This window comes from Plantactinospora sp. CNZ320, from assembly GCF_002846275.1.
In genome coordinates this window covers 4238626-4295390 of the sequence record NZ_PJMP01000001.1, presented here as the reverse complement: position 1 = coordinate 4295390, position 56765 = coordinate 4238626, and the positions used below count along the sequence as shown (strand labels likewise).

At 72.7% G+C, this 56765-nt stretch carries 49 protein-coding genes and 2 pseudogenes (1 of these 51 running past the window's edge); 26 read left to right on the top strand and 25 right to left on the bottom strand.

The genetic code is table 11. The features are described from left to right. The first annotated feature begins 122 nt into the window (after positions 1–122). Entirely contained in the window at positions 123–875 is a 753-nt protein-coding gene (locus tag CLT71_RS19015; RefSeq protein ID WP_101368294.1) for a DUF6928 family protein, read from the top strand. Positions 876–986: 111 nt separating this feature from the next. On the opposite strand, the gene CLT71_RS19010 is transcribed toward CLT71_RS19015, so the two are convergent. The 9 genes from CLT71_RS19010 to CLT71_RS18970 all read right to left on the bottom strand — a co-directional run bounded on the left by CLT71_RS19010 (position 987) and on the right by CLT71_RS18970 (position 8861). Beyond that, positions 987–1487: a hypothetical protein gene (locus tag CLT71_RS19010; RefSeq protein ID WP_101368293.1), complete on the bottom strand. Its 501-nt coding sequence runs from the start codon at positions 1485–1487 to the stop codon at positions 987–989. A gap of 203 nt (positions 1488–1690) precedes the next feature. Beyond that, positions 1691–3019, bottom strand: a complete 1329-nt coding sequence (locus tag CLT71_RS19005; protein WP_101368292.1) for an RAD23 family protein — start codon at positions 3017–3019, stop codon at positions 1691–1693. Positions 3020–3028: 9 nt separating this feature from the next. After that, complete coding sequence (locus CLT71_RS19000) at positions 3029–3541, bottom strand: SigE family RNA polymerase sigma factor (protein WP_101368291.1); 513 nt, start codon at positions 3539–3541, stop codon at positions 3029–3031. A gap of 176 nt (positions 3542–3717) precedes the next feature. Continuing rightward, a complete protein-coding gene (locus CLT71_RS18995; protein WP_101368290.1) occupies positions 3718–4545 on the bottom strand; it encodes an ABC transporter permease in 828 nt (275 codons plus the stop codon). After that, positions 4542–5501, bottom strand: a complete 960-nt coding sequence (locus CLT71_RS18990; RefSeq protein WP_101368289.1) for an ATP-binding cassette domain-containing protein — start codon at positions 5499–5501, stop codon at positions 4542–4544. The genes CLT71_RS18995 and CLT71_RS18990 overlap by 4 nt, the downstream gene beginning before the upstream one ends. A 28-nt stretch (positions 5502–5529) precedes the next feature. Continuing rightward, a complete protein-coding gene (locus CLT71_RS18985; RefSeq protein WP_101368288.1) occupies positions 5530–6375 on the bottom strand; it encodes a DUF4097 family beta strand repeat-containing protein in 846 nt (281 codons plus the stop codon). A 75-nt stretch (positions 6376–6450) separates the two neighbouring features. Continuing rightward, on the bottom strand, positions 6451–6984 hold the full coding sequence (locus tag CLT71_RS18980; protein WP_101368287.1) for a YlcI/YnfO family protein: 534 nt from the start codon (positions 6982–6984) through the stop codon (positions 6451–6453). A 130-nt stretch (positions 6985–7114) separates the two neighbouring features. After that, a complete protein-coding gene (locus tag CLT71_RS18975) occupies positions 7115–8035 on the bottom strand; it encodes a hypothetical protein (RefSeq protein ID WP_101368286.1) in 921 nt (306 codons plus the stop codon). Between the two features lie 28 nt (positions 8036–8063). Next, a complete protein-coding gene (locus tag CLT71_RS18970; protein ID WP_486483340.1) occupies positions 8064–8861 on the bottom strand; it encodes a MerR family transcriptional regulator in 798 nt (265 codons plus the stop codon). A 180-nt stretch (positions 8862–9041) separates the two neighbouring features. Here CLT71_RS18970 and CLT71_RS18965 point away from each other — a divergent pair, with 180 nt between their 5' ends. Then, positions 9042–9869 (top strand): DUF72 domain-containing protein, encoded by an 828-nt coding sequence (locus CLT71_RS18965; protein ID WP_199187641.1) that lies wholly within the window; start codon positions 9042–9044, stop codon positions 9867–9869. Between the two features lie 130 nt (positions 9870–9999). On the opposite strand, the gene CLT71_RS18960 is transcribed toward CLT71_RS18965, so the two are convergent. Both CLT71_RS18960 and CLT71_RS18955 read right to left on the bottom strand, forming a co-directional pair. After that, a complete protein-coding gene (locus tag CLT71_RS18960) occupies positions 10000–10605 on the bottom strand; it encodes a response regulator transcription factor (protein ID WP_101371582.1) in 606 nt (201 codons plus the stop codon). 37 nt (positions 10606–10642) lie between these two features. Beyond that, positions 10643–11938, bottom strand: a complete 1296-nt coding sequence (locus CLT71_RS18955) for a histidine kinase (protein ID WP_101368285.1) — start codon at positions 11936–11938, stop codon at positions 10643–10645. Between the two features lie 645 nt (positions 11939–12583). On the opposite strand from CLT71_RS18955, the gene CLT71_RS18950 reads away from it, so the two are divergent. The 7 genes and pseudogenes from CLT71_RS18950 to CLT71_RS18920 all read left to right on the top strand — a co-directional run. After that, on the top strand, positions 12584–13942 hold the full coding sequence (locus CLT71_RS18950) for a cellulase family glycosylhydrolase (RefSeq protein WP_199187640.1): 1359 nt from the start codon (positions 12584–12586) through the stop codon (positions 13940–13942). A gap of 4 nt (positions 13943–13946) precedes the next feature. Then, positions 13947–15995, top strand: a complete 2049-nt coding sequence (locus CLT71_RS18945; protein WP_143743511.1) for a 3-dehydroquinate synthase family protein — start codon at positions 13947–13949, stop codon at positions 15993–15995. After that, positions 15992–18328 carry an ROK family protein gene (locus CLT71_RS18940; protein ID WP_158242259.1) on the top strand — a complete coding sequence of 779 codons (2337 nt, stop codon included), beginning with the start codon at positions 15992–15994 and terminating at the stop codon, positions 18326–18328. The genes CLT71_RS18945 and CLT71_RS18940 overlap by 4 nt, the downstream gene beginning before the upstream one ends. After that, the gene (locus CLT71_RS18935) at positions 18325–19776 is read left to right on the top strand and encodes a hypothetical protein (protein ID WP_101368281.1); all 1452 of its coding nucleotides are present in this window, start codon (positions 18325–18327) and stop codon (positions 19774–19776) included. Before CLT71_RS18940 ends, CLT71_RS18935 begins: the two co-directional genes overlap by 4 nt. Next, on the top strand, positions 19773–20774 hold the full coding sequence (locus CLT71_RS18930) for a Gfo/Idh/MocA family protein (protein WP_101368280.1): 1002 nt from the start codon (positions 19773–19775) through the stop codon (positions 20772–20774). Before CLT71_RS18935 ends, CLT71_RS18930 begins: the two co-directional genes overlap by 4 nt. Before the next feature lie 6 nt (positions 20775–20780). Beyond that, positions 20781–21707 (top strand): sugar phosphate isomerase/epimerase family protein, encoded by a 927-nt coding sequence (locus tag CLT71_RS18925; RefSeq protein WP_101368279.1) that lies wholly within the window; start codon positions 20781–20783, stop codon positions 21705–21707. Then, positions 21704–22684: pseudogene (locus CLT71_RS18920) on the top strand (Gfo/Idh/MocA family protein); the annotation flags it as partial. The gene CLT71_RS18925 and the pseudogene CLT71_RS18920, both read left to right, overlap by 4 nt. 108 nt (positions 22685–22792) lie before the next feature. Here the strand turns inward: CLT71_RS18920 and CLT71_RS38095 are convergent. Continuing rightward, the gene (locus CLT71_RS38095; protein WP_101368278.1) at positions 22793–23740 is read right to left on the bottom strand and encodes a glycosyltransferase; all 948 of its coding nucleotides are present in this window, start codon (positions 23738–23740) and stop codon (positions 22793–22795) included. Beyond that, positions 23737–24501 carry a DUF6071 family protein gene (locus CLT71_RS37055; protein ID WP_101368277.1) on the bottom strand — a complete coding sequence of 255 codons (765 nt, stop codon included), beginning with the start codon at positions 24499–24501 and terminating at the stop codon, positions 23737–23739. The genes CLT71_RS38095 and CLT71_RS37055 overlap by 4 nt, the downstream gene beginning before the upstream one ends. Before the next feature lie 278 nt (positions 24502–24779). Between CLT71_RS37055 and CLT71_RS18905 the strand changes: the two genes are divergently transcribed. Then, positions 24780–25910, top strand: a complete 1131-nt coding sequence (locus tag CLT71_RS18905) for a winged helix DNA-binding domain-containing protein (protein ID WP_101368276.1) — start codon at positions 24780–24782, stop codon at positions 25908–25910. Here the strand turns inward: CLT71_RS18905 and CLT71_RS18900 are convergent. Continuing rightward, entirely contained in the window at positions 25888–27180 is a 1293-nt protein-coding gene (locus tag CLT71_RS18900) for an MFS transporter (protein ID WP_199187639.1), read from the bottom strand. The genes CLT71_RS18905 and CLT71_RS18900 overlap by 23 nt on opposite strands. Before the next feature lie 44 nt (positions 27181–27224). Then, a complete protein-coding gene (locus CLT71_RS18895; RefSeq protein WP_486483339.1) occupies positions 27225–28022 on the bottom strand; it encodes a TetR/AcrR family transcriptional regulator in 798 nt (265 codons plus the stop codon). Positions 28023–28111: 89 nt separating this feature from the next. On the opposite strand from CLT71_RS18895, the gene CLT71_RS18890 reads away from it, so the two are divergent. The 3 genes from CLT71_RS18890 to CLT71_RS18880 all read left to right on the top strand — a co-directional run bounded on the left by CLT71_RS18890 (position 28112) and on the right by CLT71_RS18880 (position 31078). Then, a complete protein-coding gene (locus CLT71_RS18890) occupies positions 28112–29188 on the top strand; it encodes an ATP-binding cassette domain-containing protein (protein ID WP_101371579.1) in 1077 nt (358 codons plus the stop codon). An 11-nt stretch (positions 29189–29199) separates the two neighbouring features. Continuing rightward, positions 29200–30018, top strand: a complete 819-nt coding sequence (locus CLT71_RS18885; protein ID WP_101368275.1) for an ABC transporter permease — start codon at positions 29200–29202, stop codon at positions 30016–30018. Between the two features lie 202 nt (positions 30019–30220). After that, the gene (locus tag CLT71_RS18880) at positions 30221–31078 is read left to right on the top strand and encodes an alpha/beta fold hydrolase (RefSeq protein WP_101371578.1); all 858 of its coding nucleotides are present in this window, start codon (positions 30221–30223) and stop codon (positions 31076–31078) included. A 56-nt stretch (positions 31079–31134) separates the two neighbouring features. Here the strand turns inward: CLT71_RS18880 and CLT71_RS18875 are convergent, their stop codons facing one another. After that, positions 31135–31431, bottom strand: a complete 297-nt coding sequence (locus tag CLT71_RS18875) for a YciI family protein (protein WP_101368274.1) — start codon at positions 31429–31431, stop codon at positions 31135–31137. A gap of 87 nt (positions 31432–31518) precedes the next feature. Between CLT71_RS18875 and CLT71_RS18870 the strand changes: the two genes are divergently transcribed. Then, positions 31519–32196, top strand: coding sequence for a Crp/Fnr family transcriptional regulator (locus CLT71_RS18870; protein WP_101368273.1), 678 nt, complete (start codon positions 31519–31521; stop codon positions 32194–32196). Between the two features lie 27 nt (positions 32197–32223). Here CLT71_RS18870 and CLT71_RS18865 read toward each other — a convergent pair whose 3' ends face one another. The 4 genes and pseudogenes from CLT71_RS18865 to CLT71_RS18850 form a co-directional block, all read right to left on the bottom strand. Next, positions 32224–33168, bottom strand: a complete 945-nt coding sequence (locus tag CLT71_RS18865) for an NADP-dependent oxidoreductase (RefSeq protein WP_199187638.1) — start codon at positions 33166–33168, stop codon at positions 32224–32226. 140 nt (positions 33169–33308) lie between these two features. Continuing rightward, positions 33309–34031, bottom strand: coding sequence for a BON domain-containing class I SAM-dependent methyltransferase (locus CLT71_RS18860; protein WP_101371577.1), 723 nt, complete (start codon positions 34029–34031; stop codon positions 33309–33311). 115 nt (positions 34032–34146) lie between these two features. Continuing rightward, a pseudogene (locus CLT71_RS18855) lies at positions 34147–34395 on the bottom strand (hypothetical protein); the annotation flags it as partial. Between the two features lie 131 nt (positions 34396–34526). Beyond that, positions 34527–36164: an ABC-F family ATP-binding cassette domain-containing protein gene (locus CLT71_RS18850; RefSeq protein WP_101368270.1), complete on the bottom strand. Its 1638-nt coding sequence runs from the start codon at positions 36162–36164 to the stop codon at positions 34527–34529. 75 nt (positions 36165–36239) lie between these two features. On the opposite strand from CLT71_RS18850, the gene CLT71_RS18845 reads away from it, so the two are divergent. The 3 genes from CLT71_RS18845 (at position 36240) to CLT71_RS18835 (ending at position 37910) form a co-directional block, all read left to right on the top strand. Next, on the top strand, positions 36240–36998 hold the full coding sequence (locus CLT71_RS18845; protein ID WP_101371576.1) for an ROK family protein: 759 nt from the start codon (positions 36240–36242) through the stop codon (positions 36996–36998). A 161-nt stretch (positions 36999–37159) separates the two neighbouring features. Next, entirely contained in the window at positions 37160–37528 is a 369-nt protein-coding gene (locus CLT71_RS18840) for a tetratricopeptide repeat protein (protein ID WP_101368269.1), read from the top strand. Positions 37529–37655: 127 nt separating this feature from the next. Further along, complete coding sequence (locus tag CLT71_RS18835) at positions 37656–37910, top strand: Smr/MutS family protein (protein ID WP_101368268.1); 255 nt, start codon at positions 37656–37658, stop codon at positions 37908–37910. A gap of 53 nt (positions 37911–37963) precedes the next feature. Here the strand turns inward: CLT71_RS18835 and CLT71_RS18830 are convergent, their stop codons facing one another. Beyond that, positions 37964–38395, bottom strand: a complete 432-nt coding sequence (locus CLT71_RS18830; protein ID WP_199187637.1) for a GNAT family N-acetyltransferase — start codon at positions 38393–38395, stop codon at positions 37964–37966. A gap of 158 nt (positions 38396–38553) precedes the next feature. Here CLT71_RS18830 and CLT71_RS18825 point away from each other — a divergent pair, with 158 nt between their 5' ends. Further along, positions 38554–39123 (top strand): dihydrofolate reductase family protein, encoded by a 570-nt coding sequence (locus CLT71_RS18825; protein WP_101368266.1) that lies wholly within the window; start codon positions 38554–38556, stop codon positions 39121–39123. A gap of 7 nt (positions 39124–39130) precedes the next feature. Here the strand turns inward: CLT71_RS18825 and CLT71_RS18820 are convergent, their stop codons facing one another. The 3 genes from CLT71_RS18820 to CLT71_RS18810 form a co-directional block, all read right to left on the bottom strand. After that, positions 39131–42343 (bottom strand): BTAD domain-containing putative transcriptional regulator, encoded by a 3213-nt coding sequence (locus CLT71_RS18820; protein ID WP_101368265.1) that lies wholly within the window; start codon positions 42341–42343, stop codon positions 39131–39133. Between the two features lie 36 nt (positions 42344–42379). Next, positions 42380–42766, bottom strand: a complete 387-nt coding sequence (locus CLT71_RS18815) for a hypothetical protein (RefSeq protein ID WP_101368264.1) — start codon at positions 42764–42766, stop codon at positions 42380–42382. Between the two features lie 216 nt (positions 42767–42982). Then, positions 42983–43939 (bottom strand): FAD-dependent oxidoreductase, encoded by a 957-nt coding sequence (locus CLT71_RS18810; RefSeq protein ID WP_101368263.1) that lies wholly within the window; start codon positions 43937–43939, stop codon positions 42983–42985. A gap of 620 nt (positions 43940–44559) precedes the next feature. Between CLT71_RS18810 and CLT71_RS18805 the strand changes: the two genes are divergently transcribed. Beyond that, on the top strand, positions 44560–46851 hold the full coding sequence (locus CLT71_RS18805; RefSeq protein ID WP_101368262.1) for a glycoside hydrolase family 9 protein: 2292 nt from the start codon (positions 44560–44562) through the stop codon (positions 46849–46851). A 279-nt stretch (positions 46852–47130) separates the two neighbouring features. Here the strand turns inward: CLT71_RS18805 and CLT71_RS18800 are convergent, their stop codons facing one another. Next, the gene (locus tag CLT71_RS18800) at positions 47131–49524 is read right to left on the bottom strand and encodes a zinc-binding metallopeptidase family protein (RefSeq protein WP_486483338.1); all 2394 of its coding nucleotides are present in this window, start codon (positions 49522–49524) and stop codon (positions 47131–47133) included. Between the two features lie 102 nt (positions 49525–49626). On the opposite strand from CLT71_RS18800, the gene CLT71_RS18795 reads away from it, so the two are divergent. From CLT71_RS18795 to CLT71_RS18765, 7 genes are all read left to right on the top strand, one after another. Further along, entirely contained in the window at positions 49627–49989 is a 363-nt protein-coding gene (locus tag CLT71_RS18795; RefSeq protein WP_101368260.1) for a hypothetical protein, read from the top strand. 169 nt (positions 49990–50158) lie between these two features. Further along, positions 50159–51403, top strand: a complete 1245-nt coding sequence (locus CLT71_RS18790) for a SpoIIE family protein phosphatase (protein ID WP_101368259.1) — start codon at positions 50159–50161, stop codon at positions 51401–51403. Then, positions 51400–53109, top strand: coding sequence for an ATP-binding protein (locus CLT71_RS18785; RefSeq protein ID WP_101368258.1), 1710 nt, complete (start codon positions 51400–51402; stop codon positions 53107–53109). Before CLT71_RS18790 ends, CLT71_RS18785 begins: the two co-directional genes overlap by 4 nt. A gap of 29 nt (positions 53110–53138) precedes the next feature. Next, the gene (locus CLT71_RS18780) at positions 53139–53591 is read left to right on the top strand and encodes a response regulator (RefSeq protein ID WP_101368257.1); all 453 of its coding nucleotides are present in this window, start codon (positions 53139–53141) and stop codon (positions 53589–53591) included. After that, positions 53584–54405 (top strand): inositol monophosphatase family protein, encoded by an 822-nt coding sequence (locus CLT71_RS18775; protein ID WP_486483337.1) that lies wholly within the window; start codon positions 53584–53586, stop codon positions 54403–54405. Before CLT71_RS18780 ends, CLT71_RS18775 begins: the two co-directional genes overlap by 8 nt. Positions 54406–54743: 338 nt before the next feature. Then, entirely contained in the window at positions 54744–55784 is a 1041-nt protein-coding gene (locus tag CLT71_RS18770) for a VldE C-terminal domain-containing protein (protein ID WP_101368256.1), read from the top strand. Positions 55785–55820: 36 nt separating this feature from the next. Beyond that, positions 55821–56765, top strand: the 5' portion of a protein-coding gene (locus CLT71_RS18765) for a fused MFS/spermidine synthase (RefSeq protein ID WP_199187636.1). The gene runs 621 nt beyond the window's last position; the window shows 945 of its 1566 coding nt (coding positions 1–945); it begins with the start codon at positions 55821–55823; its stop codon lies beyond the right edge, outside the window.

Sequence of the window (56765 nt, the reverse complement as noted above, 5' to 3'; positions counted from 1 at the left end):
CAACCCGATCGAAGCGCTGCGACCGGCATCGCGCCGGATGTCGGCCCGTACGGCACCCCCTTACTGAGGCGAGAGCGAGCCGCCGTAGTCTGCGTCGATCAGCGACGCTGGAGGCAAGATCGATGGGCGCGAAGACTGCACTCCTGGCTTTCTCCGAGGGCGATCTGCGCCCTGCTCTGTTGGGAGCGGTTCGGCATGACCCCGCAGAGGTCATCGACCTCGTACGCGACCTGCATCCTGGCTACGAGGTGACACCGATCGACGATGGCTCGCTCGGCGACGACTGCTATCCGCCGGACGACACCAGCTACGCAACCGTCCTGGCCGGCGCCGAACTGTTCTGCGACCAGCGGCTCGTCTGCCATCTCCCATCACAGCTACCGGCCCAACTGCTTCACTTCGGAGCGGGCCGGCGGATCATCATGCACCGGATGCATTCGGTCGTTGACGCGTTGTGCTTCGCGGTGTGGGAGAACGGCGAACTCGTCCGCTCGCTGAGCCTCTCTCCGGATGACGGCATCGAGGAGAACATCGGCGAGCCGTACGAATTCGAACTACCGTACTGGGCGGGCGAGCATCCCGTCGAGCCAATGTTCTCCGAGGACCCGTATCCTTTTCCCTTCCACCCGTTGGACCTGGGTGAGCAGGCTCTGCGCGCACTTTTCGGGTTCGTCATCGAGGGCCGTCCCGACCCGGACGACATCGATCCGTTCGACGTTGACTTGTGCGGCTTCCGAGTCGTCGACCCGACCGGCCGGGAACAAGCGGAACGCGCAGCCAGGATGGAACAGATTCTGCGGAGGATGCAACCGCCACGCTACTACGGCATGATGCCAGACGGCACGCTGCGCGAACTCGGCGACGACGAGATCTGACGCCGTCACCGCCTGACGGACGCTGTCCGATGCGAACGGCCCCACCGATTGCTGACGCCCATCCGGGGAGGCCGCAGCGTCAGCCACAGTCCCTCCCACCTCACCGGTTGATCACGCTCGGTCCGCCAGAACTCGGACCCGGGGGACTTCCCGGCTCTCGCACAGCAACACCGAGCAGTGTTGGCAGGAGAGGGGAACTGGGCGAACGCGGTTTGTCTGAACGTAGAAGTCGCCCGACTTCTCCTGATGTGGACAACGATATCCAAGATAGTGCCGGACCCATGACGGCCGAGCGAGGATCCCGGCAGCCTCGTCGCGCTCGGCGTCGTGGAAAGGTGCCCACCAGTAGTCGACCACCAAGCGCAAGGTGGTGTGCTCGGGTTCGTCCGTGTGGTCGAACGCCGCGATACGGGCCGGGGCGTAGTGTTTGCCGACCCCACCGCCCCCGGAACAGACGGCCCGCGCCGCTCCGACCGTCAGCAGCGTCGTCCGGCCTGTCCGCTCACAGATGAAGCAGTCAAGGCTCATCTCAAGCTTGTGTTGCCAGTGAAGGTTGTGGAAAGGCGAGGCGGCCAGCGCAAGGACAGTCTTGATCTCAACGGACTGGAGCATTCGAGAATCCTGGCACGGCCGATCGCAACGGTCGCCTGCACACGAAGCAGAGGAGCGCCTGCACACGAAGCGCAGGAGCGCCTGTACACGAAGCAGAGGAGCGGGTCGGGGCCGTCGCCCTTGTCGACACGCCCCACCCGCTCCTCGAAGCCCGATCCACCGCACCTACGCCGACGTTTCCCCCGACCCCGACCCCGGCCCCGTCACCTGCAACGCCACACCACGGCCTGGATCTGGCCCTTCGCGTCGTCCGACTGCCCGGCGATGACCCGTCCGTCATCGCTCAACGTGCTCGCGATGGTGGCCAGCCCGCCCTGCGGTTGGCCGGCGAGATCCGGCAGGACGACCGTGGCGGAGTCGGTGCGGAGTACGGCGCGGCTCTGCCGATTGGTGCCGACCAGCCAGCCGTGCGCGTTCGTCATCTCGGCGCCGAAGCCCGGCTCGGCGAAGACGCGTACCTCGCCGGTACGGACGTTCCACCGAACCGTCCGAGTCACGCTTGCGGTGTGGGTGTCGCCGCTGTCCCGCGCCCCGATCGCCGCTGTCTCGACGCTCGCCACACCGATCGCCCAGCCGTTACGGATACCGAAAACGCTCGCGCTCACCGCCTGCTTACCGTCGAGCTCAGGCATCACAAGCGCGCGGTGGGTGCCGTCCGGGAGCCAGACGTACGGCATGGTTGGCGCGATCCCCGCCGCCGATGCCGTGCCCTGCCCGCCCACGGACACGGTGCCCACCACTGTCCCGTCCTCGTCGATGTCCCTGGCCGTCGCCTTCGACGCGCCACCCGGCACCGGCAGCCGGATCGGCGCTGCGGTCGCCGACGGCCAGACCAGCGCGGCATCGCCGGAGTCGTCGCCCGCGATGGCTCCGGCGTTGTTTATCGCGTACGCCGATCCGTGCCGTACGCCGGGCAGCTTGGTGACCTTGCCGTCGTGGTAGGCGTACGGGACCGGACCGGTGTCCGCCTCGCCGGCACCGACGAAGCTCCAGCCGACCGCCGTACCCGTCGAGTTGACGTCCTGCAACAACTCTTCCAGGTCACCGGGGAGCATCACCTTCTCGGCCTTCCCGTCGCGCCAGATGACCGCCTGGTAGCCGCCGCTCTTCGGGTACGAGCGTCCGACGAGGTACCGGCCGGTGGGGTCGGCGCCGGAGACAAGCGCCGCCGGGGCGTTGTCCGGTGCGGGCAACCGGTCGATGGTGCAACCGGTCGGCGGGGTAGCCGTCGGCGCGCTCCAGCCGGCGGTGCCGGGGATCGCGTACGCCGCCTTCGGCGGGGTGGCAGCGGCGCTGCTGCCCGGGGTACCGGTCGCCGCGGTGGGCGCTGCCGGGGGGTGCCGAAGCGCTCCTCCGGCGACCGACGCGCCAGCGAGGGCGAGCGCGGTCACCGCGGCGGCACAGGTGTACCCGACGCTGCGGCGGAACCGGCGGCGTCGTCGCCCGTCGGCGATCGCCCGTTGCACGTCCACACCGGAGGGCCTTTTCGGCTCGGCGTCCAGTGACTTCAGCAGGTCAACTTCGTTCGGCATGTCGACTCCTCAGTTCAGAGCGGGATGACGTGCGAACCCCCGCTCGTCGAGCAGGCGCCGCAGCGTCGCCAACCCTCGGGAGGTCTGGCTCTTGACCGTGCCGGACGAGCAGCCGAGCATCCTGGCCACCTCGTCGACCGGCAGGTCGTAGAAGAAGCGGAGCACCAGTACGGCCCGCTGCCGGCGGGGCACCCGGGCCAGCTCCGCCCGGATGACCTGACGGTCCTCGATGCCGTGCTCCTCGGCCGGCTCCGGCTCCGGCACCTTCTGGAAGAGCCGGACCCGTGCCCAGGCCAGCCGCCGTTCGTCCAGGTACGTCCGCACCAGCATGGTCCGGACGTACGCGTCGAGATGGTCGGCCGCCTGCGCGCGCTTCCACTTCACGTACAGGGTGGTGATGGTCTGCTGGACCAGGTCGTCAGCGCGGTGCTCGTCTCCGGTCAGGAGGTACGCCAGCCGTCGCAGCGCGGGAATCCGCCCCGTGACGTACTCGACGTACTCCCGCTCCGAGGCATCCCGCATCGTCCGTTCCCCTCCGTTGGGTCGTCCCCCCTCAGACGGGTGCGGGCGGCTACCGGGTTGTCCGGGTCCACGAATCTGCCCGGCTGATTTCCCCATCCACTCGGCCAGGCAACCGCCGGGGCCCCCGAACGGCAGTCGTCCGGGGGCCCTGGGTCATCCGTGGTGATGGTGCCTGGTCAGGACTCGCGGTTGAAGAGCCGCTTCGACCAGAGGTACCCGGTCAGCGCGATCGCGGCGCACCACGCCAGGGCGATCCAGGCGTTGTTTCCGATCGGCCCTCCCAGCAGCAGGCCGCGCAGGGTTTCGATGATCGGGGTGAACGGCTGGTACTCGGCGAACCAGCGCAGGCCGGCCGGCATGGAGTCGGTGGGGACGAAGCCGCTGCCGAGGAAGGGCAGCAGCACGAGCGGCATGGGCAGGTTGCTGGCGGTCTCGACGGACTTGCTCACCTGGCCGAGCGCGACGGACAACCACACCAGGGCGAAGCTCACCGCCAGCAGGAAACCGGCTGCGGCAAGCCATTCGCCCAGCCCGGCGGTGGGCCGGAAGCCGACCAGCACCGCCACGCCGATCACGATCGTCAGGCTGAACACCGTCTGGATCACGCTGCCCAGGACGTGTCCGGTCAGTACCGAGACCCGGGCGATGTGCATGGTGCGGAACCGGGTGATGATGCCTTCGGTCATGTCCATGGCGATCGAGATCGCGGTCCCCTGGACCGTGGCCGCCACGGTCATCAGGATGATCGCCGGGGCCACGTAGTTGGCGTACGCGGCCCGCCCGCCGGCCGAGCCGCTCACCGCCCCGCCGAGTCCGGCGCCCAGCGTGCCGCCGAGCACGTAGACGAAGAGCAGCAGGAAGACGACGGGCATCCCGACGAGCATCAGGGTCATCGACGGGTACCGGATCATGCGCCTGAGGTTGCGGCGCAGCATCGTCGCCGAGTCACGCAGCGGATGGAGCCGGAGGCCCGCCGGGGCGGCGCCGGCAAGGGTGGTACTCATCGGGTGGTCACCTTCTCGTTCGTGGGGTTGCCGGTGAGGGCGAGGAAGACGTCGTCGAGGTCGGGGGTGTGCACGGAAAGCTCCTCGACCTCGACATCCCGGTCGTCGAGCCGGCCGATCAGGGTCTTCAGCGAGCGCAGGCTGCCGTCGCTGGGTACCCGCAGAGCGAGCGCGTCGGCCTCGCGCGTGGCCTGACCCAGTACGCCGAGGGCGGCGTCCAGGCTCTGCGGCTGGGTGAAGCGCAGCCGAACGTGTCCACCGGGGATGCGCCGCTTCAGTTCCTCCGCGGTTCCCTCGGCGACCACCCGGCCGTGGTCGAGGACGGCGATCCGGTCGGCCAGTTCGTCGGCCTCCTCCAGGTACTGCGTGGTCAGGAAGATGGTGACGCCGCTGGCGACCAGGTCCCGGACGATCTGCCACATGTTCCGGCGGCTGCGCGGGTCGAGCCCGGTGGTCGGCTCGTCGAGGAAGATCACTTGCGGGCTGCCGACCAGGGTCATCGCCAGGTCGAGCCGCCGCCGCATCCCTCCGGAGTAGGTCGCCGCCGGTTTCCGGCCCGCATCGGTCAGGTCGAACTGTTCGAGGAGCGCGGCGGTGCGCCGCCGTCCTGCGCCCCGGCCGAGATGGTGCAGGTCCGCCATCAGCAGCAGGTTCTCCTCGCCGGTCAGCAGGTTGTCCACCGCCGAGAACTGACCGGTGACGCCGATCGCCGCGCGTACCGCGTCCGGCTCGCGGGCGAGGTCGTGCCCGGCGACCGACGCGTCACCGGCGTCCGGGTGCAGCAGGGTGGACAGGATCTTGACCGTGGTGGTCTTCCCGGCACCGTTCGCGCCGAGCAGCGAGAAGACCGTCCCCCGGCGTACCTCCAGGTCGAGACCGTCGAGTACGACGTGGTCGCCGAACGACTTGCGTAGTCCGGTCGCGAGGATCGCCGGCCGGGATTGGCTGCTGGTCATGGCTCCCCCTTCCGGGGACAGTGGTGGATCAGGGGCGGTGGATGGTGACGTCGCCGTAGGAGGTGCGCCCGCGTACCTGCACGGTCTCGTCGGACTCGCCGGGATCGGTGGTGCTCTCCAACAGGTTGCGTACCTGGCCGAACGCGGTCTTTACCTCAAGCCAGGCGGCGGTGCCCTCGGCGATGCCGATCTCCAGGTCGCCCATCGCGGTTTCGAGTACGACCGAACCGCGGACCACCTCGCCGAGCCGGATGCTGCCGTTGGCGGTCTTCGCGTCGACGCCGGCGCCGGCCCGCTCGATCCGGATGTCACCGTTGGCCGTGCGCACCCGTACGTCGCCGGTCACCGAGTCGACGGTGGTCTCGCCGTTGGAGTTCTTGATCACGGCGGTGCCGTCGATCTCACCGATCCGGACCTTGCCGGAGCCGGTGGAGATCTCGGCGTTGCCGCTGACGCTGTCGGCGGTGACGTGACCGGCCGCCGTCTCCAGCCGGAGCGGGCCGGTGCGTTCGAGCCAGACGTTTCCGGCGGAGGTCTTGACCCGGCACTCGCCCAGTCGACCGGCACAGTGCACGTCGCCCACCTGCAACCCGGCACTGACCTGCGAACCGCTGGGCAGGTCGATCGACACGTCGACCGATCTGGTCTTGCGGGAGAAGTCGAAGGCCCTCGCCTTCGGGCCGGTAACCCGGAGTGTCCCGTTGGAGTAGTCGACGCGTACCTGGGCGGCGGCCTTCACGTCGGACTCGTCGGCCTCGTCGCTCGGCCGGACCTCGACGACGGTGTCGGTGCGGTCGCTCGCGGTGATCCGTACGGCGCTGACGCCGAGTTCCAGCGTGACGGAGATCGATTCGGGCGTCTCGAATTTTGGCATGGTTGTCCCCACATCATCGGTGGTTGAGTCGTCCCCGCAGCTCGGGGACGTGCTGGATGGAAGGTGCGGGTGTGGCTAGCGCACCCAGCCGCTGAAGCGCTGCTGGCTCCGCTTACCGCTGCTGCGCGGTTCGGGTCGGGCAGCGCTGCCGGAGCGTTGCAGGCCGGCGGCGGCCGCCCGGACCAGCCAGGCGTTGACCGAGCGGCCCTCCCTGGCCGCCGCTTCCTCGATCGCGGCCTTGAGTTGCTCCGGCAACCGCACGTTGATCCGCGCGGCGGGACCCTCCTCGGTGAGCGGCAGCTCGGTCTCCGACCCGCCGTCGACCGGTGCCGTGACGTCCTGGGCGGCGGGCTCGACCGGCTCGGCGGGCGGCGGGGTCACGACGAAGTTCGGATCGCGTCCGCGCAGCCGCAGTTCCACCGAACCGGGAGCCAGGTCCCGGGTGATCTCGTCGGCGGCGGCCGAGAGCGCGTCCAGCAGCGTCATCCGGATCGCCGATTCGAGCGACCCGGTCAGGCGCTCGACCAGCACCCGCGACTCCTCGCCGCCGGCTTCGGCGAGCGTGGCGAACTCACGTCCGAGGTTGCTCACGTACGAGGTCAAATCCATGGTGCCATCATGGCACACTCATGGCACCACTTACAAGCCACCTTGGCTCAGAGTGGTGCCAGACGTGATGCCAGGAAAGGTGCCAGGGAAGGTGTCGGGCAGATAAGGCCAGCTCAGCGCGGGTTCGGCGTCAGTCGAGCGCGGCACGCAACCGGTCGTAGGTCGGAGCGAGTTTGCGGAGTGCCGCGGCCGCCGCCGGGAGATCCCCGACCACCATCGGGTACTGCAGCGAGCCCACCAGCCGGGCCTGGAGTGCGGCGATTCCCGCCGCCTCGGGGTACCCGGCCCGGAGCAGGCAGTCCGCGGTGTCGCTGAGCCGTCGCGCGCCGACCCGGATCGCGAAGTAGATCAGGTGCTCCCGCAGCCCGTCGCCGGCACCCGCCTCGATCAGTTGGGCGACGCGTTCCGCCGCCGCACCGTTGCCGAGACTGCCGGGCGGCATCGCCACCTCGGGTTCCATGGCGAGCCACTTGATCGCGGTCGGGACGATCGAGCGGATCGCCTCGGCGTCGGGCACCTCCGCGACCTGCTGGAATTCGGTACGCATCGTGTACGGCTCGCCGTAGTCCACCGTCTCGGCCCGCCAGGCGGCCAGGAAGTCCTCGACCGGCACCCGGGCGTACGGGTAGCCGTGCGGGTCGTGCGTGAGTACCCGATCGTCGGCCACGTCGAGCACCACCACGTAGTGATCGGCACCGATCGGACCGGTCATCTCGGGATGGTGCCGCAGGTGACCCATCTCCAGCGGGCCCACCCAGACCGGACCGGTCGCGGCCGCTCCGGCGAGCCGGGCGAGCGCCTCGTCGGCGGTACCGCCCCGGCTGACCGTCGAGCGCCAGCCGATCGCCGCCAGCGCCTGGTCGAAGCCGAGTTCGGGATTCCACCCGTACGCGTCGAAGAAGACCGTCCGGCCGCCGACCAGTTGCATGCCGAACGGACCACCGGTGGCGACCTCGATGACGGCGGTCGACGGGGCCCGCTCGCCGAGCAGCATCGCGAACGAGTTGGCGTAGCAGTACGGGCCGCTGCCGACGTAGGGGGTGTGGCGCACGGGGGACCCTTTCCTCGGGGCGAACGGGCTAGAAGGTGACCGGGTACGCGACGTCGAAGAGCGCGCCGGTGCCCGGATGGATCTCGTACGGGTGGCCGGCGCAGGTCAGGCCCGCTCGCGCGTCCGTCCACGCCTCCACTGCGTCGTACACCCGCAGGATCAGCGGAAAGTCCTGGTGTCCCGGCGGCACCGGCAGGTACGCCTCGGTGTGCGCGGCCACCAGCCGGACGTACAGGTCGTCGACGGGTTCGGCACTTCCGGCGTACGGCACCGCCACCTCGACGGGTCCCTCACTGTCCGGGGTGACGAGATCCTGGAAGTGCACGAGGGTCGGGCCATCGTCGGCCAGTCCCGAGGCACGCAGGTGCGCGCGGATGTCGTCGCCCGCCGTCCGGACGAAACCGTCCAGCGCCCGGGTGTCGACGTGACGGCTCCGGCAGAGCACCTTCGTCGCCGGTACGTCCCGCAGGGCTACAGCGTCGACAAGTGCGGCGTCCTCGCCGTACCCCCGCATCGCCTGCACCACCGCGGCCCGCTCGTCGAGCAGCGTGCGCTGGCCGCGCAGCCAACCGCGCAGCTCGACCGCCCGGTCCTCCGCGCTGAGGTCGGCGAGCTGGCCGATCCGGGCCAGCGGCAGGCCGAGTCGGCGCAGCCGGGCGATCAGCCGGGCCCTGGGCAGCTGGTCCGGGCTGTAGTAGCGGTAACCGGTCGCCGGGTCGACGCTGGCCGGCCGGAGCAGGCCCTGCTCGGCGTAGAGCCGCAGGGCCTTCGGCGACAGCCGCCCGGCCGCGCCGAACTCGCCGGCCCGCAGGTACTTTCGCTGCACGCCCCGAAGTCTGCGCCGCGCCCCTGGGGCGAGGTCAAGGCGCGACCGGGCCCCGACGGCGGCCGTATACGGTTGCCGTGGCACGGCGGGCGACCCGACGGGGTGACCCCGGGCGGGCCGGGTCGAGTGTGCTCCGTTCGGCGGGAGGGATCCGGGATGCGGCTGGCCGTGGGATGTGCGATGTGGACGCACAAGTCCTGGCAGGGACGGTTCCTGGCGCATCCCCTGCCGGCCGGCGAACGGCTGCGCGGCTATGCCGGCTGGTGCGACGCGGTCGAGGGGAACACCACCTTCTACGCGACGCCGACCAGGGAGACGGTGGCGTCCTGGGCGCGGCAGACCGACCCCGACTTCCGGTTCGTGGTCAAGCTCCCGAAGCTCGTCACGCACGAGCACCGGCTCACCGACGTCGACGGGCCGGTCCGGGCGTTCCTGGACGCGGTCGAGCCGCTCGGCCCCCGGGCACACGCGCTCTGGATCCAGTTGCCGGGCTCCTTCGCCCCCGACGACGTCGCGGTGCTCGCCCGTTTCCTGCGCCGGCTGCCCGACTCGCTCCGTTACGCCGTCGAGGTCCGCGATCCCGCGTTCTTCACCGACCCACGCGCGACGCGGCTGCTCGAAGGGGTGCTCGCGGACGCCGACGCCGAGTGGATCCCGTTCGACACCACCGGGTTCTTCCGGTCCCCGCCGACCAGCGACGCGGAACGGGACGCCTGGACCAGGAAACCCCGGACGCCGCTGCGGACGGTCGCGCTCACCGACCGGCCGATCGTCCGGTACCTCGGGCGCGACGACCCCGAGCAGACCGTGCGGGGCTGGCGGCACTGGGTCGACGTCACTGTCGACTGGCTGCGCGAGGGCCGCTCGCCGACCGTCTTCATCCACACCCCGGACAACGCCGACGCGCCGATGCTCGCCCGCCGCTTCCACGACGAGGTGCGGGCCCGGGTACCCGGACTCGCGGCGCTGCCGGAGCCGACCCCTGCCGAACCGCTGACCCTCTTCTGAGCCCGCCCCGGCCAACGCCCGTTCCGCGCGGACGCCCGCCCCGCGCGGACGCCCGCCCCGCGCGGACGCCCGTCCAGGCGCGGACGCCCGTCCCGGCGCGAACGCCCGTCCCGGCGGTGGCAGCAGCCGCTCAGAGCCAACCGTTGTCGACGGCGATCCGGTACGCCTCCGCCCGGCTGCCGGCGTCGAGCTTGCCGGCCACGGCGGCCAGGTGGTTGCGTACCGTGCCCTGGGACAGCGAGGCCCGCCGGGCCACTGCCGAGACGGGTACGTCCGCGCCGGCCAGCCGGAGCACCTCAAGTTCGCGTGGGGTCAGCGGGCACTCGGGTGCGGTCAGCGCCTCCGCCGCGAGCGCCGGGTCGACGTACCGTGCTCCGCCGTGCACCCGCCGGACGACGTCGGCCAGCGCGCCGCCCGGGGCGCCCTTGGCGAGGAAGCCCCGCGCGCCGGTGCCCAGCGCCCGGCGCAGGTGCGCGGGCCGGCCCCGACCGGTCAGGATGACCACCGCGCAGGACGGCAGTACCCGGGCCAGTTCGGCGGCGACGCCCATCCCGTCCAGCGCCGGCATCTCCAGGTCGACCACTGCCACGTCCGGCCGGTGCGCCAACGCCGCCCGCACCGCCGCCCGGCCGTCGGCCGCCTGCGCCACCACCTCCAGGTCGGGCTCCAGGTCGAGCAGGGCGGCGACGGCGACCCGGATCAGCTCCTCGTCGTCGGCGAGCAGTACCCGGATCACGGTCGGCCCGCCGTCACCCGTGCCGGCCACCCCCGGCTCATCCGTCACGCCCATCCCCGCCTCCCGTCCGTGCTCCCGGAACCCTCGGCTCCGTCTCCGCCGGCCCGTCCACCCCGGCCGGCCTATCCACTCCGGCTGCGGCGAGCGTGCCCGTCGCGCTCGGAGCGACCGCCTCCGTCGCGCCCGGGACCGGCAGGACGGCCTCGACGGTGAAGACGCCGTCGTGCTGCCCGGTGCGGAGCAGTCCGTCGGCCTCGGCCAGCCGGTCGGCGAGGCCGCGCAGTCCCGAACTGTGCCGGTCCGGCGCGGTCGGCCCCGCCCCGTCGTTGGCGACGGCCAGCCGGAACCGGTCGCCGTCCCGGCCGACGTCGATGGTGCACCAGGTGGCCCGGCTGTGCCGCAGCAGGTTGGTACTCGCCTCGCGCAGCACCGCGGCGAGCTGGGCGGCGACCTCCGCCGGTACGTCTCCAGCCGGCTGGGTGACAGTGCAGCGTACGCCTGAGGAACGCAGTACCTCGGCGGTGGCCGCCAGTTGTTCCCGCAGGTCGACGGCGCGGTAGCCGTGCACCGCCTCGCGTACCTCGGCCAGGGCCGCCACGGCCAGCCGCTGCACCTCGGCGGCCTCCCGCCCGGACCGTTCCGGGTCGACCGACGCGAGTCGGGACGCGAGTTCCGCCTTGAGGGCGATCACCGAGAGGTGGTGCCCGAGCAGGTCGTGCACGTCCCGGGCGAACCGGAGCCGCTCCTGGGCGGCGGCCAGCCGAGCCTGGGCGGCCCGGCCCCGCTGTGCCTGCACCAGCAGGTCCCAGAACCACACCTGGAACCAGCCGATCGCCGCGACCGAGAGCCCGATGCCACCGGTGATCAGCAGGTGGTCGGCGACCTCGCCGCCGGTCCACCGGGCCACCGCGACGGTGAGCGCGACGGCTGCCGCGACCGTCAGGGCGGCGGTACGGCGGCCGAGCAGCAGCGGCGCGGTACCGACGGTGGAGGCGCCGAGCCAGGCCCAGGTGGGCCAGTCGCCGCCGGCCACCGGCGCGACGAGCGGTACGGAGGCGACGGCGGTCCCGGCGTACCCGGCCAGGGCCAAGCGCCGGGCGGAGGTGGTCAACCAGGGTGTGAGCAGGACGTACAGCGCGACGATCTGGGCGGTGGCGACGGCGGCGATGCCGACCGAGCCGAGTGCGATCCACACCGGGTCCGGCTCGCGGGCCAGCCCGATCCCCGGCATCATCAGCGCGGTCAGCAGCGTGCTGAGCAGCGCGACCAGGGTGGCGATCCGGGGTCGGCGCAGCCGGGGGTCGCGCCCGGGCGGATCGGTTGGGCTCGCCATCGGCGCCAATGCTATGTCCCCGGCGCTGTCGGTGCCGACGCCCCCGCCGGCCGGGACGGGCCGGCCGTGGCCGGTGCGGCGGACGATTGCCGATTCGCGTCGTTGCTCACTTGTAGAGAAACGGGTCGCGGCGGTTGCGCCGTCGGCGTCGCCTCATCAGGCGGCGTACGGCGGATAGGACCGACCTCAACGCGCTCGGCCAAACCATTTTTCCCCTCGAGGGGTGCGGCGGGGACCGGTGGATGGGATCGCTAACATCCCCGCCGAGAAAATATCGTCTGGGATCGTTCTCGGCAACAACCTGGCCGTTCTCGGCAACAACCTGGACCGGTGGACCCCGCCGGCTCCTCCGGGGCGCGGTGCAACGCTCCGGGCTCGGCAGGTACGCCGTGGGAGCGCGTCCATTTGATCATGCTCGACCCCTTGACGATTGTCGTTCCATCGTATTGAGTCGATATCGATCCGAACGGGCAATGCACCCGACGACGGGAAAAGGCAGGGGGAGGCATGTCCGTGTCCCGGTTTGCTTTGGCATGCCCCGGAGGATTTCTCCGGACCAATGGCGATCAAATAGTTGACGGCGACGGACAGCCGGTTATCTGGCGCGGGATTGGCCTCGCCGGTTGGCTCAACTTCGAGAACTGGATGACAGGTTTCCCGGCGTACGAGCACGGCATGCGGGCCGCCGTGCGGGACGTGCTCGGCCCGGAACGGGCGGCGTTCTTCTTCGACCGCTTCCTGGAACACTTCTTCACCGCCGACGACGCCCGGTTCATCGCCGGGCTGGGCTGCAACGTCGTCCGGATCCCGGTCAACTACCGGCACCTGGAGGACGACCGGCGACCGTTCGAGATCGTCGAGTCGGGCTTCCACCACCTGGACCGGGCCATCGAACTGCTCGCCGCGTGCGGCGTACGCACCATCATCGACCTGCACGCGCTGCCCGGCTGGCAGAACCAGGACTGGCACAGCGACAACCCCACCCACGTGGCCCAGTTCTGGCAGCACCCGCACTTCCAGGACCGGGTCGTACACCTCTGGCGCGCGATCGCCGCCCGCTACCGGGACGAGCCGTGGGTCGCCGCGTACAACCCGGTGAACGAGCCGGCCGACCCGAGTGGCGAGGTGGTCGGGCCGTACTCGCGCCGGCTGGTCGAGGCGATCCGCGAGGTCGATCCGGAGCACATCGTGATCCTGGAGGGCAACCGCTACTCCAACGACTTCGACGTCTACGGCGAACCGCTGCCCAACGTCGTCTACTCGCACCACGACTACGCGCCGCCCGGCTACGTGCCCGACGGCCGCTATCCCGGGGTGGCGCACCTGACCCACGTCTGGGAGTCACCCGACGGCGTCGGTTACGAGCACGGCATCCTGCTGCCGGACCAGTCCCGCGACCAGTACTTCGACGCCAGCGTGCTGGAGCGGACGTACCTCAAGCGCAGCGAGTACATGCTCCGCACCGGTACCCCGGTCTACGTCGGCGAGTTCAACGCGGTCTTCACCGGCGACCCGGAGCAGGACCGGATGCGGCTGAACCTGCTCGCCGACCAGTTCGAGATCTACACCCGGCACCGGGCCAACTGGGCGTTCTGGCCCTACAAGGACATCGGCGTCGCCGCCCCGCTGACCGTCGACCCGGAGAGCCCGTGGATGCGCCGGCTCCGGCCGGTACTGGAGAAGAAGGCCCGGCTCGGCGTCGACCTGTGGGGCGGCCGGCACGACCACATCCAGCAGGTGATGCGACCGCTCAAGGAACTCTTCGCCCGGGAGTTCCCGGACTACCTGCCGTTCCCGTTCGGCAGCGAGTTCCTGATCGGCCGGCTGGTGCCGCAGATCCTCTTCGCCGAGGCACTGCTGCCGGAGTTCGGCGAGCTGTTCCGGGGGATGGACGAGTCGGCGATCGACGAGATGATGCGCTCGTTCCGGTTCGACAGCTGCCGGCAGCGCCAGCCGCTTGTCGAGCTGCTGCGCCGGGCCTGTGCCCAGCAAGCGCCGGTGTGAGGCGATGTCCTCGACCTCCGGGGCTCCGGCCCTGGCCCGCCCCCGCGAGCTGCCCAGGCCGGCGGCGTCACCGCCCGGCCGCAAGGACGCGCTCCGGGTGAAGCTGATCGACACCTTCGAGCTGCGGATGCGGCGGGACCTGTGGCGCCCCGGCGACGTCACGCTGTTGCGGGCGCTCGGCGGCGCGCGCCGGGTCCTCGCGGTCTGCGACCGGCCGGAGCAGCGCCGCCGGCTCGACGCCTGTCTCGGGCACTGGCGCGACCTCGGCGCGCTCGACCACCACCTGACGATCGAGGCCGCCGACCTCGCCGGGCCGGGCGACCCCGATCGGGTACGCGCGGTGGTGCGGGCCGCCGTCGCGACCGGGCTCGGCCGGCGGGACGCCTTCGTCTGCCTCGCCGGACCGTCGACCACCGCGGCCACGGTGCTGGCCGCCGCCGGGTACCGCCGACACGCCCACGCTGTCCGGGTGCACGACGACCTGCCGTCGCTGCTCGCCTCCCTGCACTGGAGTGCCCGGGTGGTGGCCGGCGAGCCCGCGATCACCGCCGAGACGCGCGATCCCGTACTCCTCGTCGACGTGGACACCCTGCTCGCCGACCCCACCCCGGTACGCCCCGACGAGGAGGCGGTGATCCGGCACCTCGCCGGGCACGACGACGTACTCGCCGGCCAGCTCGACCTGGCCACCGAGCCGGCCCGGATCCGGCAGGCGGCGCTGGACGCGGTGGCCCGGCTGCTGCACCGGCACGGCCCCGGCGACGAGCTGATCTGGCCGGCACCCGCACCGGCATCCGCCGCCCGGCAGGTGTCACCGGCCTCCCGCGCGGCGGGCTCCGGATCGGGGTGGCGGCCGTCGGTGCCGGCGCCGGTCCGGGCGCACCGGATCCGGGAACTGGGCTATCCGGTCACCTTCACCACCGGGGTTCTCGACCCGGACAACCCGGTGCTCTCCGCCCACCTGCCGGTCGGCGCCCGGGTGCTGGCGGTGGTGGACGACTACTCGCCGACCGTCACCGCCGCCGTCCGGGACACCCTCGACCGCCGCTGCCGGCAGGGTCGGCTCGCCGGCCACACCGTGCTGCCGGTGCGCAGTTCACCCACCGGCAAGACCCTGGACGCCGCCGGCCGGCTGCTGCGGCGGGTACGCGGACTCGGGCTCGGCCCGGCAGACCGGATCCTGGCGGTCGGCGGCGGTACCGTGCTCGACCTCGTCGGCTACGTCGCCGCCTGCCACCCCGGCCGCACCCCGTACCTGCGAGTCCCGACCACCCTGGTCGGGCTGGTCGACGCGGGTGTCGGACTGAAGGTCGGCGTCGACCTCGACGGCCGGAAGAACCTGCTCGGCGCCTACCACCCGCCGTTGGCCTGCCTCTGCGACGCCGGTTTCCTGACCACCCTGCCGGAGGCCGAGTTCCGGTGTGGACTGGCCGAGATCGTCAAGATCGCCCTGGTCCGGGACGCCCACCTCTTCGCCCTGGTCGAGGAGCACCACGCCGGGCTGCGCGACCCCGCCACCGCCCCGGTGCTCGACGAGGTGCTCCGGCGCGCGGTCGCCGCCATGCTCGTCGAGCTGGAGGAGAACCCCTGGGAGCGGCGGCTGCGCCGGCTCGCCGACTTCGGCCACGAGTTCGGGCACGTCCTGGAGGAGCGCTCCGGCTACCGGCTCCGGCACGGCGAGGCGGTGGCGGTCGGGATGGCGCTCTCCTGCCGGCTGGGCGTGGCCGCGGGGCGGCTGCCGGTACACCTCGCCGAGCGCGCCGAGACACTGCTGCGCGGGATCGGGCTGCCGACGTACGACGACTGCTGTGACGCCGCCGGGCTGTGGCGCGCACTGCACACCCACGTACTGCCGCACAAGGGCGGCGAGCTGCACCTGGCCGTACCGGTCGGGCTCGGGGTCGGCGGATTCGTCGACTCGATCGACGAGATCGGCGCGGCTGACCTGGAACGGGCCTGGTCGGCACTGCGCCTCCGGGCCGGTACGCCGACCCGGAGCAGCGGAGTCGGCGGTGAGCCGGTGCTGCCGGCCCGGGCGTGGAGCGATTCGTGACCGCAGACACCGGGCAGGACGGCCGGGCGCGGGTGACGGGCCCGGACGGGTGGCCCGGGGCGGCGGCGGAGCGGGGCGTGGTCGTCGACGTCGGTGGCACCTGGACCCGGTTGGCGCTGGCCGAGCAGGGGCGGCTGGTCGGCGAGGTGGTCCGGTTCGCCACTCCGACCCGCCGGGACCGGCCGGGCCTGACACTGGCCGCCGTCCGCGACCACCTGCTGGACCGGATCGCCGCCGAGGCCGACCGGCTGCACCGGGCCGCCGAGCCCGCCGGACGGCGCGACCTCGGGGTCGCCTTCGGCGCGGTGGTCACCGCCGAGGGGGTGATCCGGGACGCCAGTGTGCTCTGGCAGGCGCGGTCGGCCGGCTACGACGTACGGGCCGCGTTGCGGGCGCGGCTGCCCTGGGCCCGGGTCACCGTACTCAACGACGTCGCCGCGGCGGCCTGGCGCTACCGGGGACTCGGCCGGTTCGCCCTGCTCACCGTCAGCACCGGCGTGGCGGTGAAGGTCTTCGACGACCGGCTGCCCGGCACCGCCAGGCTGCTCGCCGACCCGGCCGGGCTGGGCGGGGAGATCGGGCACGTGCCGGTGGAGCCGAGCCGGCTCGACGCGCTGCCCGGTGGACCGGCCGGTGCCGCCCGACTCGGCCGGGCCGCCGCCGCCGGGGACCGCAACGCCCGCGAGGAACTGGCCACACTGGACCTGCCGTGGTGCGACTGCGGTGCGGTGGCGGACCTCTGCGCGTACAGCTCCGGGCCGGCGGTGGTACGCGCGGCGGCCCGGCGCGCCCGGCAGGATCCGGCCGACTTCGCCGGTTCGGTACTGCACCGGCTGGTCGACGGCGACCCATGCCGGATCGACGCCCGGGCGCTCGCCGACGCCGCCCGGGCTGGCGACGCGTTCGTCACCGATCTGGTACGCGCGGCGACCCGACATCTCGCGGTGGTGCTGTTGCAGGTCTGCGCCCAGCTCGGGCTCTGCCGGGTGGTGGTGGTCGGCGGCTTCGCGCACGGCGTCGGAGCACCCTGGTTCGCCGCGCTGCGCGAATGGCTGACGACGCTCTGCGTCGACGCCGGCTGGTTCGCCGGCTGGACGGCCGCCGAGCGGGACGGGCTGCTGCACGTGCCCGACGACGCGGAGTCGGCGACCCTGGCCGGGATGGCCGGCTACCTCGCCGCACGGCAGGCCGAGATCCGCGAGGTGGTCAAGCCCGTCGGCGAGTCGCGGCTGTTGCTGACCACCGGCCGTCGGCCGCGTTGCGGCCGCGAGCAACTGCTGCTCCGCCCCAGGTACGCCGGGCTCTGCGGCACCGACCTGGAGATCCTGCGCGGCGACCGGGGCCTGGAACCTGGGGTGCTCGGGCACGAGTGCGTGGCCGAGGTGGTCGAGGTGGGTACGGCGGTCTCCGGCCCGCGCCCCGGTGACCTGGTGACGCTCAACCCCAACCACCCGACCGACGACTATCTCAAGCTCGGTCACAACCTGCCCGGGGTGTTCCGGGACCTTCTCGTCAGCGACCTGGGCGCGTTGGCCCAGGGGCAGCTCGTCGAGGTGCCTGCGGGCTGCGGTCCGGAGTGGGTGCTGGTGGAGCCGCTGGCGGCGGTACTCCGGGCGCACCGGATGCTCGCCGAAGAGTGGGCCGGCCGGGACGTCCTCGTCGTCGGTGCCGGCGTGCTCGGTCTGCTGCACGTCGCCGTCGCCCGCGCCCGGGGCGCCCGTACCGTCGTGGTGGCCGGCCGGAGCGACCGCCGGCTGCGCGCCGCCGTCCACCGTGGACTGCCGGCCCCGGACGCGGTGCTGCCGCTCGGGCCGGAACTCGCCGCCGGGGTACGGTCGGCCACCGGCAACCGGGGCGCCGGGCTGGCCGTACTGGCGGTGGCCGGTGCCAGCGGGCCGGCGACGGCCGAACTCACCTGGCCGGCGCTGGCCGACGGGGCCGGCCTGCACCTGTTCGGCGGCTTCCCGGCCGGCCGGCCGCTCCGGATCGGCGACGGCGCGGCCCTGGATCCGGGACCGGTCCGGGCCGGCCAGCGCCGGATCGTGGCGAACCCGGCCGGTGGCCGGTGCACGGTGGTCGGCTCCCGCGGCGGGCACGCCGAGGACTTCGCCACCGCCCGCGAGCTGCTCTCCGCAGTCGGAGCCGCCCCGGCCCGGCTCGACCTGGCGCCGCTGGTCAGCCACCTCGTCTCGCTGCCCGCGCTGCCGGGCGTGGCGACCGAACTCCTCGACCACGGTACGGTCGGCGGCGGCTCGCCGCTGCGGGTCGTGGTCGACTTCCGGCTCGACGGCACGGTCGTCTGCCCGGTACCCGCCCGACGGGGTGCCCAGTGACCGGGCGGCACTGGGCGGTCGAGCCGAGCGGAGCCGAACTCTGGGCGTACCTGCGGGCGGCAGCCAGCGGCGAGCGGCACGGTCCGGCCGGTACGGTCGCCGCGCTGGCCAGCCTCGCCGGAGTGCCCCGGCTCGGCTGGGTACACCCGCCGGCCTGGCCGAGAGTCGCTCGGCTCACCGCCGAACGGGGCGGCGGTACGCTGCTGCGCGGCTGCCGGCGGGCGGTCTTCGTCGGTACCGGCGGCTGGGCCTTCGGGCTGCGGGCGATCTCCGAGGCGGTACCCGGACAGTCCGCTGTGCGGGTGCTGGACTCGCTCGACCCGGAGACGGTGCACCGGACGCTGTACGAGTGGCAGGGGCGGGGCGCGGTCGCCGGGTTCGCGGTCAGCGCCTCCGGGCGTACCCGGGAAACCCGGCTGCTGGCCGCCACCCTGGCAGTGGCCCGGCACCGGACCGGCGGTGCCGCCCCGGCCTGGCTCTGCGAACGCGGCGGCACCCTCTCGGTGGGCGGCGGCCCTGACCAGGTGGCCCTCTACCACGCCCCGCTCTCGGTGCCGGCGCTGCTCGCCGCCCGGATGTTGAGCTGGCCGCACTTCGACGACGCCTACCGGGCGTTCGCGGGCGCGGCCCGGACGATCGGCGAGTGGGCCGGCGAGGAGTCCGCCCGGTTGCCGGCGACCGGCCGGCCCCGGGTGCTGTTCCGGCTCCCGCCCGGCGCCGGCCCGGGACTGCGACTCTGGACCCTCCAGGCGGCCCGGCAGGGGTGGGGCGGCAAGTCCGAACGGTTCCGGCCGTGGCCGGAGGTGGCGGCCGGGCCGGCCCCCGGCGCGGTACTCGTCGACGTCGCGGCGGGGATCGCCGGGCTGCGCCGGCCCGGTGGACCGGCCGGAGCGGTCGCCGCCGCGATGGCCGCCTGCTACGCGGTCGCCGCCCTGGTCGCCTGCGTCGCGGTCCGGCACGGGCTGCGGTTCGCCACCCACGACGCGGTGAACCACTACAAGCGGCTGCTCCCGGTGACCCCGACCGCCGCCGACCGGCCCGTCGCGGCCGAGGCGGTGGCCGGTACCGACGAACTCGCCGGGGTGCTCGCCGGTTGGCTGGCCCGGAGACCCGAGCTGACCGCCGTGCACGTCGTCGGCTACGGTGCCGGGCCGGCCGCCTCGGTCGGTGCGGAGTGGCTGGCACGGCGGCTCGACCGCCCCGTCGAGGTGCACGAGGGCAGCGCCTGGAACCACCACTCGTACCAACTGGTCTGGCACACCCGGTCGGTCGGGGTGGCGGTGCTGCTCGACCCGTACCGGCGGTTCGGCACCGGTGACCCGGCCCTGGACGGTGCGCTGGCGGCCCAGCGGTACACCCTGGACGCGATAGCCGGCGCCACCCACCGTTCACTCGCCCCGCGCAGCCTGCTGCTGCACTGGAACGGCGGGTCGGAGCCGGGCCGATGACGTTCCGGATCGGCATCGTCGGCGCCGGGTTCCTGACCCGCCGGGCGCTGCTGCCGGCGATCGCCGCCGACGACGACCTGCGCCTGGTCGCCGTACTCGACCCGGACGAGGCGGCGCTGCGGGCGGTGGCCGGGCAGGTGCCGGGGATCTGGACCGGGACGGACGTACGGGACTTCCTGCGTACGCCGCTGGACGGGATACACGTGGCGACGCCGAACCGACGGCACGCCGAGTACGCCTGCCGGGCACTGGCCCGGGGCGTACCGACCCTTGTGGAGAAGCCACTCGCCGACACTGTCGCAGGTGGACAGTGGATCCTGCGCGCCGCGACGGCCTCCGGCGCGCCCGCGATGATCGGCTACATGTCCCGGTACAACGCCCACAACCGGGCGGTGGTCGAACTGGTCCGCTCCGGGCGACTCGGCGCGCCGGTGTCGATCACCGCCTGCCACCTCGGGCACCGGCAGGGGGACTGGCGCAACCGGCGGGCCGACAGCGGCCTCGGCTGCCTCGGCGACCTGGCCGTCTATCCACTGCTGACCGCGGCCGACATCTTCGACGCCGCCCCGACCGCCTGCCGGGCCACCGGTTATCCCGCCGGTGACCGGGAGCGGACCGAGATCTTCGTCGAGGCGACGGTCTGGTTCGGCGAGGATCGGCGGCTCCAGGTCGAGTCGTCCTTCACCGAGCCACCGGAGACCGGCGTCTCGCGCTACACGGTCGTCTGCGAGCGGGGCCTGCTGGTGGTCCGCGACTCGTGGGCGATGGGCTCCGGCGGCTCGGTGCTGGTCTGCGACGAGCGGGGACGGCACTGGCTGCGTCCCGACCCCGTCGACCCGTACCTTGCCCAGTACCGGGCGTTCGCGGCCAGCGCGGCGGGGCAGCCGGTACCGGTCGAGGTGGGTGTCGCCCGTGGACTGCGGGACCTGCGGGTGCTGCACGCACTCGAACGAAGCGTCGCCAACGGCGGAGTGCGGTTGGCGTTGACCGGAGGGTAGAAACCCATGAAGCTCGTCCTGCACAGTTACACCTTCCGCCGGTACCCCCTGCGGCACGTCTTCGCGGTCGCCGCGCGGCACGGCTGGGACGGCATCGAGCTGGTCCACTTCCACTTCGACCCGGCCCGGATCGAGTGCGAGGTCGCGGGCGCGGCGGCGCTCGGCCGCCGCTACGGGGTGGACGTGTACTGCGTCGGCTACACAGGTGACTTCGTCGGCGACGACGCGGCGGCCCGGTCCGCCTCGCTGGCCATGGTCGAGCGGACCATCGCCACCGCCGCCGAGCACGGCATCGGGATGGTCAACGGCTGGTCCGGGACGCTCGAACGCGATCCCGGCGACTGGCGGGTCAACGGCAGCGCCCTGGCCGGCGAGGTGCACTACGAGCGGGCCGCCGAGGGTTACCGCCGGCTCGGCGAGTACGCGGCCCGGCACGGCGTACGGGTGGGGGTGGAGGTGTACCCCGGCTCGGTACACGACACCGTGGCCGGTGTCGCGAAGCTGCTGGCGATGGTGGACCATCCGTCCGTGGTCGCCACCGCCGACCCCGGCAACGCCTACGTGGTCAGCGCGGCGGACCGCGATCCCGCCGTACTCGACCAGCTCGCCGGCCGGCTCGGCTACTTCCACCTGAAGAACCTGCACCCCGACGGCGGACGGGCCGACTTCAATGTGGACACCGCCGACGGGGTACTCGACAACTACGCCTGGATCACCAAGGCTGACTCGCTAGGCGTACCGGCGATCTGTGTCGAGTACTGCGGCGACGGTGACCCGCACCCGCCGATCGCCCGGGCCGGCGACTACGTACGCGACTGCCTGGCGCTGCGCGACGACCTCGCCCGCCGGCACGCGGCGGCCGATGTGGCGGCGGTCGGGGAGTTGGCCGGCGGTGCGGCGGCGCTCGCGGGTGCGGCCGGGTCCGGCCGGTGAGCGCGGGGCAGCCGCCGGTCCGCTGGGGTGTGCTCGGCACCGGCTGGATGGCCGGGCGGTTCGTCGAGGATCTGCTGCGGCTGCCGGACGCCGAGGTGGTGGCGGTCGGTTCGCGTACCCGGGAGGCGGCCGAGCGCTTCGCCACCCGGTACGCGATTCCGCGTGCGCACGGCAGTTGGGCCGGGCTCGCCGCCGACGACCGGGTCGACGTCGTCTACGTGGCGACCCCGCACGCGAGCCACCACGCCGCCACCGCGCTCTGCCTCGACGCCGGCCGGCCGGTGCTCTGCGAGAAGCCGTTCACCCTCAACGTCGGGCAGGCGCTCGACCTGGTGGACCGGGCCCGCTCCGCCGGCCTCTTCCTGATGGAGGCGATGTGGATGCGCTGCGTACCGGCGATCCGCCGCCTGATGACGCTGGTCCGGGACGGTGCGGTCGGGGTACCCCGGCTGGTGCAGGCGGACTTCGGTCTGGTGGGACCGGTCGACCCCGGCCACCGGCTGCGGGACCCGGCGTTGGGCGGGGGTGCCCTGCTCGACCTCGGGGTCTACCCGGTGACCCTGGCCCAGCTGCTGCTCGGGGTACCCGACTCGGTGACCGGGGTCGCCACGCTCAGCCCGTACGGCGTCGACGAGAGCACCGCGCTGGTGCTGGGTTACCCGGACGGCGCGCTGGCCAGCCTCTCCTGCTCGATCGTCGCCGACACGCCGTGGACGGCGACGGTCTGCGGCAGCGCCGGCCGGATCGAGCTGGACCGGGGGTTCTTCCGGCCCGCCAGGCTGACGCTGCGCCAGGGTGACGCCGAGCCCCGGGTCGTCGAGGTGCCGTACCAGGGGGAGGGGTTCGTGCACGAGGCGGTCGAGGTGATGCGCTGCCTGCGGGCCGGGCTGACCGAGAGCCCGCTCGCCACCCTGGCCGACACGGTGGCGGTGCTGCGGATCCTGGACGAGGTCCGGGCCCGGACCGGGGTGCGCTATCCAGCCGACGACGACTGGCCGGCGGCGGCGGACGCTTCTTCGATCGGTAGGGCCGACTCGCCGGCCCGGGGCGCAGGTGGTTCGGCCTCCGGTGGTTCGGGCGCCGGGTTAGGGGAAGACGACGCGGTTGCGCAGGCTGCCGACGATCCGGCCGCAGCGCATCGCGCACCGGGTCACCCAGACGGCGCGGGCGCGGCGGGAGCGGACCAGGTCGGGGAGGTGGCGCAGCAGCCAGCGCCACTCCCGGGCGGCCGGCCGGACCGAGCGGGGTAACCCGGCGGCGGCGAAGTCGCGGTAGAGCCGGGGATGGCTGAGGCCGTACGAGTAGTACTGCCGGGCCATCTCCGGGAGCCGGCGACGCAGTCGGTAGTGCACCACCGCGTCCGGCAGCGCCCCGATCGGGTACCCGGCGAGCTGCGCCCGCCAGAAGAAGCTGACCTCGTCCGAGCCGTACCGGTAGGCGGGGTCGAAGCCGCCCAGCTCCTCGAAGACGGCCCGGCGTACCCCGCAGTTGGCGCCGAGGGCGTACGGCAGGAAGTCGAATCCGGACTGGAGCGAGCCGGCCGGCTTCTCGGGGCGGGTGGCGAGCGAGACGTCGTCGTTGAGCAGCCGGCGTTCGACGTGTCCGCCGACGGCGGGAAACTCGGCGAGCCCGCGTACCATTCCGGCCACCCAGTCCGGGGCGACGATGTCGTCCTGGTCGCAGAAGAGCAGCAACTCGCCCCGGCTCACCCGGCAGCCCTCGTTGCGGGCGTAGCTGGTGCCGGCCAGGGCGTCCGCCCGGTGCAGCCGGAGCCCCGGGATCCGGTCGGCGAAGGCGGCGACGAGTTCCGGCGTACCGTCGGTGGAGCCGTTGTCGACCACGACGAGTTCCCAGCGTCCGGGGTAGGTCTGCCGGGCCAGCGCCGCGAGCTGCGCGCCGATGGTCGCCGCGCCGTTGCGGGCCGGCATGATCACCGACACCAGCCCCGGCCCGGTCCGGGTGCACGGATCGGCCGGCGCCTGCGCCGCCGTCGAGGTCGTCACCTGTGTCGAGGTCGTCACCTGTACGGTCATCCCCGGCTCCGCTCGGTCGGTGGGAAGCGCAGTCGCTCGTCGCCGTCGAGCCAGCGCGCCATCGCGGCGGCGAAGTGCAGGTGCCCCTCCCGGAGCGGATGGTCCCAGTCGCCGAACGGCACCCGGCCGAAGACCATCTCCCGGAAGGTCTGCTCCGGTCGGGGCGGCAGCGTTCCGAAGACCAGGTCGGCGCGGAGTGCGCGCATCACAGGTACCGCCTCGGCCGGCACCGGGTCGGGCAGGATCTCCCAGGCGAACGCGAACCGGCTCGGCACGCCGCGACCGGTGAGATGGTGCTCCAGCAGCAGCCAGTCGACGAAGAAGTTGACAGTCTCGCCGGTGGGGTTGAACAGGTGCCGCAGGTACGCCTTCGACGGCTTGTCCCCCTCGGCGGCCTTCCAGTCGGCGACCCGCTGCCAGTGCAGCTCGCCGGGGAGCGCCGGGCGTACCCCGAGGTCGGGGCGGACCGGGCCGTCCTCGATCGCGCTGTCGTAGTACTCGTTGCGACTCAACGCGGTCCACATGTTGACGAAGAGGATCTGGTCGTAGTCGATCCCGTGCGCCGCCCGGATCGACTCCAGATGCTGCACCGTGGTGCGTACGGCCCGCCGGTTGGAGCCGCCGTCGCAGGCCAGGTTGACCACGTCGATGCCGAGTCGCCGCCCGAGTACGGCCGGCCAGGCGTCCCGTTCCGGCTCGGCCAACTCGGCGCCCCGGGCGAAGCTGCACCCGTTGGCCACGAGCAGCCGGATCGTGCTCATGTGGCCGACCTCCCCGTTCCGTACCCTGCGGACATCTCCCGTGGGAACGCTCCCATGCGGTGATGGAGGTAAATATATCCAGTACCGCCGGGGTGGGCAACGAGGCGCCCGAACGCCCGTTCGGACCCGCGCTGTCGACGGCGGTCCTGTCAGGGGATCTCGATATGGTCTGGCTGCTGATCCGACCGACGAGAAGCCTGACCGACGAGAAGCCTGACCGACGAGAAGTCTGGCCGACGATAAGGAAGTGCCACCTCGATGACCGGAACCGGCCCAGGATGAGCGCGCCCGCGCTGACCCGTCGGGCGCTCAACCGGGCCACCCTGGACCGCCAGCTCCTGTTGGCCAGGTCGGACCGGCGGCCGGCCGAGCTGCTGGAGCACCTCGTCGGCATGCAGGCCCAGACCACGCACACCTGGTACGTCGGTTTCTGGAGCCGGCTGCGCGACTGCCGCCCCGAGGCGGTGGCGGAGCTGCTCACCACCCGGGAGGCGGTCCGGATCGCGCTGATGCGCTCGACCATCCACCTGGTCACCGCCGCCGACGCGCTGGCGCTGCGTCCCCTGCTGCAACCGGTGATCGAGCGCGGCACGGCGCACGCCTACGGGCGGCGGCTGGCCGGCCTGTCCCGGGACGACGTCGTCGCGGCCGGTCGCGAGCTGCTCGACGAGCGACCGCTGACCTTCGGGCAGCTCGGCGCGGCACTGGGGCAGCGGTGGCCGGACCACGATCCCGCCGCGCTCGCGCAGGCGGTCCGGGCCTGGGTGCCGCTGGTCCAGGTGCCGCCCCGGGGTGTCTGGGGGCGCAGTGGGCTGGCCGCGCACCGCAGTGCCGAGCACTGGCTCGGCGCCGCCCCGCCCCGGGCGGACTCGGTCGAGGAGCTGACCCGCCGCGTCGAGGAACTGGTCCTGCGCTACCTGGCCGCCTTCGGCCCGGCCAGCGTGCGCGACGTGCAGGTCTGGTCCGGGCTGACCCGGCTCGCCGAGGTGCTGGAGCGGCTGCGCCCGAGCCTTGTCACCTTCCGCGACGACGACAGCGGTGTCGAGCTGTTCGACCTGCCCGACGCCGTACGCCCCGAGCCGGACGTTCCGGCGCCGCCCCGGTACCTCTACGACTTCGACAACCTGCTGCTCTCGTACGCCGACCGGTCCCGGGTGCTCACCGACGAGTTCCGGGCCCGATCGACTGTCCGCAACGGCCAGCTGCCCCGGGGCATCCTGATCGACGGCGTTACCGCCGGCATCTGGACGACGGCCATCGAGCGGGACAGCGCGCTGCTCACCGTCGAGCCGTTCGCCCGGCTCTCCGGTGTGGACGCCGAGGCGCTGACAGTCGAGGGGATGGGCCTGCTCCGCTTCCTGGCCGGCGAGGAGTGCCGGCCCGAGGTCAGGATCGTGGGCCCGAGCTGACCGGCTCGGCGGGGCGGGGTCGCTCCGGACGGGGCCGGACGGCTCCGGCGGCCAGCGCGACGAAGAGCGCGAGCAGGGCGGGGATCGCCAGCGCGCGGGGCAGCCCGGAGAATTCGGCGACGCCGCCGATCACCACCGGCCCGACCAGGAAGCCCAGATAACCCAGGCCGGCGACCCGGGCCAGCGCCCGGCCGGCCTGGCTCGGGTCCCGATTGCCGGCGGCCGAGAAGACCTGCGGCGCGATGCAGGACAGGCCGGCGCCGAGACAGCCGAATCCGAGCAACCCGGCGACCGGGTGGTCGACCACGAGCGCGCCGCCGAGCCCGACGGCGGCGAGCAGCCCGCATCCGCGTACCAGGACGACCTGGCCCAGGGCGGCGGCCAGCCGGTCGCCGACGAGCCGGCCGGCGGTCATCATGATCGAGAAGGCCGCGAACGCGGTGGCGGCGAAGCCGGGACTACTGCCGAGGTTGTCCCGCAGGTACACGGTGCTCCAGTCGGCGGCGGCACCCTCGCCGACCAGGCAACAGAACGCCAGTACGCCGAGGAACAGCACCCCGGGCGGCTCCGACCGTTTTCCGACCGGCCGGACGTCGGCCCGCTGCACGGTTTCGTTCTCGTCCTCGGCGCCGGCCTCCGGGTCAGCGGCGGCGGTGGCGGTGGGCGTGGTGGTCGGTGGCGTTCCGGCCTGCCCGGGACGCGGCAGGGCCCAGCGGGCGCTCCAACCGGCCAGACCGAGCGCGACCAGCGCGGTCGTCCACAAGGTGGCGACGACGCTGGCGTCGGCGCGGGCGAAGAGCCCGCCGAGCACCGCACCGAGGAAACCGCCGATGCTGTAGACCGCGTGGCAGGACGAGAGCATCGGGCGACCCCGCGCCCGCTCCACCTCGACCGCGTTGGCGTTCATCGCGATGTTGAGGGTGCCGTGCACCGTGCCGAAGACGAAGAGTGCCAGGGTCAGCGTGCCGAGGTTGCCGGCGTAGCCGGGCAGCAGCAGGCAGCCGCCCTCGGCGAAGGCCACCGGCAGCATCACCCGGGCGCTGCCGTACCGGTCGACCAGGCGCCCGGTGAGCTGCATCCCGGTGATGGCTCCGGCGGCGAGCCCGAGCAGGCCCACGCTGAGCTGGCCGTCGCTCAGCCCCAGACTCTCCTTGACCGCGGGGATCCGGGCCGTCCAGGTGCCGATGGCCATCCCGAAGAGCAGGAAGAGCAGCGACACCGCGACCCGGCCACGGCGCAGCGCGGCGGGGTCGTCGAGGGGAGGCGGCACGTCACCCCCAGCGGGAACCGGAAAGGATCTTCAGCCAACACCCATCAGGGATGCTCGGCAAGTCCCTGCCGCCCGGCCCGGCTCTGGACGAACGCATCGATCCCGTCCAGCACCCGTTGCAGCCCGAACTCGAACGACCGGGCCGGGTCTGCCGGGGCGTCGTGCTCGGCACCGGCCGCCGCGCCGACCCGGGCCGCCAGGGGATAGCGCTCCGGATCGAAGACCTGCGCCAGCAGGGGTGCGAAGCGTTCCCACCACTCCTGGACGGTCATCCCGGTCCGGCGCTGCATCTGGGCGGCCTCGACGGCACCGCGTACCGCGCCGTGCACGTAGTCGGCGACCAGGCCGACCAGGAGATCCATCTCGATGTCGGTGAGGCCGAGCCCGGCGACGGCGGCGAGTTCCCGGTCGTACTTGGCCACCGAGTTGGGACCGAGCACCGGCAGGCTGGTCGCGACCTGGAGCAGCCAGGGGTGCCGACGGTAGCGGTCCCAGTTCTCCCGGGCGAGCCGTTCGAGCAGACTCCGCCAGTCGCCCTGGTCGTCCTGGTCGTCGTCCGGCGTGGCGGCCCGGGCGTGCACGGTGTCGATCATCACGTCGAGCAGCTCGGCCTTGCCCGGCACGTACGTGTACAGCGACATCGCGGTGACCCCGAGTTCGTCGGCGACCCGCCGCATGGAGAGCGCGGCCAGCCCGTCGGCGTCGGCGATCTCGATTGCCGTCCGGACGATCCGCTCCACCGTGAGCTTGGGTTTCGGCCCCCGGCGCGGGCGGTCCGGCCCGCCCCAGAGCAGTTCCATGCTCCGCTTCGGGTCGCCACTGCCGCTGTACTCCGTCGTCACCTGACCATTCTCTCCGGGACTTGAACTCTTTACAACGTACGCTATAGTTGCGCGTCAACTCTGTACGGTGTACATAGTTTGGGGTGGTCATGCACGACAACGATCTGGCGATCCGGGCCGAAGGGCTGCGCAAGCGGTACGGCGACCGGTTCGCCCTGGACGGGCTCGACCTGCACGTCCCGGCCGGTACCGTGCACGGCCTGCTCGGGCCGAACGGCGCCGGCAAGACCACGGCGGTACGCATCCTCGCCACCCTGCTCCGGTTCGACGCCGGTCGCGCCGAGGTGGCCGGGTACGACATCGCCCGCCAGCCGGACCAGGTCCGCTACCGGATCGGACTGGTCGGGCAGTACGCGGCGGTGGACGAGATCCTCTCCGGCCGGCAGAACCTCGCGATGTTCGGCCGGCTCTACCACCTGCCCGGTTCCGTCGCCGACCGGCGGGCGGACGAACTGCTGGACCGGTTCGGCCTGGCCGACACCGGTGACCGGCCGGTCGGGAAGTACTCGGGCGGGATGCGCCGACGGCTCGACCTGGCCGCCGGGCTGATCCTGGCCCCGCCGGTGCTCTTCCTCGACGAGCCCACGACCGGGCTGGACCCGCGCGGCCGCAACGAGGTGTGGGAGGCGGTACGCGCCCTTGTCGACGGCGGCACGACGGTGCTGCTCACCACCCAGTACCTGGACGAGGCCGACCAGCTCGCCGACCGGATCTCGGTCGTCGACGCCGGCCGGATCGTCGCCGACGGTACGCCGGACGCCCTGAAGAGCCGGCTCGGCGGCGACCGGATCGACGTACTCCTGCACCGGCTCGACGACCTGCCGGCGGCGGCCACACTGCTGCGCCGGATCGCCGACGGTCCCGTCGAACGCGACGACGACGGCCGGCGGATCAGCGCGCCGGTACGGGACCGGATCGGCACCCTCACCGCGCTGGTACGCGGCCTCGACGAGCGCGGCATCGTGGCCGAGGACATCGCGTTGCGCCGGCCGACCCTGGACGAGGTCTTCCTGCACCTCACCGGCAGCCGCTCCGGCACCGGCACCCGGCCCGCGAATCCCGAGCCCGACCGGGAGGCGACGGCCGGCGGAACCGGGCCCGGCGGACGGGCTGACGACAGGCCGAGGAAGCGGGCCGACGACAAGCCGAGGAAGGTGGCACCTTGACCACGACGACGATGATCCCGTCCCCGCCCCGGCACCCGGCGGGCCGGCTGCGCTGGGCGGTCGCGGACGGTTGGACGATCACCCGCCGCGAGTTGGCGCACTGGGCCCGACAGCCGGCGCAGGTCGTGATCGGGCTGCTCTTCCCGATCATGATCGTACTCATGTTCGGCTATCTCTTCGGCGGCGGCATGCTGGTGCCGGGCGGTGGCGACTACCGGGAGTTCCTGATGCCGGGCATGTTCGCCATGACAATGCTCTTTGGTATCGAGACCACCTACACCGCGGTCGCCACCGACGCGTCCCGGGGGATCACCGACCGCTTCCGGGCGATGCCGATGGCCCGCTCGGCGGTGGTGCTCGGCCGCTGCGTCGCCGACCTGCTCAACGCCGCCCTCGGCCTGGCGGTGATGGTCGCGTGTGGACTGGCGGTCGGCTGGCGCTGGCACGGCGGGCTTGCCGCCGCGCTTGCCGCGTTCGGATTGCTGCTGCTGCTCCGGTTCGCGGTGCTCTGGGCCGGCATCTACCTCGCGCTGCTGCTACGCAACCCGGAGGCGGTGGTCGCGATGCAGACCCTGGTCTGGCCGGTGCTGTTCCTCTCCAACGCCCTCGTCTCGCCGGAGACCATGCCGGGCTGGCTCGGGGCGGTGGCCGAGGCGAACCCGCTCTCGGCGACGATCTCCGCCACCCGGGAACTCTTCGCCAACCCGGGCTGGGGCGGTGACTCCTGGACCGGTCGGCACGCCGTCGCGCTGGCGCTGGGCTGGCCGGTACTGCTGACGGCGATCTTCCTCCCACTCTCGGTACGGCGCTACCGGCGGCTCGACCGCTGACCCCGGCGCGCCGGCCGTACGATCCGCCGCTCGCGGGCGTACGGCCGGCCCGGCCGGGGTTGGGGCAGCCGGTCAGGGGTAACCGGCAGCGAGCAAGCCCGGAGCAGGACGGCCGGCGCCGAACAGGACGGAAAGCGTCAGAAGACCGGAGCAGGACCAGCGAGGCCGGAAGATGCGGCCACCGAACGCGGAAGAGGACATCATGCCCCTTCTCCCCGCTGAACCGAACCGACCCGACACCGTCGTGCTGATCCACGGCCTGTGGTTGACCTCCCGCAGTTGGGAGCACTGGGCCGACCGGTACCGCCGGGCCGGGTTCCAGGTGCTGACGCCGGCCTGGCCGGGGATGGACTCCGACGTCGAGGCGTTGCGCCGCCATCCCGCGCCGATCGCCGAGCTGACCTCGGACCAGATCGTCGACCACTACGACGGGATCATCCGAGGGCTACCCACCGCGCCGATCATCATGGGGCACTCGTTCGGCGGCGCGTTCGCCCAGATGTTGCTGGACCGAGGGCTGGGCGCGGCCGGAGTCGCGATCGACTCGGCGGCGGTCAAGGGAGTCGTCCGGCTGCCGCTCTCCACGCTCAAGGCCAGCCTGCCGGTGCTGCGAAACCCGGCGAACCGGCACCGGGCCGTACCGCTGAGTCTGGACGAGTTCCACAGTGCCTTCACCAACACGATGTCCCGGGCCGAGGCGGAACGGGTCTACCAGCGCTACCACGTACCGGCCGCCGGACATGTGCTCTTCGAGGCGGCGCTGGCGAACCTGAATCCCCGGGCCACCATGCGGGTCGACTTCGGCAACGAGCGGCGGGCGCCGCTGCTGCTGATCGCCGGCGGTGCCGACCGCGTCGTACCGCCGTCGGTGACGCAGGCGACCGCCGGCCGCTACCGGAAGTCCAGCGCGGTCACCGGGTACAAGGAGTTTCCCGACCGGCCGCACTACATCGTGGGCCAGCCCGGTTGGGAGGAGGTCGCCGACTATGCGCTCGACTGGGCCCTGGCGGCGGCACAGCCGAGGCAGCCGCAGTCGGGCCAGCCGAGAGCCCGCCGGTAAGCGGGCAGCGGCCGGCGCGATGCCGGCCGCGCCGCCGAGGCTCACCGGGCCGAGGCTCACCGGGCCGAGTGACTGCCGCTGTTTCCGGGGGTCGACCCGACGACCGGCGTCCAGGGGCGTACCGCGACCACGCTGACCCCGGGCGTCCGGTAGTAGGGGTCGGCGTCGAGAACCTCCCGTACCGCGGGTTCGTCCGCGTCGAAGAGCAGCAGGGCCCCGGAGTCGTCCTCCCACGGCCCGGCCGCCACCAGCCGGCCCTCGGCGTGCAGCCGGGTCAGTAGTTCCCGGTGAGCCGGCCGGGCCGCCAGCCGGGCGGAAGGTTCACCGGTGAAGCGCAGTTCCACAACGATCATGTGCAGAGACCCTATGGTCGCCCGAACCCCGCCGCAGTAACACCTGATACAGCAGCGTCCGACACCCCCGTCCGGGACAATCCGGGGATGGAACCGACGGACCTGCGGCGCCTGGCCGACGTACCCGTCTTCGCTGGACTCGGGCCGGCCCGGCTGCGCCGGCTGCTCGACCGCTCGGCGCTGCGGACCGCCCGGCCCGGCGCTGTGCTTGCGGTACGCGGCCAGCCCGCAGAGCACGTGATAGTGGTGGAGGCGGGCACCCTGACCGGGGTACACGAGACGGTCGACGGGAAGCGGCTGCGGCTCGGCGACTTCACCGGCCCGTGCGCGGTCGACAAGAGTGCGGTACTTGACGGCGGCGGGTACACCGCGACCTGGCTGGCCGCCACAGTGCTGCGCTATCGACTGGTACCGGCCGGCGAACTGCTCCGGCTCGTCGACGACGTACCGGCGGTACGGCGACACGTACTCGCCCACCTGGCCGGGCAACTGCGGGACCGGCAGGCGGAGCTGGTGCGTAGCTCGTACGCCGATGCCGGGACCCGGGTGGCGGCCTGGCTGGTCGAGGCGGCCGGGCGCGGCGGGCGCCGGGTGCCGCTGCCCGGTGCGCAACAGGGGCTGGCGGAGTCGGTCGGGCTGACCCGGGTGTCGGTCAACCGGGCACTGCGGACCCTCACCGAGGCCGGGCTGGTCCGGGTCGAACCGGGCGCGGTAGTGGTGCTGGCCCCCGAACTCCTGGCAGCCCGCGCCACAGCGGCAAGCTGACTGACCCCGCCCGCCACGGCGCTTCTGCTATCCGGCCGAGCCGATCACCACGGCGAGCTTGCCGACGGTACCGCTGTTGTTGAAGTCGGCGAACGCCTGCGGAACCTCGTCCAGCAGGTAGGTGCGGGCGATGGAGGGGCGCAGCCGGTCGGCGGCGGTCTCGGTGGCGAGATGGTCCAGCACGATCCGGTCCGGGATCACCTCGATCGCGGTGACGTTCAACGGCCGGTCACCGAGCTGCTCGGCGCCCACCCCGAGGGTGGAGGAGAAGCGGCCGTCCGGGGTGACCAGATCGGCGATCAGCTCCGGGTCGCCGGCCAGGTGCACCGCGCTGTCCACGCCGTTCGGGACGAGCTGCCGTACCTGCGCGGCCAGGTCGGCCCGGTGGTCCACGGTGTGTGCGGCGCCGAGTTCGTGCATCAGGTCGGCGGCGGGCCCGGCCTCGGCGGTGGCGATCACGGTGGCGCCACGAGCGGCGGCGAGCTGGACGGCGTAGTGCCCCACTCCGCCGGTGGCGCCGGAGATCAGCACCGTCTCGCCGTGTCCCGGCGCGACCGCGTCCACGCTGGCCAGCGCGGCGACCCCGGCCAGACCGAGTACGCCGGCTGCCCGGTAGCCGATCCCGGCCGGCAGCGGTGCCAGGCCCATCTCCTCGGGTACGACCACGTACTCGCCGAACGAGCCGTCGCCGAGCCCGGGCTTGGCCACCACACCGAAGACCTTCTCGCCGGGCATGAACCCGCTGACGCCCGGACCGACCTCGGTCACGATGCCGGCGAAGTCCCGGCCGAGCACCACCGGAAACTGGTGCTCGATCTCGCCCTTGAGGAAGCCTCCGGCGAGCTTGGCGTCGAAACCGTTCAGCGACGAGGCCTGTACCTCGATCTTCACCTCGCCGTCACCGGGCGCCGGCTCCGGCACCTCCCGGACCTCCGGCATGGCCCCAAAAGACTCGGACATCACGGCACGCATCTACCGGCCCTCCCCGAACGCTGACCCGCTCCGACAGCCGGTGCTTTCCCGCCGGATCCCGCTACATGCCTTCCAACCGGTCCGTACGGCTACCCGGCGGTCGACTGCGCCCCGGCCACGGCCCCGCACCCCGGTCGGCCTCAGTCGAAGAACCGGGCCAGGTGGGCCGGTTCCGGGCCGGGGTCGTCCGGGCCCAGCGGGGTGAGGTCGGCGAAGATCGAGGCGCCGTCGCAACCGGCGTGCAGCGGGTACCACCGGGGCGCACCGGGATGGCGCTGGCAGATGTGCTTGATCGTCTGCACGTCGAGCAGGCGTACGTGGGTCGGGTCGGCGACCGCGTTGACATGCCCCCACCACGGGCTCATCACGTGCAGTACCCCACCGGGCCGGAGTACCCGGTGGCACTCGTCGACCAGGGTCAGGAAGTCGATCAGGTGCTCCAGGATGTGCACCGTGAAGATCACGTCGACCGAGTCGCCGGCCAGCGGCAGCGGGGCGGAGAGGTCAGCCTGGGCGTCGACTCCCGGAGCCACCCGCAGGTCGAGACCGAGGTTGCCGGGGTACTGCTTCGCGGCGCCGCAGCCGAGATCCATCACCACCGGATTCCGCCCGGCGACCCGTACCCGGGACCAGACCGCAAGTACGCCGTCGAGCCGGCCGACGAGTCGCCGGACCAGCGCCAGCTCGTCCCGGTCGGCGGCATCCCCGGTCAGGTGTGCCACGCCCCGGTCGAACCGTACCTCCACCGCCGTGCCGCGCAGCCGGTCGTCGTGCTTGACGAGGTCGGCGTAGGCCATGGCGAGGAACCCGTCGATCGCCCGCAACCGTTCACCGGAGGGCGCGCTGTGCAGTTGCGCGACCATCACCACCTCCCGGACGCCGGCTACCCGGAATCGTCCGGTCTACGCCTCACCCGGTGGTGGCGCGTCGGCTGGACCGTCCCAGGTTGCGCATCCTCGGCCGGGAGGCGACCGCCCGGAGTACCCGTTTGAGGTGGTAACGGTGTAGTTCGGCGCTGCCCTGCATGTTGCCGTCCTCGGTCACCGAAACCAGCTCCCAACCCTGGGCGCCGGCCCGGTTGAGGTGGGCGAGCGCGGTGTCCCCGTAGGGGGAGACGTCGAGCACGGCGCCGTCCGGGCCGTACCAGGTGTAAGCGAGTTCCCAGCCGGTGTCGTCGAGCCGGGGCTGTCGCCGGCGTACCAACAGGGCGTACTCCCATCTGAGCATGGAGTAGTTCTTGCCCAGCCGGGCGCCGGCAGAAACAGGGATCGATGAAGCCGTTCCTCCGGCGTCGCCCGGCGCCGACCCCGCCGCCGGGGGCGGCACCGGGGCAGCGGGCCGGAGCAGGCCGGGCGTGGTCAGGCTTCGGTGACCCGGCCGCCGTCGACCCGGACGTGCCGGTCGGCCCGGAGCGTCTCGAGCATCCGGCGGTCGTGGGTGACCAGCAGCAGGGTTCCCGGGTACGACTCCAGCGCCGATTCGAGCTGCTCGATCGCGGGCAGGTCGAGATGGTTGGTCGGCTCGTCCAGCACCAGCAGGTTCACGCCCCGGGCCTGGAGCAGGGCCAGCGCGGCCCGGGTCCGCTCGCCCGGCGAGAGGGTGTCGGCGGGTCGCAACACGTGTGCCGCCCGCAGCCCGAACTTGGCCAGCAGGGTCCGTACGTCGGCCGGGTTCAGCTCCGGTACGGCGGCACCGAAGGCGTCCAGCAGCGGCTCCCCGCCGACGAAGAGCCCCCGGGCCTGGTCGACCTCGCCGACCACCACGCCCGGGCCGAGCGAGGCGTGCCCTTCGTCCAGCGGCAACCGGCCCAGCAGGGCGGCCAACAGCGTCGACTTCCCCGAGCCGTTGGCGCCGGTGATCACCACCCGGTCCGCCCAGTCCACCTGGAGGTCGACCGGTCCGAGGGTGAAGTCGCCGCGCCGGACGAGGGCACCACGCAGTGCCGCCACCACCGCACCCGCCCGGGGCGCGGCGGCGATCTCCATCTTGAGCTGCCACTCCTTGCGCGGCTCCTCGACCGCGTCCAGCCGCTCGATCAGCCGTTCGGTCTGCCGGGCCTTGGCGGCCTGCTTCTCGGTCGCCTCGGCCCGGAACTTCCGGCCGATCTTGTCGTTGTCGGTCGCCTTCCGCCTGGCGTTCTTGACGCCCTTCTCCATCCAGGCCCGCTGGGACCGGGCCCTGGCCTCCAGCGTGGCGCGGGTGTCGGCGTACTCCTCGTAGTCGGCGCGGGCGTGCCGGCGCGCCACCTCACGCTCCCCCAGGTAGGCCGCGTAGCCGCCGCCGTAGTGCCGTACCTGCTGCTGGTGCAGGTCGAGTTCGAGGACCCGGGTCACCGTCCGGGTGAGGAACTCGCGGTCGTGGCTGACCAGTACCGTGCCGGCGCGCAGCCCGGTGACGAACTCCTCCAGCCGGTCCAGGCCGGCCAGGTCCAGATCGTTCGTCGGCTCGTCGAGCAGGAAGATGTCGTAGCGGCTGAGCAGCAGCGAGGCGAGTCCCGCCCGGGCCGCCTGGCCGCCGGAGAGCGCCGTCATCGGCTGCTCCAGGTCGACCGCCAGGCCCAGTTCGGCGGCGATCTGGTCGGCCCGCTCGGCCAGGTCGGCGCCACCGAGGGCGAGCCAGCGCTCCAGCGCGGTCGCGTACCGGTCGTCGGCGCCCGCGACGCCGTCGGTCAGTGCCTCGGTCGCGGCGTCGAGTTCGGCCTGCGCGGCGGTCACCCCGGTACGCCTGCCGAGGAAGGCCCGGACCGTCTCGCCGGGGCGTCGGTCGGGCTCCTGCGGCAGGTGGCCGACGCTCGCCGAGGGCGGGTTGAGGGCCAGGGTGCCGTGTTCGAGCGGTTGCAGGCCGGCCAGGGTACGCAGCAGCGTGGACTTGCCCGCGCCGTTCACCCCGACGACCCCGATCACGTCACCGGGGGCGATCACGAGTTCGAGGTCGGCGAAGAGCATCCGGTCGCCGTGTCCGGCGGCGAGGTCCTTGGCGATCAGTGTGGCGCTCATCAGACCTCAGATGCTATCCGTCCGTGCTGTCCGACCGGGCAGGTGCGACCCCGGGTGGAGGAGCACACTGATGCTGTGATGACCACGTTGGCGATCGACTGCGGCGGCGGTGGCATCAAGGCGTCCGTACTCGACGACGCCGGCACGATGCGTACCCGGCCGTTGCGGGTGCCGACCCCGTACCCGTTGCCGACCGCGCTCTTCGTCAAGACGCTGCTGGCGCTCGGTGGCCGGCTGCCGGCGGCGGACCGGGTCACCGTGGGCATGCCCGGGATGCTCCGGCACGGCGTGGTGGTGGCCACCCCGCACTACGTCACCCGGGCCGGGCCGCGTACCAGGCCCGATCCGGAACTGGTCGCCGAGTGGTCGGGCTTCGACGTGCGCACCGCGCTCACCGACGCGTTCGGGCTGCCGACCCTGGTGCTCAACGACGCCGAGGTGCACGGCGCCGGGGTGGTCGCCGGGACCGGCCTGGAACTGGTGCTCACCCTCGGCACCGGCCTGGGCTGCGCGCTCTTCGACGGGGGGCGCCTCGCCCCGCACCTGGAGCTGTCGCAGGCGCCGGTCCGGTGGGGGATGAGCTACGACACCTACATCGGTGAACACGAGCGGCGCCGGCTCGGCGACGCGTTCTGGTCCCGCCGGGTCCGAGGCGTGGTGGACGGGCTGCGCCCGGTCTTCCTCTGGGACCGGCTCTATCTGGGCGGTGGCAACTCCCGACTGGTCCGGCCGGAACAGCTCGCCCGGATGGGCGACGACGTGGTGGTGGTGCCGAACAGCGCCGGCATCATCGGCGGGGTACGCGCCTGGGAGTTGCGTCCCGGCTGGCGCTGACCCACCCTCGTCCGCTGCCTTCCTACCTGCCCATTCCGGTACGTACACCCCCGAACCACCACAGCGGATCGTCGGGATTCCGTAGATCGGAACAGTCGCGGTACTGGCGGTGTTGTGCCAGCGTCGAGGGGAAGTAGTCGCGACACGAGGAGGTGGGTCTAGTGGATCTTCTGGCCGAGTACCGGCGGGCGACCATGTACTTCGAGACCGGGGACCCGTCCGGAGCTGCCCGGTTGCTGGAGCCCATCGTCGAGGCCGAGCCCGACAACGCCTCCGTACGTCAGTTGCTCGCCCGCGCGTACTTCCAGACGGCCCAGCTCGCCCGGGCCGAGGAGCAGTTGCGCACGCTGGTGCAGCGCGACCCGAGCGACCACTACTCGCACCACGTGCTGGGCCGCACCCTGGAGCGGGTCGGTCGCCCGGCTGAAGCCCTCCGGCACCTCCGGATCGCCGCCGCGATGTACGCGGAGAACGACGACTACCGGATCGCCCTGGAGCGCGTCGAGACCCGGGTCGGCGGTCGACGGTGACCCGGGCGAGGGAGACGGCGACCCGGGTGACGCAGATGGTCACCCGGGCGACGAACTGGCCGGGGGCGGCCGCACCGCTGCCCCTACGATCGGGTGCCATGGACGCTGCCCGGCCGGTGACCCGCCGATGAAACTCAAGCTCGACCTGCACGACATCTTCAACAAGGGCCACGACATCGACCGGGCGCTGCGCGGGATCATGGACGAGGCGGTGGCCAAGAAGGCCACCATGGTCGAGATCATCCCGGGCAAGGGGTCGGGGCAGCTCAAGAAGCGGGTGCTGCGCTTCCTCGACCAGAAGGAGATCAAGCAGCTCTACCACCGGGTGGAGAAGGACTCCAAGAACTTCGGCCGCCTCTTCGTGCACTTCCGCTGGAAATAGACCCGAGCTGCAAGTAGGCCAGCACTGGAAGTGGACCGGAGTCGGCGCCCGGATCATGTCGTCGACAGTGGCTTGACCCAGCGCGACCACTCGGCCTGCGGCTGGTAGCCCAGCGCCCGCCAGGTCGGGTGTGCCAGCGCGTTGTCGTCGAGCACCATGGCGTCGCCCCGGCTCCCGCCGAGTTGCCGGAACCGTTCCTCCGCCGCCTCCACCAGCAGCCGGGCAACCCCCTGGCCACGACACTCCGGCGCCACCGCCAGCCGGTAGAGGTGACACCGCCACCCGTCCCAGCCGGCGATCACGCTGCCCACCAGCGCCGAGTCGCGTACGGCGAGGATCAGTGCGCCGGGGTCACGGGCGACGAGGCCGCGTACCGCCGCTGCCGTGTCGGCGGGCCGGTGCGCGTCCTCCGCCGCCCTTCGCCACAACTCGAGTACGCCGGGAACGTCGGCGGCGTCCGCCGCCCGCAGGGTCAGGTCAGCCACGGAACGCACCGTAGACCACGGACGTTGCCACACTGTAGCCACGGCTCGCGGCACGGTAGGGCGGGCGGAAGGAAACCGTAAGGGCTCGGCGGCAGAGTGAGGTCATCAAGGCGGCGGGCAACGGGAAGCGCCGGCAGGGACCACAGGGAGCAGAGACCATGCGCAAGATCATCGAGTCGACCTTCGTTTCGCTGGACGGGATCATCGACGACACCCGCCCGTCCACGGCCTCCCGGGCGGAGCCGCAGCACTGGGGCCAGCCGTACTGGGACGCCGACCACAACGGCTACGCCCAGAAGCTGATGGAATCGGCCGACGCCCTGCTGCTGGGCCGGGTGACCTACGAGGGGTTCGCCGAGGCGTGGTCCTCCCGGGCCGGCGACCCGGGTGCCGACGCGATGAACGCGATGCCGAAGTACGTCGCCTCGCGCACCCTCACCGAGACCACCTGGAACGCCACCCTGCTGGGGGGTGACGTGGCCGAGGAGGTCGCCAAGCTCAAGGAGCAGCCGGGCCGGAACATCGTGAAGTGGGGCACCGGCGAGCTGGACCGCACGCTGGTGCAGCACGGCCTGGTCGACGAGTTCCACTTCTGGTATTTCCCGGTGATCGTCGGCGCCGGCAAGCACCTCTTCGAGGGCGCCGGATTCGACACCACCCACCTGAAGCTCGCCGACATCGACCGGTTCGACTCCGGCATCGTCGTGCACATCTACGTACCCAAATAGGTCGACCTCAGGCCCGGTCCCCGTCCACCAGGGACCGGGCCTGACCCGTCGTGAGACCGGCACCCCGCGCGAACAGGGCGTCGAAGTCCGGCCCGGTGGCCTGCCGGACCGCCGCCGTGAGCCGGTCCAGCTCGAACCGGTGCGGGTCGGCGAGCCGGTGCTCCGACTCCCGACGGGCGGCGTCGGCGGCACCGAGCAGTTGCCCGGCCAGCCCGGCCCGTCCGTCCCGGAACAGCGCGTCGGCCATCCCGGCCAGCGCGGCCGCCATCTCGGGTCCGGAATCCTGCTCCCGGGCCAGGTCGAACGCCTCCCGGTGCCGGTCCAGGGCCGCCGCCGGATCACCGCGCTCGCCGGCCAGCAGTCCCAGCTCGATCAGCACCATCGCCAGGTACGGCGGGTGCCCGTCTCCGGTCTGCTGTCGCCGGCCCGTGTCGAGCAGCCAGCGCAGGTGCTGCTCGGCCAGGTCGAGCCGGCCGACGTGCCGGGCGGCGAAGGCGAGGGTGAGGGTGGCGAAGACCTCTCCGGACCGCTGCCCATGCTCGGCGGAGAGCCGCCGCGCCTGCTCGGCGTACTCCAGGGCGCGCGGGTGGTCGCCGCGCTGCGCCGAGATCCAGCCGAGCCAGCCGAACCGGCCGGCCACGTCGGACCAGAGTCCCAGCTCCTCGGCGATCCGCAGGCCCTGCTGGCTCAGCCGGGCCGCCTCGTCCCGGTCGCCGGTCAGGTCGGCGAGGCCGATCAGCCAGTCGTCCGCCTGGAGCACGCCCCAGTCGTCGCCGAGTTCGGCGAAGAGTTCGGCGCCGCGCCGGGCGTCGGCTTCCAGCGCGGCCGGGTCGGCCCGGATGTGTCCGAGCATCGCCCGGGTGCTCAGCACCGCCGCCTCGCCCCACCGGTCCCCGACGGCCCGGAACGTCTCCAGCGCCCGGGCCAGCAGCTCGCCGGTGCTGCCCAGGTCTCCGAAGTCGATCGTCGACGCGGCGAGGAACCATTGCGCGCGAGCCCGGCCGAGCGGGTCCGACACCTTGTCGTAGCCGCGCAGCACCTCCGCCGCCAGCTCCGGCCCGGCCTGACCCTGCCGGATCGCCAGGCCGGCGTGCCACGCTTCGGCGCCGGCCCGGACCAGGTCCGACACCTCTCCGGGTACGCCGAGCGCGCCGGCCAGCGCGCGGCGGGCCTCGGTGAGCCGGCCGCGCAGGAACCGGTACCAGACCAGCGCCGTGGCCAGTCGCAGCGCCGACTCGGCCGCACCCTCGCGCCGGAACGTCTCCGCGGCGGCCCGTAGGTTCGCGACCTCGGCGTCCAGCCGGCCCAGCCACTCCCGCTGGCCGGGGCCGCGCAGCTCCGGGTCGGCGCGCTCGGCCAGCGCCAGGTAGTGGTCGGCGTGCCGGCGCCGCAGCATCCCCTCCTCGCCGGCCTCCCGCAGCCGGCCCAGGCAGTACGCGGAGACCGACTCCAGCAGCCGGAACCGCGGCCCGTCGCCGCCGGTCGGCCCGGTGGCGCGTACCACCAGGGAACGGTCGACCAGTCCGGCCAGCAGCTCCAGCACCGCACCGGCCGGCGTGCCGTCCCCGGCAGAGACCGCTTCGGCGGCGGTCAGCGTGCAGCCGCCGGTGTGCACGGCCAGCCGGCGCAGGACGACCCGCTCCGGTTCGCTGAGCAGTTGCCAGCTCCAGTCGATCACGGCGGCCAGGGTGCGCTGCCGGGTCGGGGCGTCGCGCGGGCCGGTGGCCAGCAGCCCGAACCGGTCCTGCGGCACCTGCAACCGGGCCGCCAGCTCGGTCACGCCGAGCAGCGGTACCCGGGTCGCGGCCAGTTCCAGCGCCAGCGGGATGCCGTCCAGCCGCCGGCAGACCTCGGCCACCCCGGCGACCGTCTCCGGTGTCGGGTCCAGCCCGGCTCGGGCCAGGAAGAGCCGTACGGCGGAGGACCGGGCCAGCCGGTCCGGGTCGTCGGTGTCGGGGAGGTCCAGCGGCGGCAGCTCCCACCGGGCCTCGCCGCGCAGCCGCAGCGGCTCCCGGCTGGTGGCCAGCACCCGCAGCCCGGGTGCGGCCGACAGCAGCTCGCCGACCAGCCCGGCGACCGGCTCGACGACGTGTTCGCAGTTGTCCAGCACCAGCAGCATCCGCCGCTCCCGCAGGGCGGTGGCCAGCCGTTCGCCGGGCGGCTCCGCGCCGCCCGCAGCGTCCGAGATGGAGAGCACGGCGAGGATCGGCTCGGCGGGGTCACCCGAGGCGTCCCAGGTGGTCAGGTCGACCAGCCAGACCCCGTCCGGGTACGTCTCGGCCAGTGACCGGGCGACCTCGGTCGCCACGCTCGTCTTGCCCACCCCACCCGGCCCGGTCAGGGTGACCAGCCGGCCGGCGGTGAGCAGTTCGCGTACCCGCCGCACGGCGTGGTCACGGCCGATCAGCTCGGTCACCGGTGCCGGCAGCGCGGAGCCGGTCCGCAACCGCCGTCGGGCCGGTGCCGGCGGCTCCTCGGCCGGGTCACCGGCGAGGATCGCCCGGTGCAGCGCCGCCAGCTCCGGCCCCGGATCCAGTCCCAGTTCGTCGGCGAGGCCACGCCGCAACTCCTGGAAGCTGTCCAGCGCCTCGCTCGTCCGGCCGGACCGGTGCAGCGCCCGCATGTGCGCCGCCCGCAGCCGTTCCCGGTACGGATGCCTGTCGACCTGCTCGGTCAACTCGCCGACGAGTTCGGCGTGCTCGCCGAGCGCGAGCCGTGCCTCCGCGTACGCCTCCACGGCGGTGACCCGCTGCTCCTCCCAACGGGCGACGGCGGTACGGGCGAACTCCTCGTCGGCGAAGTCGGCCAGCGCGGTACCCCGCCACAGCGCCAGCGCGTCGGCGAGCAGCCCGGCCCGGGTACCGGGATCGTCGGTCGCCTGTGCCTGCCCGAGCAGCGCCGCGAAGGTCGCCGCGTCGACCGCCTCGGGCGCGGTTCGCAGCTCGTAGCCGGGCGGTTGCGAGACCAGCAGCTCCCGGGCGCCCGGCTCGGCCCCGGCCAGTGCCCGGCGTAGCTGTGAGACCCGGACGTGCAGCGCGGCGGTCGGGTCGGCGGGTGCCGCCGTACCCCAGAGGTCCTCGACCAGCCGGTCCACCGAGACCGGGCGTCCGGCCGAGATCAGCAGGTCGGCCAGGAGGGCCCGGACCTTCCGGCCGGGGATCGTGACCGGCTCACCATGGTCGGTCCAGACGGCCAGCGGCCCCAACACCCCGAATCGCACCGCACCAGGCTACGGAAGCGCCAGCCTTCCGGGGGGTCAGGCCGGCTGCCTGGTGGTGGGGGTGGTCGGCTGGCGGGGCGCCGAGTTGCTGGTGCCGTTGGTGGAGACCGCCGGGGCCGCGCCGACGCCGAGCACTGTCAGCGCGGCCAGCAGCAGCGCGATCCACTCGTTGGAGTCCAGCCCACCGAGGATCACCGTGGCCAGCACCTGGAGCACGCTGAGCACCACCGCGACGGCGGTCTTGGCCCACCGGTACTGCGGGGTCAGTGGCACCAGGTAGACCCCGACCGCGGTCGCGGCGGCGATGGCGATCTGCACCGCCTCGTCCGGCTCGATGCGCTGGTCTCCGGAGAGCGCGCCGTACGCGACCGTGAGCGCCGCCCCGACGACGGCGGCGAGAGCCTTGCCGTACTTGCGGATCATGGGTTTCTCACCGTGCCTCTCCTGTGCCGGGGCTGACTCTTCGGCGGCGGTCGATCGGGCGCGGGCCGGCTGTCGTTCACGCCATCGTGTAACAGCGCGTCGCGCGCTGTCAGTCAGATATCGGCGCCTTCGCGGTCTGCTTCCCGCAGGACGGCTCGGGCCCTCGTCCGGGCATTTCCGAGCTCCATTCGCCGACGGGCGAATTTGCGGCTCGGGTCAGGCCAACTCGCTCAGCGCCAGCACCTCGTCGGCGCATCCCCAGGAAAGGGCGAGCCCCGAGCCGCCGTGACCGTAGTTGTGGATGAGGACATTGCCGTCGACCTGATCGCGTTCGATCCGGACGCTGGACCGGCTCGGCCGGAGCCCGACCAGGATGCGCCGGATCGGGGCGCCCCGGAGCAGCGGCTCCACGGCGGCGCAGCGTTCGACGATCGCCGCTGCCCGGGCAGGGTCCGGCGTGAGGTCCTCCGAGCCGGGCGTCGCGCTGCCGCCGAGTACGACGTGGTTGCCGTGCGGCAGGATGTAGGTCATGTCCTCGTGCTCGGCCCAGTCCTGGAAGAACGTCTCTATTCCGGGATTGTCGACGACCACAAGTTGACCCCGGGTGGGAAACACCTGGTCGTCCGGGACGAGATAGCGGGCACCGAGTCCGGTGCAGTTCACGAGTATTCCGGCGGCCCCGGCGAGTTCCTTGAAAGAGCCGATGGTGCCGATTTCGATATCGCCGCCCTGACCGATCAGGCGCTCGGTGAGATATTCCAGATAGGCCGGCATGTTCACGATCGGGCTGGTGTAACGCCAACCATTGACGTAGCCCGGTGGAAGTTCCTCCGGGGTGCAGAGTTCGAAGTCGCTCAGGTTGCGGACGCAGGCCGGTGGTTCCAGTGGAAAGGGTGCCACCTCCAGGCCGCGGACGAGCCGTACGCCGGCCGCCGGGTCCTCGGCGATCTTCTCCAGGGTCAGCCGGGTCTGTTCGCTCCAGTGCAGGACGCGTTCGTCGGTCAGCTCGTACGGCCCCCAACTCGCCCCGGCGGAGGCGGAGGTGGTCTCCTGCGGGGGTCGGGCGGCCCGGATCTGGACCGCGAGCCCCGCGTCGGCGAGTCGGACCGCTGTGGACAGTCCGATGACGCCCGCACCGATAACCAGAACGTCGGGCCGTCGGGACGTTGCCATTAGGCCATATTAACGGAGGTCTTACCCGTCGAGTGTTCGCCTGTTGCCGGATACCTGCTTGCGGAGGCGCCGGTCGACGGCTCGACACGTCAATACGGATTGGGCGACGGACGTGCGGGCTGGAAATTGCGGGTGCGAATTACCGTCGGTGGTGGAACTTCGGGTCGAGCGGGCAGCCGAATTCGCGCAGACCTGGGAGTTCATTCGACGGGGATCTTTGGTGACTACTGTGAGTGACCGAAGGGTTCCGCCTGGTGGTGATGGCCGGCCGGGCCGGGTTGACAAGCGGTTCGCCCGGTGCGTTCGCCGGTGCCGGCGGATCGTCCATCGCCGGTGCCGGTCGATCGTCCGTCGCGGCTGCCGGGCGGCGGTCGGTTGGTGGTCGGTCGGCCGATCGGTCGGTCGTCCGGGGTGGACGGAGGCGGGCTGTCCTGCTTCGACGGGATTTATCGCGGTCAGCCGCGGCCGCGTTCGGGTGGAGCCGGTTGACAGGCACGAAACTCGATGTCAATCTCCCGGTATTCTCGGACTGGGAGCGCTTCCATAGATCTTGGTCCACGTCGTACCACCCCGCCCGGCGGTGCCGGCCACCGGTCACCGCGCCCACCGGAAGGAATGACGTGCTCAGACCCCGCTCGCCGCGTACGGTTCCACTCGCCGCAGCCACCGTAGCGGCCCTGGCCGCCACAGTGCTCACCACACCCGTCGCGTCCGTCGCCGCCCCGGGCGACGAGGCGCCGGAGCAGATCGTCAACGGCACCTTCGACAACGGCCACGCCCCCTGGTGGGGCACCGCCAACCTCACCCTCGACTCCAGCACCGGCCAGCTCTGTGCCGGGATACCGGGTGGCACGATCAACCCCTGGGACGTGATCATCGGCCAGGACAACGTCGCGCTGGTCGCCGGTGAGTCGTACCAGTTCCGGTTCTTCGGCCAGGCCACTCCGAACAAGGTCGGCCGGGCGCTGGTCCAGTTGCCTGTCGACCCGTACACGCAGTATCTGTCGGCCAGCCCCGAGCTGAGCGTCTCCGGCAACGAGTACTCCTACACCTTCACCTCCCCGGTCGACCTGCCCAACGCCCAGGTCGTCTTCCAGCTCGGCGGCAGCGCCGAACCCTGGACCATCTGCCTGGACAACATCTCGCTCACCGGCGGCGCCGAGCCGGACGTCTACGTCCCGGACACCGGCCCGAGGGTCCGGGTCAACCAGGTCGGCTACCTGCCGAAGGGGCCGAAGAACGCCACCGTGGTCACCGAGGCGACCAGCCCGCTGCCCTTCCAGCTCCGCGACAGGGCCGGCCGGCTCGTCAAGCAGGGCCGGACGACGCCGCGCGGCCTGGATCGCTCCTCCGGGCAGAACGTGCACACGATCGACTTCGGACACTTCACCCGGCCCGGCACCGGCTACACGCTGACCGCCGACGGCGAGACCAGCCGGCCGTTCGACATCGGCGCCGACTTCTACGAGCAGCTTCGCACCGACGCGCTGAAGTTCTACTACACCCAGCGCAGCGGCATCGAGATCTCCGACGCGCTCCGCCCCGGCTACGGCCGCCCGGCCGGACACGTCGGGGTGGCACCCAACCAGGGCGACACCTCGGTACCCTGCCAGCCCGGCGTCTGCGACTACACCCTCGACGTCTCCGGCGGCTGGTACGACGCCGGCGACCACGGCAAGTACGTCGTCAACGGCGGCATCTCGGTGCACCAGCTGATGAGCGAGTACGAGCGCTCCACCCGGGCCCGCACCGCCCAGCCCTGGCGGCTCGGCGACCGCACCCTGGCCCTGCCGGAGAGCGGCAACCGGGTGCCGGACATCCTCGACGAGGCGCGCTGGGAGCAGGAGTTCCTGCTCAGCATGCAGGTGCCGGCCGGCAAGCCGCTGGCCGGAATGGCCCACCACAAGATCCACGACGACTCGTGGACCGGCCTGCCGCTGCTGCCGCACCTCGACGAGAAGCGGCGCGAACTGCACCCGCCCTCCACCGCCGCCACGCTCAACCTGGCCGCCACCGCCGCACAGGCGGCCCGGGTCTTCAAGCCGTACGACCGGAGGTTCGCCGAGCGGAACCTGGCCGCCGCGAAGACGGCCTGGGCCGCCGCGCGGGCCAACCCCGAGCGGTACGCCGACCCGGCCGACGCCAACGGCGGCGGTGCGTACAACGACAACGACGTCACCGACGAGTTCTACTGGGCCGCCGCCGAGCTCTACCTGAGCACCGGGGCGAAGGAGTACCGCGACTTCCTGCTCCGCTCGCCGCACCACACCGGTGACGTGTGGCGGGAGCGGGGCATGGACTGGGGCAACACCGCCGCGCTCGGCCGGCTGCAACTGGCCACCGTGCCGAACAACCTGCCGGACCGGGCCCGGGTACGCGCCTCGGTCGCCCAGGGCGCCGACCGCTACCTGGCCACCCTGAAGGCACACCCGTACGGCATCCCGTACAACCCGTCGGACAACCTCTTCGACTGGGGCTCCAACAACCTGATCGTCAACAACGCCATCGTGCTGGCCACCGCGTTCGACCTGACCGGCAAGGTGCGCTACCGGGACGGCGTGCTGGAGACGATGGACTACATCTTCGGCCGCAACGCCCTGAACCAGTCGTACGTGACCGGGTACGGCGAGGTGGCCTCGCGCAACCAGCACAGCCGCTGGTACGCCCGCCAGCTCAACCCCGACCTGCCCAACCCGCCCCGGGGAACCCTCTCCGGCGGCCCGAACTCGGCCATCCAGGACCCGGTCGCCCAGCAGAAGCTGCGCGGCTGCGCGCCGCAGTTCTGCTACATCGACGACATCGAGTCCTGGTCGACGAACGAGCTGACAATCAACTGGAACGCCCCGCTGGCCTGGATCGCGGCCTTCATCGCCGACCAGGACAACGGGGACGCCGGCAGGCACCGGCACTGACTCCCCTGACGCGGTCCGCCGGGGCGATGCCCCCGGTCGGCGGGAGACCGCCGGCCGGGGGCCGCCCCACCGCACCTGGCCCGTTGTGGGTCGGTGGGTCCTCGACCCGGCCGCCCGGCGTCCCGCCGGCTCGTGCCGGATCGCAAACTTCTCAGGCGACCGGAACCGCCCACCGTGGGGCAGGCGTTCGTCGGTGGGCGGCCCCGGTCGTTCACCACTCATCTCGCTCAATAGAGCGCCGGACCCGCCCCCGGCGTCACATCGAGCCCGGCGTTCGGTTCAGAGCGGATATGTCCGGGCCACCGCGACCAGTTCCGAACTGTGCGATCCGACGACCCCGACCCCGGCCGGGCGCGGCCGGAAGCCGGGCAGTGCGGCGAGGCCGTCGCTGGCGTCCATCGCCCGCAGCCGTACCGGGCCGCCTCCGGCCGGGCGCACCCGCAGCTCGATCTCGATCCCCTCGGCCGGCGGGGCGTGGAACACCACACCGAACGGCTCCGGGCCGTCGACCCGGACGTCGCGGCCGGCGACCCGGGCCGAGACGACCTCGGCGGTCGCCGGGTCGACGTGCAGCGCCGCGAACCGTACCGGCCGTTGCGGGACCAGCCGGACCCGCAGGGTACGCAGCCCGGCCTCGGTGACGTCGCCGAGCGGGTCGAGCCGGGGCGGGGGCAGGGTTGCCGGTTCGGCCGGGCCGGCGCGCAACTCCTCGTCGCCGAAGAACGGGAAGGTGTCGCCGATCCGGGTCGGGCCGTCGACGTACCCGTCGGTCCACTGTTGCGGGTCGGTCTCCTCGCTGAGCCAGCGCGCGGTGCCGGTGTCGGTGTCCAGCGCGTACATCAGGTGGGTCGGCACCGGGTGTGCGGCGTCGAACCGGTCGACCGCCAGGCCGGTGCCGGCGCAGAGCACGGCGCCGAGCAGCGCGGCCAGCGCCGGCAGCGCGCCGCGCCGCCGGGCCCGGAGCGCGGCCATCCCGCGCTGACCGCCGGCCGCCGGGTGCAGCAGGTCCAGCACGGGCAGCGCGGCCAGCCCGAGCAGCACGGTGAAGAACGCGCCGACCCCGCCCATCGCCATGCCGAGGGCCGGGAAGAGCAGCACGACGGTGGGAAGCAGCACGAGTACCCCGACCGCCGCCCCGGCGGTCACCGCGACCACCGGCCAGGGGCCGTTGCGGGGTACGGCCAGGGCGGCCAGCCCGGCCAGTACGCCGGCCAGGGCCGGCAGGGTGGCCAGGTACGCCCCGCCGGGGGCCACGGCCGCGAGCAGCACCCCGAGTACGGCCAGCCAGCCCAGCCCGCCGACGGCGAGTGCCGCCGGGCCGACACGTCGACGGGTCAGCGCGTACCAGCCGAGCAGCACCGCCACGGCGAGCGCCACCACCGCCAGTCGATACCACAGTGGACGGTACGGGTCGAGCAGCGTCGCGTAGCCCGGCCGGATCGCGGTGATCCCGGCCCAGAGCAGTTGCGCCCCGACCGGCGCGAGCACGATCGGCAGCAGCGCCAACCCGAACCCGGCGGCCAGCCCGGGCCAGCTCGCCCGTCCCCGCCGCCGGACGGCCCAGCCGAGTACCCCGACCCCGGCCAGCGCCAGCAGCGCGAGCGGCAGGGTGAGCCAGCCGGGGTACCGGGCCAGCCCGCCGGGCAGCGGGAAGTAGGTGGCGTCCCCGTCGGCGTCCAGCCGGGTCAGGTCGATCGCGCCGAACTCCCGGGCCAGCCCGAGCGCGTTCGCACCGTGCTGTTGCAGGCTGCCCCGGTCGACGTTGGCCGGGGTGTCCAGCGGGGTGTGGTAGAGCGCGGCGCCGTCGATGTAGGCGGCGTTCAGCCCGGTGAAGCCGTGGTCGAGGAAGGCGGTGAAGTCGGTGTCGTTGGGCAGCAGCCGGTAGACCTCGACCGCGAACGAGGTGCCCACCGGGTACGGCGCGGCCCGGCCGAAGACCTCCACCAGGCCGGCGTTGCGCAGCGAGGTCTCGAACATGATCACCGGACCGGTGCTGCCCCGCGCCTCCAGGTTGAGCACCACTCCGCCGTCGGCGGCCAGCGGATGGTCGGCGGCGAACGCCGAGGCGCCGCAGAGACAGGCCTCCTCGGCGTCGGTGAAGACGAGTACCACGTCGTTGCGGGGGCGCTCGCTAACGGTCAGCGCGCGGGCCACCTCCAGCAGTGCCGAGGTGCCGGCCCCGTCGTCGTTGCCGCCCGGCCCGACCTGTACCGAGTCGTAGTGGGCGACCAGGAAGACCCGGCCGGTCGGATCGGTACCGGGGATCCGGGCGATCACGTTGCGTACCCGGGCCAGCGTCGCCCCGCCCGCCCCGCCGCTGAGCTGCCCGGCCTCCTCGGCGACGGTGTCCTGCGACTCCGGGGTGAGACCGATATCACGCAGAGTGCGCTCCAGGTGGCCGCGTACCCGTTCCGCGGCCGGACTGCCGGCGGGGTGCGGCTCCGCCGCGACCGTCCGGAGATGCTGGTACGCCCGGTCCGCGCTGAACTCGTCGGCCGGCGCGTCGAGACCGGCCGGGTCGGGCGTGCCCACGCCGAGCACGGTGAGCGTGCCGACCGCCGCCAGCGCGGCCAGGGCGGCCAGCGCGGCCGTCAGCCGGTGCCGGGGCCGGGTCAGGGCCCGTTCGGAGGCGGGTAGGTCGACGGGGGAGCGGGGGGTGTCGGGGCTGGGCACGGGTGCCTCCAGGGGTCGGCAGCGACTGCCATCATCGCGGTTGTGCCGCTGGCTGGGCGGCCGGGTCACCCGGCTGGCAACCGGTCGCATAGCGTGATACCCATGTCCACGTACCGAGTGACCGACCCTGTCGCCGTACTGCGGGATTTCGTCGACCGGGTGGCGCCGTACGACCCGGAGCCGGAGGCGGCGCCGGTCGGCGTCGTCGATGTGCGCTCGGGCGGCGACGCCGGGACGATCGCGCTCACCCCGCATCTGGCCCGGGCTCTGGCCGAGGCGCTGGCCGGCTACCGGGACCCGGTCGACCGGGGCCGTTGCGCCGGCTGCGGGGGCCGACGGCTGGACGAGAATCTGCACTGTCTCGACTGCGGCCGGTTACACGGTGTGCTCGGTGAGGTGATCGCGGACCAGGCCGAACGGGTACGACTGCGGGACGCGCCCGGATCGGCGGAAGCGCCCAGGTGACATCCGGGTACCGTGCCGGCGCTACCTGTGTTGTGCGGCAGCGTTGGGTGGTACAGGATCGGCGCGGATCGTCGTGGGCCGGGTACGACCAGACGGGGTGTGGAGGACCCCGTGCTGGAACGGAACGGTCGGGGCGGCGAGAAACGGAGCGAGGAGGCGTCGTGACCGGATGGCTGGGGGCGGCCTGGTGACCGGGTCGTCTGTCGTGCCCGCGCCGTCGTACCCGCACGGCGGGCTCGGGCGACACGCCAAACTGCCGCCGAGGGAGCGGCTGCGGGTGCTGCTGGTCGAGGACGACGACGCCGACGCCTTCCTGGTCGGCGAGCTGCTCGCCGAGACCGGCGAGGGGATCGACCTGCTCGTCGCGAACAGCCTGAACAGTGCCCGGTCGAAGATTGCGGGCGTCGACTGCGTGTTGCTCGACCTTGGCCTGCCGGACGCGCAGGGCCTGGACGGGCTCCGCCAGGTGCTCGGGATGACCAGCAACGCCGCCGTCTGCGTGCTGACCGGCCGTTCCGACGAGCACCTCGGCATCGGCGCGGTCGCCGAGGGCGCCCAGGACTACCTGGTCAAGGGCCAGGTCGACGGGGTGCTGCTGGCCCGGGCGCTGCGCTACGCGGTGGAGCGCAAGCGGGCCGACGAGAACACCCGCCGGCTGCGCGAGGTGGAGCTGCGCCAGGCCGAGTCCGCCCGGTTGGAGCGTGGCCTGCTGCCCCAGCCGTTGATCGACACCGACCTGGTGCAGGTGCACCCCTTCTATCGCCCCGGCCGGCACGAGGCGCTGATCGGCGGCGACTTCTACGACGTGGTGCAGACCTCCTCGGACCGGATCGACCTGATCGTCGGCGACGTCTGCGGACACGGCGTCGACGAGGCGGCGCTCGGTGTCGAACTCCGGGTCGCCTGGCGCGCCCTGGTGCTCGCCGGGGTCCCCGACGAACAGGTGTTGCCGGCGTTGGAGCAGGTGCTGATGAGCGAGCGGTCGAGGCGGGAGATCTTCGCCACCGTCGCGGCCGTCCGGCTGGACCTGGCCGGCAACCGGGCCACCGTCCGGCTCGCCGGGCATCCGCCGCCGCTGCTGCTCGCCGGGGGCCGGGTGGCGCCGGTGCCGGCCCCGCACGGGCTGCTGCTCGGCGTACGGCCCCGGCCGCCTGTCGCACACGAGCTGCGTTTCGACAGCGAGGACTGGTCATTGTTGATGTACACGGACGGGCTCATCGAGGGCCGGATCGGCGACGGCGACGAGCGGCTGGACGTGCCGGGGCTGAGCGGACTGGTGGGTGATCCGCGGGCTCGTGGGGTCGGCCTGCCGGAGCTGCCCGGCTGGCTGGTGGAGCGGGCCGAGGAGCACAACGGCGGTCCGCTCTCCGACGACGTGGCGATGCTGCTGGTGAGCCGGGGGGAGGGGCGGTGAAGGCACGGGTTCGCTGGTCGCTGCGGCGCCGGGTGGCCGTACTCTGCGTGGTCGTCGGGGTGGTGCTCGGCCTGCTGGCGGTAAGTGCCGCGGTGGTCGCCACAAGTAACCGGCAGCACCTGGACACGCTGCTCACCAAGACCGGTCCGCTGCGCACCGACGGTCAGGCGCTGCTCAGCGCCCTGGTCGACCAGCAGACCGGGGTACGCGGTTACGCGGTCACCGCCAACGACGCCGACCTGGCGCCGTACCGGGAGGGGGTCAAGCGGGAGACGGCGCTGATCGCCTCGATGGACGCGCTCCTGGGCGACCACCCGGAGATCCGCCGCGAGCTGCACGCGGTGCGGGACCACGCCCAGCAGTGGCGGCAGACGGTGGCCGAGCCGGCGATCGAGCTGACCGTGCGCAGCGGGCCGGAGGCCGCGCAGGCGCACCTGACCACCCAGACCGGCGCCCGCTTCACCGAGCTGCGCGCCGAGGTGGAGGCGATGCAGGGTTCGATCCTGGAGTTGCGCAACAGCGTCGCCCGGAAGGCACGGGCGACAGGCAACACCCTGGTGCTGCTGCTGATCTTGGCCGCGATAGTGGTGGTGCTGGCCGGGCTGGCGCTGATGACCTCGCTGAACCGGCTGGTCATCGGCCCGGTAACCACGCTGGCGAGCCAGGTGCGGGAGGTGGCCGGCGGGGCGTACCGGCGGGAGATCGAGCAGGTCGGCCCGCCGGAACTGGCCGCGCTGGCCGGCGACATCGACGGGATGCGCCGCCGGATCGCCGCCGACCTGGAGGAGGTACGGCAGGCGCGGGAACGCATCGAGTGGGTCAACAGCCAACTGGAGCGGCAGGCCGAGGAACTGGTCCGGTCCAACCGTGACCTGGAGCAGTTCGCCTACGTGGCCTCGCACGACCTCCAGGAGCCGCTGCGCAAGGTGGCCAGCTTCTGCCAGCTGTTGCAACGCAGGTACGCGGGCAAGCTCGACGAGCGCGCCGACCAGTACATCGCGTTCGCGGTCGACGGGGCGCAGCGGATGCAACGGTTGATCAACGACCTGCTGGCGTTCTCCCGGATCGGCCGGCTCACAAGTGGTTTCACCGAGGTGGACCTGAACGCGGTGATGACCGAGGTCGCCGGCCAGACCGAGCCGACCCGGCGGTACGTCGGCGGCGAGCTGACCTGGTCTGAGCTGCCGGTCATCCGGGGCGAGGAGACCCTGCTGACCAACCTGCTGGCCAACCTGGTCGGCAACTCGCTCAAGTTCCGCCGCCCGGACGTCGCGCCGAAGGTGCACGTCTCGGCCCGGCAGGTGGGCGACGAGTGGGAGATCAGTTGCCAGGACAACGGGATCGGTATCGAGCCCGAGTTCGCCGACAAGATCTTCGTGATCTTCCAGCGGCTGCACGCCAAGGACGCCTATCCGGGCACCGGGATCGGGCTGGCGATCGTGAAGAAGATCGTCGAGTACCACGGTGGCCGGGTCTGGGTCGATCCCGACGCGGTCACCGAGGGCACGATGATCCGGTTCACCCTGCCGGTACCGCCGGAGCTGCGGGAGTCGGCCGAGCCGTCCGAGCCCTCGGGCGCGGAGGAGGCCGAGTCGACCCCGGCCGCGCCGGAGGCCGAGGCACCGGCCGAGGGCGAGGGCGAGGCCGGGGCCACACCGGCGGGTGAGTCGGCCCGGCCGGCCGACGACATGAAGCAGACTGTCTGACAGATGAGTGGATCGACGAGGAGGGGCCGATGACGGCACCGGCGGACGGCAAGAGCCCGATCGAGGTGCTGCTGGTCGAGGACGACCCGGGCGACGTGCTGATGACGCAGGAGGCTTTCGAGGAGCACAAGCTGCGCAACCGGCTGACCGTGGTCTCCGACGGCGCGGCGGCGTTGGCCTACCTGCGCCAGGAGGGTGAGTACGCCGACGCGGTACCCCCGGACCTGATCCTGCTCGACCTGAACCTGCCGCGCCGGGACGGTCGGGAGGTGCTGGCCGAGATCAAGCGGGACGAGCAGCTCTGCCGGATCCCGGTGGTGGTGCTGACCACCTCGCAGGCCGACGAGGACATCCTGCGCAGCTACCAACTGCACGCGAACGCGTACGTGACGAAGCCGGTCGACTTCGAGCGGTTCATCTCGGTGGTGCGGCAGATCGACGAGTTCTTCGTCAGCGTCGTGAAGCTTCCGCCGCGTGGTTGATCCCGATCCGCGGCTCCTGGCGGAGGTGGGGGACCTGCTCCGCCGGGCCGCCGCCGACGCCGTCCTGCCGATGTTCCGGCACCTCGCCGACTCCGACATCTCGGAGAAGGCTCCCGGCGAGGTGGTGACGGTCGCCGACCAACGGGCCGAGGAGATCATCGACGCCGGGTTGCGCCGGCTCCGGCCGGGCTCCGAGGTGGTCGGCGAGGAGGGTGTGGCGGCCGATGCGGCGGTACTGGACCGGCTGAGCGGGCCGGCCGAGGTGTGGCTGGTCGACCCGCTGGACGGTACGGCCAACTTCGCGGCGGGCCGGCAGCCGTTCGCGGTGATGGCGGCGTGGCGGCGGGCCGGGCGTACCGAGGCGGCCTGGATCCTCGACCCGATGGCGGACCGCCTGCTGGTGGCCCAGGCCGGCGGCGGGGCGTACCGGGACGGTGAGCCGGTGCGGACCACCACCGAGCCGCTCGCGGCCAAGGCGCTGCGTGGGGTGGTGGCGACCCGGTTCCTGCCGGTGGAACTCCAGGGGCGGGTGGCCGCCGGGGCGGACCGGATCGGTGTGGTGCTGCACGGGCAGCACTGTGCTGGTCAGGAGTACGCGGACATCGTGGAGAACCGACAGCAGTTCGCGATCTTCTGGCGGACGCTGCCCTGGGACCACGCGCCGGGAGCGCTCTTGGTCGAGGAGGCCGGTGGGGTGGTCCGGCGGCTCGACGGCAGCCCGTACGACCCGGCGGACGGCCGGACCGGGCTGCTGGTGGCCGCCAACGAGTCGATCTGGGACACCGTGCACGAGGCCCTGCTGGCCGGCCCCTGACCGCAGCGCTCCGCCGACAGCGACTCGGTCGACGACGAGTCGGTCGAAAATGGCCGTTCGCCAGTTATCTTCCGTTTTCCTGTGATATTGCGGCACCTCGTACGTGGGCCGACAGCGCGGCCGGCTTCCGGTAGGCTGACCGGCGGTCTCCGCCAGGTGGCACCGTCGAGGGTGCCGGCGGTGGCCGCCGCCGAACGAACCTTTCTCAACCCGCACGGCGCGGCGCTTCCGCACCGCGCCCGACCTCGCGATCCGCAGGGAGCGCAGGGAAGGTCGAGAACGGTTCACTGGTCAGTGTGGACCCTGCGGGTCGGCGGCCTACGGAAGGAACGACTTTCGTGCGCACAACGGCCATCGCCCGGCTGCGGCGTCCATTCACGGCGCTGATCGTCGCCGCCGCGCTCCTCGCCGGCCTGCCCGCCCTGGTCGGCACGGCCGCCACCCCGGCGGCCGCCGCGCCCAGTTCGCCGGGCGACGAGGGTGGCACCAAGAAGCTCCGGGACGCCCTGGAGTCCGCCTCCAAGGGGCACATCGAGGCGACCGCCAAGCTGGAGAGCTCGAAGAAGCGGCAGGCCCAGCTCGGCGCGCAGCTCAAGGAGGTCCAGGCTCGGGTCACCACCCTCACCCACGAGGTGGGGGTGATCGCCGCCGAGACCTACCGCCGGGGCCGGCTCACCCCGATCTCGGCCCTGCTGAACAGCGCCTCGCCGCAGTCGTTCGTCGAGCGGGCCGCCGGGCTCGAAGTGCTGGCCCAGCGCGACGACCGCAAGCTCCGCGAGCTGGCCGAGTCGCTGGACGAGGCGACCCGGGCGAAGAGTGCGATCGACGCCGAGGTCCGGGAGCAGCAGCGGCAGGTCGAGGTGATCGCCCGCAAGAAGAAGGACGCCGAACGCGCCCTGGCCGCCGTCGGCGGCGGCCCGTCCGGCGGGCTGATCAGCGCCAACTCGCCGCTGGCCAAGCCCGCACCGCGCAACTCCGACGGCTCCTGGCCCAAGGAGTCGTGCAGCATCGCCGACCCGACCACGAACGGGTGCATCACGCCGCGCACCCTGCACGCGCTCAACCAGGCCAAGGCCAACGGCTTCAAGCGGCACGCCTCCTGCCACCGCAGCGGCGGTGGAGGCGAGCACCCCAAGGGGCGGGCCTGCGACTTCTCCGCCGCACCCGGCGGATTCGAGAACGTCGACGCGAGCGGCGGCGACCGCACCTACGGCAACAACCTCGCCGCCTTCTACGTCAAGAACGCCAGCCGGCTCGGTGTGCTCTACGTGATCTGGTACAGGCAGATCTGGATGCCCGGCAACGGGTGGCGGGCGTACAACGGCAACGGCGATCCGGCCTCCGACCACACGAACCACGTTCACCTGTCGATGTTGTAGCCCGGGGCCGCAGGTGGGATGCGTACCATCGCTGCGATGGACTCTTCACCACCTGAGGTGGCGGACACCGCCACCGTCGCCGACGAGCCGCCCGGGTCACCGGCCCGGGCCCTGCCGACCGGCCTGGCCGCCGCCCTGGTCTTCGTCTCCAGCGGTGCGGTACTCGTCCTGGAGACGGCGTCGCTGCGCCTCGTCGGCCCGTACGTCGGGGTCACCCTCCAGGTCACCAGTTCGGTGATCGGGGTGGCGCTGGCCGCGATCGCGTACGGCGCCTGGATCGGCGGGTGGCTCGCCGACCGTCGGGACCCGCGTCGGCTGCTCGCCCCGGCGCTGGTGCTGGCCGGGATCTGCACCGCGCTTACCCTGCCGATCGTCAGGTACGCCGGCGAGGTGCTGCGCGGTGGTGCCGCCGTCGGCATCCTGCTGCTCACCGCGCTGGCGATCTTTCTGCCGGCGGCCCTGCTCGCCTCGATCACCCCGCTCGTGGTGAAGCTGCAACTCGGTGACCTGCGGCAGACCGGGCAGGTGGTGGGACGGCTCTCCAGCATCGGCACGCTCGGCGCGATCACCGCGACCCTGGGTACCGGCTTCGTGCTGGTCGCCGCCCTGCCGAGTACCGTGATCATCATCGGCCTGGCGGTCCTGCTCGGGGTCACTGGCCTGGCGCTCGCCGGCTACCTGCGCCGGCAGGTCCGTGGCGCGCTGCCGAAGGCGTCCCGGCTCACCGCCGCCGCGGCCGTGCTCGGCCTGGCCGGTGCCTCGCTCACCGCCGTCGCGCCGACCCCGTGCGACGTGGAGACGGCGTACCACTGCGCCTCGGTCGAGCCGGATCCGGACAACTCCACTGGCCGGCTGCTGGTGCTCAACTCGGCCTGGCACTCCTATGTGGACCTGGCCGACCCCGGGCACCTGGAGTTCGAGTACACCAAGTGGATCGGGGCGGTGGCCGACGTGATGGCGCCGGCCCGGGCACCGCTTTCG

Bases quoted from the DNA above. Each gene is read 5' to 3' on its own strand.
- CLT71_RS19015 (WP_101368294.1), top strand. From the start codon at position 123: ATGGGCGCGAAGACTGCACTCCTGGCTTTCTCCGAGGGCGATCTGCGC.
- CLT71_RS19010 (WP_101368293.1), bottom strand. From the start codon at position 1,487: ATGCTCCAGTCCGTTGAGATCAAGACTGTCCTTGCGCTGGCCGCCTCG.
- CLT71_RS19005 (WP_101368292.1), bottom strand. From the start codon at position 3,019: ATGCCGAACGAAGTTGACCTGCTGAAGTCACTGGACGCCGAGCCGAAA.
- CLT71_RS19000 (WP_101368291.1), bottom strand. From the start codon at position 3,541: ATGCGGGATGCCTCGGAGCGGGAGTACGTCGAGTACGTCACGGGGCGG.
- CLT71_RS18995 (WP_101368290.1), bottom strand. From the start codon at position 4,545: ATGAGTACCACCCTTGCCGGCGCCGCCCCGGCGGGCCTCCGGCTCCAT.
- CLT71_RS18990 (WP_101368289.1), bottom strand. From the start codon at position 5,501: ATGACCAGCAGCCAATCCCGGCCGGCGATCCTCGCGACCGGACTACGC.
- CLT71_RS18985 (WP_101368288.1), bottom strand. From the start codon at position 6,375: ATGCCAAAATTCGAGACGCCCGAATCGATCTCCGTCACGCTGGAACTC.
- CLT71_RS18980 (WP_101368287.1), bottom strand. From the start codon at position 6,984: ATGGATTTGACCTCGTACGTGAGCAACCTCGGACGTGAGTTCGCCACG.
- CLT71_RS18965 (WP_199187641.1), top strand. From the start codon at position 9,042: ATGTGGACGCACAAGTCCTGGCAGGGACGGTTCCTGGCGCATCCCCTG.
- CLT71_RS18955 (WP_101368285.1), bottom strand. From the start codon at position 11,938: ATGGCGAGCCCAACCGATCCGCCCGGGCGCGACCCCCGGCTGCGCCGA.
- CLT71_RS18950 (WP_199187640.1), top strand. From the start codon at position 12,584: ATGACAGGTTTCCCGGCGTACGAGCACGGCATGCGGGCCGCCGTGCGG.
- CLT71_RS18945 (WP_143743511.1), top strand. From the start codon at position 13,947: ATGTCCTCGACCTCCGGGGCTCCGGCCCTGGCCCGCCCCCGCGAGCTG.
- CLT71_RS18930 (WP_101368280.1), top strand. From the start codon at position 19,773: ATGACGTTCCGGATCGGCATCGTCGGCGCCGGGTTCCTGACCCGCCGG.
- CLT71_RS18925 (WP_101368279.1), top strand. From the start codon at position 20,781: ATGAAGCTCGTCCTGCACAGTTACACCTTCCGCCGGTACCCCCTGCGG.
- CLT71_RS38095 (WP_101368278.1), bottom strand. From the start codon at position 23,740: ATGACCGTACAGGTGACGACCTCGACACAGGTGACGACCTCGACGGCG.
- CLT71_RS37055 (WP_101368277.1), bottom strand. From the start codon at position 24,501: ATGAGCACGATCCGGCTGCTCGTGGCCAACGGGTGCAGCTTCGCCCGG.
- CLT71_RS18905 (WP_101368276.1), top strand. From the start codon at position 24,780: ATGAGCGCGCCCGCGCTGACCCGTCGGGCGCTCAACCGGGCCACCCTG.
- CLT71_RS18890 (WP_101371579.1), top strand. From the start codon at position 28,112: ATGCACGACAACGATCTGGCGATCCGGGCCGAAGGGCTGCGCAAGCGG.
- CLT71_RS18885 (WP_101368275.1), top strand. From the start codon at position 29,200: ATGATCCCGTCCCCGCCCCGGCACCCGGCGGGCCGGCTGCGCTGGGCG.
- CLT71_RS18880 (WP_101371578.1), top strand. From the start codon at position 30,221: ATGCCCCTTCTCCCCGCTGAACCGAACCGACCCGACACCGTCGTGCTG.
- CLT71_RS18875 (WP_101368274.1), bottom strand. From the start codon at position 31,431: ATGATCGTTGTGGAACTGCGCTTCACCGGTGAACCTTCCGCCCGGCTG.
- CLT71_RS18870 (WP_101368273.1), top strand. From the start codon at position 31,519: ATGGAACCGACGGACCTGCGGCGCCTGGCCGACGTACCCGTCTTCGCT.
- CLT71_RS18865 (WP_199187638.1), bottom strand. From the start codon at position 33,168: ATGCGTGCCGTGATGTCCGAGTCTTTTGGGGCCATGCCGGAGGTCCGG.
- CLT71_RS18860 (WP_101371577.1), bottom strand. From the start codon at position 34,031: ATGGTCGCGCAACTGCACAGCGCGCCCTCCGGTGAACGGTTGCGGGCG.
- CLT71_RS18850 (WP_101368270.1), bottom strand. From the start codon at position 36,164: ATGAGCGCCACACTGATCGCCAAGGACCTCGCCGCCGGACACGGCGAC.
- CLT71_RS18835 (WP_101368268.1), top strand. From the start codon at position 37,656: ATGAAACTCAAGCTCGACCTGCACGACATCTTCAACAAGGGCCACGAC.
- CLT71_RS18825 (WP_101368266.1), top strand. From the start codon at position 38,554: ATGCGCAAGATCATCGAGTCGACCTTCGTTTCGCTGGACGGGATCATC.
- CLT71_RS18815 (WP_101368264.1), bottom strand. From the start codon at position 42,766: ATGATCCGCAAGTACGGCAAGGCTCTCGCCGCCGTCGTCGGGGCGGCG.
- CLT71_RS18810 (WP_101368263.1), bottom strand. From the start codon at position 43,939: ATGGCAACGTCCCGACGGCCCGACGTTCTGGTTATCGGTGCGGGCGTC.
- CLT71_RS18795 (WP_101368260.1), top strand. From the start codon at position 49,627: ATGTCCACGTACCGAGTGACCGACCCTGTCGCCGTACTGCGGGATTTC.
- CLT71_RS18790 (WP_101368259.1), top strand. From the start codon at position 50,159: ATGGCTGGGGGCGGCCTGGTGACCGGGTCGTCTGTCGTGCCCGCGCCG.
- CLT71_RS18780 (WP_101368257.1), top strand. From the start codon at position 53,139: ATGACGGCACCGGCGGACGGCAAGAGCCCGATCGAGGTGCTGCTGGTC.